The following is a 56033-nucleotide window of genomic DNA, read 5'->3' as shown; positions in this document are numbered from 1 at the left end:
AACCCGCTACAGCCTCGCCCTCGACCCGGCCACCCAGGTACTGCCCGTCAATGGTTCGCGCGAAGCCCTGTTCTCGCTGGCGCAGACCGTGGTCGACCCCACCGTTTCGCCGCAGCCGGTGGTGATGTCGCCCAACCCGTTCTATCAAATCTACGAGGGCGCGGCCCTGCTCTCGGGAGCCGAGCCGTACTACGCGGCCAGCGTGCCCGCGCGCAATTTCGCAGTCGACTGGGACAGCGTGCCCGAGGCCGTCTGGGCCCGCACGCAGCTGGTGTTCGTCTGCTCGCCGGGCAACCCGACGGGCGCGGTGATGTCGCTGGACGAGTGGAAGAAGCTCTTCGCCCTGTCTGACCGCCACGGCTTCGTGATCGCCGCCGACGAGTGCTACAGCGAGATCTACTTCCGCGACGAGCCCCCGCTCAGCGGCCTCGAAGCCTCGGTGAAGCTCGGCCGGCCCGACTTCCGCAACCTGATTGCGCTGACCTCGCTGTCCAAGCGCAGCAACGTGCCCGGCCTGCGCAGCGGTTTCGTGGCGGGCGACGCGGCCATCATCAAGAAGTTTCTGCTCTATCGCACCTACCACGGCAGCGCCATGAGCGGCACCGTGGCCGCAGCCAGCATCGCGGCCTGGGGCGACGAGTCGCATGTGGTCGACAACCGCGCCCAGTACCGCGCCAAGTTCGCGGCCGTCACGCCGCTGCTCGAACCCGTGCTCGACGTGCGGCTGCCCGACGCCAGTTTCTACCTCTGGGCCGGCGTGCCCGAAGTGTGGGCTGGCGACGACGAAGCCTTCGCCCGCGCGCTCTACGCTCAATACAATGTGACGGTTCTGCCGGGGAGCTATCTCGCGCGCGAGACCGCGCACAGCGCCAACCCGGGCCGCGGCCGCATCCGCATGGCACTGGTGGCCGAAACAGCCGAATGCGTGGAGGCCGCCGAGCGCATCGTCCGCTTCTGCAAGGACGCCCGCCGCTGACCCGCTTTCCTGCCCCGATTTTTCACCCGAGACCTTCTCAATGACCCAGCAACTGCAACAAATCATCGACGCCGCGTGGGACGACCGCGCCAACATCTCGCCCACCGCCTCGTCGGCCGAAGTGCGCGACGCCGTCGAGCACGTCATCACCGAGCTCAACAACGGCAAGCTGCGCGTGGCAACCCGCGAAGCCGTCGGCCAGTGGACCGTGCACCAGTGGATCAAGAAGGCCGTGCTGCTGTCGTTCCGCCTGAAGGACAACGAGCAGATGCAGGCCGGCTCGCTCGGCTTCTACGACAAGGTGCCCACCAAGTTCTCGCACCTGTCGGCCGGTGAGCTGAAGGAATCGGGCGTGCGCATCGTGCCGCCGGCCGTGGCCCGCCGCGGCAGCTTCATCGCCAAGGGCGCGATCCTGATGCCCTCGTACGTGAACATCGGCGCCTACGTGGGCGAAGGCACCATGGTCGACACCTGGGCCACCGTGGGTTCGTGCGCACAAATTGGCGCCAACGTGCACCTGTCGGGCGGCGTCGGCATCGGCGGCGTGCTCGAGCCGCTGCAGGCCGGCCCCACCATCATCGAAGACAACTGCTTCATCGGCGCCCGCTCGGAAGTGGTCGAAGGCGTGGTGGTCGAAGAAAACTCGGTGCTGTCGATGGGCGTGTTCATCGGCCAGAGCACCCCCATTTACGACCGCGCCACCGGCGAAACCCATTTCGGCCGCGTGCCCGCCGGCTCGGTCGTCGTGGCAGGCAGCCTGCCCAAGGACAACGGCCGCTACAGCATGTACGCAGCCATCATCGTGAAGAAGGTCGACGCCAAGACGCGTTCCACCACTTCGCTGAACGACCTGCTGCGCGACTGATCGGCTCCTTCAAGGCCGAACCCTTTTCCCCTTAGAGAAAACAACAGCACCCGAGGAGAGAGACCGATGAACATGATGGAGCGAATTCTTCGTTTGATGGCCGAGCGCAAGGCCTCCGACATCTACCTCTCGGCCCACTCCCCGGTGCTGATCCGAATCAACGGCATCTGCGTGCCCATCAACGCGCAGGTGCTGCCTGCGACCGCACCGCTCGCGCTGCTGTCCGAAGTGGTGCCCGCCGCCCGCATCCAGGAGCTGGAAAGCACGGGCGAACTCAACATGGCCGTCGCCCTCGAAGGCGCCGGCAACTACCGCGTGAGCGCCATGCGCCAGCGCGGCACCTACGCGGTGGTGGTGCGGCACATTGCCGCCGACATCCCGAGCTTTGCCGATCTGAACCTGCCCGACATCCTGAAGACGCTGATCATGGAAAAGCGCGGGCTGATCCTGATGGTCGGCGCCACCGGCGCGGGCAAGACCACCACGCTGGCCTCGATGCTCGACTACCGCAACGAGCACGCCAGCGGCCACATCCTCACGGTCGAGGAGCCGATCGAGTTCACCTACACCAACAAGAAGTCGGTGGTGAACCAGCGCGATGTGGGCAGCGACACCACCTCGCTGCAGACGGCGCTGAAGAACGCGCTGCGCCAGGCGCCCGACGTGATCCAGATCGGCGAAATCCGCGACCGCGACACCATGACCGCCGCCATCGCGTACGCGCAGTCGGGCCACCTGTGCGTGGCCACGCTGCACGCCAACAACAGCTACCGCGCGCTGAACCGTATCCTGAGCTTCTTCCCGGTCGAGGTGCGGCCCACGCTGCTGGGCGACCTGGGCGGCGCGCTGCGCGCCATCGTCTCGCAGCGCCTGCTGCGCACGCCGGCCGGCGGCCGCGTGCCGGCGCTCGAAGTCATGCTCAACACCGCGCTGGTGGCCGAGCTGATCGAAAAGGGCGACTTCTCCGCGGTGAAAGAAGCGATGGAAAAGTCGATGGCCGAAGGCTCGCAGACCTTCGAGGAAGACATCGCCCGCCTCATCACCGAAGAGCGCGTCACACGCGAAGAAGGCCTGTCGCAAGCCGACTCGCCCACCAACCTGATGTGGCGCCTGCAGAACCGCGCCGCGCCCAAGCCACAGGTCGACGACCGCAATCTGACCGACCAGGTCGACGAACCCACCTTCACCGACATCACGCTCGACGTGAAGTTCTGAACCAAGCCTTTTCCCGATGTCCCGTACGCTCCAGCTCGCCGAACAACTCATCTCGCGCCCCTCCGTCACCCCCGACGATGCGGGCTGCCAACAGATCCTCGGCGAGCGGCTGGCGCAACTGGGCTTCACGCTGGAAACCATCGAAAGCGGCCCGGCCGACTTCCGCGTGACCAACCTGTGGGCGGTGCGCCGCCCCGCGAACGCGGTCGCGACCAAGACGCTCGTGTTCGCCGGCCACACCGACGTGGTGCCCACCGGCCCCGTCGAGCAATGGACCAGCCACCCCTTCACGCCCACGCACCGCGACGGCAAGCTCTACGGCCGCGGCGCCTGCGACATGAAGACCTCGGTGGCGGCCTTCGTGACCTCGATCGAGGAATTCCTGCAGGCCGTGCCCGAGTCGAAGCTCACGCTGGCGCTGCTGCTCACCAGCGATGAAGAAGGCCCGGGCGTCGACGGCACCGTCATCGTCTGCAATGCGCTGGCCGCTCGAGGCGAGGTCATCGACTACTGCATCGTCGGCGAACCCACTGCCGTGGAGCGCTGCGGCGACATGATCAAGAACGGCCGTCGCGGCACCATGAGCGGCAAGCTCACGGTCAAGGGCGTACAAGGGCACATCGCCTATCCGCACCTGGCGAAGAACCCAGTCCATTCGGTGGCGCCCGCACTGGCCGAACTGGTGGCCATCAACGCCGCCGGCGGCTGGGACACCGCAAGCAACCCCTATTTCCAGCCGACCAGCTGGCAGATCAGCAATTTCCATTCGGGCACGGGCGCGAGCAATGTGATTCCGGGCAGCGCGGTGATCGACTTCAACTTCCGCTTCTCGACCGAATCCACGCCCGAGTCGCTGCAGCAGCGCGTGCACGCCGTGCTCGACGCGCACAAGGTCGACTACACGCTGGCCTGGACCATCGGCGGCCTGCCCTTCCTGACCACGCCGGGCGAACTGGTCACGGCCGTGCAGGGCGCCATCCGCGACGAGACCGGCATCGAGACCGAGCTGTCGACCAGCGGCGGCACCAGCGACGCTCGCTTCATCGCCAAGATCTGCAAGCAGGTGGTCGAGCTGGGCCCGGTGAACGCCAGCATCCACAAGATCGACGAGCACATCGACGTGGCCGAGATCGAGACGCTGAAGAACATCTACGTGCGTACGCTGAAGCGGCTCGACGCTGCGCTTGCTGCATGAGCACCGTCATCGAACTGATCGAGTCGGGCGCAAAGCGACTTGAAGAGGCCGGCGTGGCCTTCGGCCATGGCACCGCCAACGCCTTCGACGAAGCCGCATGGCTCGTGCTGTGGCGCCTGAAGCTGCCGCTGGACGACATCGACAGCGTGGCCGACAGGCCCGTGTCGCCCGCGGACGCCGGCAAGGTCACCACACTCATCGACGAGCGCATCACCACGCGCAAGCCTGCCGCCTACCTCACCAAGGAAGCGTGGCTGCAGGGCGTGCCCTTCTATGTGGACGAGCGCGCCATCGTGCCGCGCAGCTTCATCGCCGAGCTGATCGCCGACGGCAGCATCGACTACTGGCTGGGCGAACACACGCAGCGCGTGCTCGACCTGTGCACCGGCAACGGCAGCCTCGCGGTGCTCGCGGCGCTGACTTACCCGGACGTGACGGTGGACGCAGCCGACCTGTCGGTCGAGGCACTTGAAGTGGCCGCAATCAACGTCACCCGCCACCAGCTGGACGCCCGCGTCACGCTGATCGAATCGGACGGGCTGAAGAACCTGCCCGGCCCGTACGACCTCGTGCTGTGCAACCCGCCCTACGTGAACAGCGCCAGCATGGCCGCCCTGCCCGCCGAATACCGCGCCGAGCCTGAGCTTGCGCTGGCCGGCGGCGCCGACGGAATGGATTTCGTGCGCCAGCTGTTCGCCGACGCGCCCTCGCGCATGAGCGAACAGGCCGTGCTGGTGCTGGAAATCGGCAACGAGCGCGACTATTTCGAAGCCGCCTTCCCGCAGCTCGAAGTCGTCTGGCTCGAAACCTCGGCGGGCGAGGACCAGGTCTTGCTTGTCACGCGTGACGCCCTGGTGGCCGGCGCTGGCGTGCGTTAGCGGCGCCCGCCCCAAGCCCCCTTCAGCCGTTTTCTCGCAGCCATTGGCCGCGAAACCCCATTCACCGGGCCATTCCCCGCGCCTGCCGCGCCTTTCCCCTGCGCTTTTGCCCCCTTTCGCCGGGCCGCAAAGGACGGGCGGGATAATCGCCCCTACGGTTCCTCTTTCATGATCACTCTCAAAAACGTCATTCTTCGCCGCAGCGCCAAGGTTCTGCTCGACGGCGCCACCGTCACCCTCAACCCCGGCGAAAAGGTCGGCCTGGTGGGGCGCAACGGCGCCGGCAAGTCGACCCTGTTCGCCCTGCTCAACGGCACGCTGCACGAAGACGGCGGCGATTTCTCGGTGCCCAAGCACTGGCGCATGGCCCAGGTGGCGCAGAACATGCCCGAAACCGAAGAGTCGGCAACCGACTTCGTGGTGGGCGGCGACACCCGCCTGACAGAGCTGCGCGAGTCGCTGGCCGCCATCGAGGCCGCCTACACCGAGAACCCCGACGACGCCGACATCGGCATGGAGCTGGCCCACGCCTACACCGACCTGGCCGACGCCGGCGAGCACGACGCCGTGCCGCGCGCACAGGCGCTCATCCTGGGGCTGGGCTTCAAGTCGCACGAGCTCGACGAGCCCGTCAACAGCTTCTCCGGCGGCTGGCGCATGCGCCTGCAGCTGGCCCGCGCGCTGATGTGCCCGAGCGACCTGCTGCTGCTCGACGAACCCACCAACCACCTGGACCTGGACGCGCTCGTCTGGCTCGAAGCCTGGCTGCAGAAGTACCCGGGCACCATGATCGTCATCAGCCACGACCGCGAGTTTCTCGATGCCGTGACCGACGTCACCCTGCACATCGCCAACGCCCAGCTCACGCGCTACGGCGGCAACTACAGCAAGTTCGAGGACATGCGCGCGCTGCAGATGGAGCAGCAGCAGGTTGCCTTCAGCAAGCAGCAGGACAAGATCGCCCACCTGCAGAAATTCATCGACCGCTTCAAGGCCAAGGCCAGCAAGGCCAAGCAGGCGCAAAGCCGGGTCAAGGCGCTGGAACGCATGGAGCGCGTGGCGCCGCTGCTGGCCGAGGCAGACTTCACCTTCGAGTTCAAGGAGCCGGGCAACATTCCCAACCCGATGCTGTCGATCAGCAACGCGAGCTTCGGCTACGAGATCGAGAACGAAGAGCCGAAAACCATCCTGCGCGGCGTCAGCCGTTCGGTGCTGGCGGGGCAGCGCATCGGCATCCTGGGCGCCAACGGCCAGGGCAAGTCGACGCTGGTGAAGACCATCGCGCGCGAAATGGGCGCGCTGGCCGGCCAGGTGACCGAGGGCAAGGGCCTGAACATCGGCTACTTCGCGCAACAGGAACTCGACGTGCTGCGCCCGCAAGACACCCCGCTCGAACACATGGTGCGCATGGCGCGCGAACTCGGCAGCAGCGTGAAGGAAGCCACTGGCGAGCAGGCGCTGCGCGGCTTCCTCGGCAGCTTCAACTTCAGCGGCGACATGGTCAAGCAAGCCGTGGGCACCATGAGCGGCGGCGAAAAAGCCCGCCTCGTGCTGGCAATGATGGTGTGGCAGCGCCCCAACCTGCTGCTGCTCGACGAGCCCACCAACCACCTGGACCTCGCCACCCGCGAAGCCCTGGCCGTGGCGCTCAACGAGTTCGAGGGCACGCTGATGCTGGTGAGCCACGACCGTGCGCTGCTGCGCTCGGTGTGCGACGAGTTCTGGTTGGTCGGCCGCGGCGTGGTCGGCGACTTCGACGGCGACCTGGACGACTACCAGCGCTACCTGCTCGACGAAGCCAAGCGCCTGCGCGAAGAGGCCAAGGTGGCCGTGCGCGAGGCCGTCAGCGCGGCGGCTGCGGCCGCTGCTGCACCGCCGGTGGCCGCGCCCGCCGCCCCGCAGCAGCGTAAGCAGGACGCCCAGGAGCGTCAGCAGCGCAGCGACCAGGCCAAGCCGATCAAGCGCGAGATCGCCCAGATCGACGAACGCCTGGCTGCAGCCGGCACCGAGCGCACCGCGCTCGAGGCGCGCCTGGCGCAACCGCTGCCTTCCGCCGAGATCGCCGAAGCCGGCAAGCGGCTGAAGGCGCTCAACGATGAAATCGGCCGCCTCGAAGAGCGCTGGCTGGCCCTGTCGGACCAGCTGGAAGCGCTCGCGGCCTGAGCCTGGAAGCCGACAACAAGGGAGCCGCTGGATGCCGTCTGCAATCGAACTGGCCCGGGGTGACGAAAAACTCATCGCCGCCGTGCACCGCAGCCGCCGCCTCATCACCCGCAAGGCGCTGATGGCGGCCGCGGCCAGCGCCGTTCCCCTGCCCGGCATCGACTGGATGGCCGACGCCGCGCTGCTCTCGCGGCTGGTGCCGCAGATCAGCGCGGAATTCGGCCTCTCGGTCACCCAGGTCGAAAAGCTCGCGCCGCACCAACGCGAGCGCATCCAGAAGGCCGCGACCACGGTCGGCGCCCTGCTGGTCGGGCGGCTCGTCACGCGCGACCTGCTGATCCGGCTTGCAAAGCACGCGGGCGTGCGCCTCACCGCCAAGCAGGCGACCAAGTACGTGCCCATTGCCGGGCAGATCGTGTCGGCCGCGCTCGGCTATGCGGCGCTGCGGGCGCTCGGCGAGCAGCACATCAAGGACTGCGTGCGCGTCAGCTCCACCCTCGCTCTCGCGCCGCCCGAACCGCACGCGAGCGCCTGAGCGCCTCGCGGTCGAACAGCACCTGCGCCGCCCACGCCGCGCAGACCAGCCCGAAGCAGCCGCCGCCAGCGATGGCCGGGTGCGCCGCGATCAGCCCGACGACCAGCCCCGCCAGGGACAGCAGCGCCAGCAGCACGCACAGCGCGCGGTCGAGCCACAGGCCCGACGGCAATCGTCTGCGGCGCACAGCCTATTCATTCATTGATCGATGGCTGGCGAAAGCCCTGCGGCGCGGGCTTGAGCGCTTCTTCTTTCATCCGCTGCTCGTAGGCCGCCAGCAGCGCGAGGTAGTGGCGCGACATGACGTCGCCCACCCTCCCCAGGCCGATCTTGCTGACCGTTGGCTGCGGAATTCCGGTTCTCTGTTCGATCTGCTTCTGCGTGAGCCCCATGGCCCTCAGCGCCAGCACCAACTCGCGTGGCTTCATGGCATTACTCCCTTTTTTTAATATTCTAGAGTTTGGGAAGAATATTCGTTTGGGCTTAAATCCCCAACCGATGGAGAGCATTGCCACACGCGCATTGGCTGCGCGCAAATTCGCCAAGATGACGCAGAAGCAGGCCGAAGCGGCTTCCGGCGTCAAACAGTCCAGCATTTCCAAGATCGAGCGGGGGGACGTCAGCCGGTCGATGAGCGTGCTCGCGCTGGCGCGCGCCTACCGCGCCGACCCGCACTGGCTCGACACCGGCGACGGCCCCGCCCCCTGGGACGAAGACCAGATCCGCCAGGCCCGCGACAAGGCCAACGAGCCGCCGGGCCCCTACCGGGTGACGCACATAGCGCCGTTGATTCCGTCGTTCTCGCCCCGCACGCCCGGCACCGTGCCCCTTATTTCCTGGGCGGATGCCGCCAACTGGGACAGCCACGAAGTCTCGCAACAGCCGCGTGCCGAGCGCTGGATTCCCTGCATCGCCCACCACAGCCTCCAGAGCTACGCCCTGCGCGTGCGCGGCGACAGCATGACGGCGTCCAGCGGCCACCTGAAGAGCTATCCCGCAGAGTCGATCGTGTTCGTCGATACGTCGCTGAGGAAGCCCGAGGACGGCGAACGCATCATCGCGAAGCTCGAGGACAGCGGCGAAGTCACGTTCAAGGTCTACAAGGAAGACGACGGCCGACGCTGGCTACTGCCGCTGAATCCGAAGCACGAGCCAGTGCGCGAGGCCTTCACCGTGCTGGGCACCATCGTCGGCAAATGGGAAGACGAAGACTGAGCGCAGACGGTCCAAAAATTAGCGAGGAATGAGCCTGGAACAAGATTCCAGCGAGGTCAGGTTGCGTGCAGGTTCACAGGCGATATTCATGTCTCTCCCTGTGGCCTGCATCCTCTGATCCTCCCTCCTCCAGCAGGTCACCTTCAAGCCCGCCTCGTGCGGGCTTTTTTTTGGGCTTGCTGCTCGCCCCTAGGCTGCGCGCTTCGCGTCGCGTTTGTGCATTTCGCGCCTTGTAATACCAACTTCGTCGCATCGTCCTCGCGGCGTGGGGTGGCGGCCACGACACTGCACGAAAGTCAGGTATCCCGGGCGTTCCGGGTGTACAACCGCTGCCCCATGCCAAATCAAGAAAACAATGCGTTGGAGGGTCCCCCCAGTTCTCCGCGCGCGGCTTCCGCGCGCCGGCGAATGGGGCGGCCTGCCCAGGGTGCCGTGCTCGGTGCCGTCCTGCTGCTGTTGAGCGCCTGTGCGGTCGGCCCCGACTTCAAGACGCCCGACCTGCCGGCCGCCGCCAGCGGCGCCGACTACACGCCCGCGCCTATGCCCGCGCGCACCGCACAGGCCAACGTGCCGGCCGGCCAGGCCCAGGAACTGCTGCCGGGCCGTGACATTCCCGCGCAGTGGTGGGACGTGTTTCACTCGGAGCCGCTCGACCAGCTGATCCGCGCCTCGCTCGCGCAAAGCCCCACGCTGGCTTCTGCGCAGGCCGCATTGCGCCAGGCCGAAGCCACGTACGACGCCAAGTCGGGCAACCTGCTGTGGCCGCAGGTCACTGGACAGCTCGGCGTGCAGCGCGAGCGCGCATCCGAAGTCAGCACGCAGGTGCCGGGCGGCCAGTTGCTCACGCTGTACAACGCCTCGGTCAACGTCAGCTACAACCTCGATGTGTTCGGCGGCTCGCGCCGGCAGATCGAAGGCGAACGGGCCGCGGTGGAAGCGCAGCGCTACCAGGTCGAGGCGGTCTACCTCACGCTGACCTCGAACCTTGTCACCACCGCCATCCGCGAAGCCTCGCTGCGCGCGCAGCTGCAGGCTGTGCGCGAGGTGCTGCAGGCGCAGCGCGAGCAGCTGAACGTGATCGAAAAGCAGTTCGACACCGGCGCGATCGCGAAGTCGATCGTGCTGCAGCAGCGCACGCAGGTCGCGCAGACCGAAGCCACAGTGCCGCCCATCGAGAAATCGCTCGCGCAGACGCGCCACCAGCTCGCGGTATTCGCGGGCCGGCTGCCGTCCGAAGCGGGCCTGCCCGAGTTCGACCTGGCAAGCCTCTCGCTGCCGCAGGCGTTGCCACTTTCACTGCCCTCCGAACTAGCGCGCCAGCGCCCCGACGTGCGTGCCAGCGAGGCTCAACTGCACCAGGCCAGCGCGGCAGTCGGAGTGGCCACCGCCAACCTCTATCCGCAGATCCAGCTGAGCGCCAGCTACGGCAACAGCGCCTTGCGGGCGCGCGACCTGTTTACCGGCCCGACCACCCTGTGGAGCATTGGCGCCGGGCTCACGCAGCCGATCTTCAACGGAGGGGCCCTGCGCGCGCAGCAGCGCGCGGCAGTCGCGGCCTACGACTCGGCGGCGGCGCAGTACCGCAACACCGTGCTCGGCGCCTTCCAGAACGTGGCCGATGCCTTGCGCGCACTGGAACTCGACGCCAACGCCCTGCAGACCCAGGCCACGGCCGAATCTCTTGCAAGGCAGTCGCTCGACCTGTCGACCGCGCAGTTCCGTGCCGGCGCGGTGAGTTACGTCACGCTGCTGACCGCGCAGCAGGCCTGGCTGCAGACGCACACGGCGCTGGTGCAGGCGCAGGCCGCGCGCTATGCCGACACCGCCGCCCTCTTCCAGGCGCTCGGCGGCGGCTGGTGGAACCGTGGCGCGCTGGCCGATGCGGTGATCGCACCGGGGCAGCAACCTGCGGCGCAGCCCGCCGCACAGAACTGACCGAACACCTCCATCAAATAACACGAAGAAAAGCCTACCTATGACCCGGAGAATGATCATCATGATCGGCTGCGTGCTGCTGCTGGTCGCCGCGCTCGCGCTCGGCAAGTTCCTGCAGATCCGCGCGCTGATCGCGGCCGTGCCCAAGCCGGCGCCGCAGACGGTGTCGACGGCCCAGGTGCAGAAGCTGCAGTGGCAGACGCAGTTCACCGCGGTCGGCACGCTGAACCCGGTGCGCGGCGCCGACCTCAGCACCGAAGTGGCGGGCCTGGTGCGCACGGTGCACTTCAAGTCGGGCCAGGACGTGAAGGCCGGCGCGCTGCTGGTCGAGCTCAACGCCGACTCCGACATCGCCCTGCTGCATTCGGCCGAAGCCGCCGCCGCGCAGGCCGCCACCGTGCTCAAGCGCGACCAGGCGCAGCTGGCTGTGCAGGCCGTGAGCCAGGCGCAGATCGACGCCGACACCAACGACCTGAAAGCCAAGCGCGCACAGGTCGAGCAACAGGCGGCCGTGGTGGCGAAGAAGTCGATCCGCGCGCCCTTCTCGGGTCGCCTCGGCATCACCGCGCTGAACCCGGGCCAGTACGTGAACGCGGGCGACAAGCTCGTGACGCTGCAGACGCTGGACCCGATATACGCCGACTTCTCGCTGCCGCAGCAGCAGCTCGCGGGCCTCGCGGTAGGCCAGGTGGTAAACCTGACTGTCGACACCTTCCCGGGCCAGAGCTTCACCGGCAAGATCAACGCGATCAGCCCGAAGGTGGACTCCGCCACGCGCAACGTGCAGGTCGAGGCCACGGTGTCGAACCCCAAGCTGCTGCTGCTGCCCGGCATGTTCGCGAACGTGAAGATCGACATTGGCGGCGTGCAGGAACAGCTGACGCTGCCCTCCACCGCCGTCACCTACAACCCGTACGGCTCCACGGTGTACGTGGTGAAGGAAGCCGAGCCGCCAAAGGCTGGTTCTGCTGGTGCTGCCGGTGCTGCAGGTACGCCAGCCCCCGCGGCCAACCCGTCGGGCAAACCGCAGCTCGTCGCCGAGCAGGTCTTCATCGAGACCGGTCCGACGCGCGGCGACCAGATCTCCATCGTCAAGGGGCTGAAAGCCGGCCAGGTGGTGGTGAGCAGCGGGCAGAACAAGCTGAAGAACGGCTCGCCCGTGACGGTGGACAACAGCGTGCAGCCCACCAACGACGCGGCGCCGACGCCGCAGGAAAAGTGAGGCAGCCCGCATGAACTTCACCGACATCTTCATCCGCCGGCCCGTGCTGGCGATGGTGGTGAGCCTGCTGATCGTGGTGCTGGGGCTGCGCGCACTGGCCGGCCTGCCGGTCAACCAGTATCCGAAGACCGAGAACGGCGTGGTCACCATCAGCACCGCCTACTACGGCGCCGACGCGGCCACGGTCGCGGGCTTCATCACGCAGCCACTCGAAGCCGCCGTGTCGCAGGCGCAGGGCATCGACTACCTGTCGTCGTCGAGCAGCCTGGGCGTGTCGACCATCACCGCCACGCTGCGGCTGAACTACGACTCGAACCGCGCGCTGACCGAGATCAACACGCAGGTCAATTCCGTGCGCAACCAGCTGCCGCCGCAGGCGCAGCAGCCGGTGCTCACGGTGGCCACGGGCCAGACCACCGATGCCATGTACATCGGCTTCTACAGCGACACGCTGCCCAACAACAACGTGACCGACTTCCTGGTGCGCGTGGTGCAGCCCAAGCTCAACGCCATTGCGGGCGTGCAGACCGCCGAAATCCTCGGTGCGCGCACCTTCGCGCTGCGGGCCTGGCTCGACGCGCAGAAGATGGCCGCCTACGGCGTGACCGCCACCGACGTGAGCACCGCGCTCGCCGCCAACAACTACCTGGCGGCCGTGGGCACCAGCAAGGGCCAGATGGTGAGCGTGCCGCTCACGGCCGGCACTTCGCTGCACAGCGTGGACGAGTTCAAGCAGCTCTCTGTGAAGAGCAGCAACGGCGCCATCGTGCGGCTGCAGGACGTGGCCAATGTCACGCTCGGCTCTGAGAACTACGACTTCAACGTGGCCTTCAACGGCGTGCGCTCGGTGTTCATCGGCATCAAGGTCGCGCCCGAGGCCAACATCCTCGAAGTGGCCAAACAGGTTCGCACCGTGTTCCCCGACCTGCAGGCCCAGTTGCCCACGGGCCTGACCGGAAAGATCGTCTACGACTCGACCGACTTCATCAACACCTCCATCAGCGAAGTGATCAAGACGCTGGTCGAGGCGCTGATCATCGTGACGGTGGTGATCTATCTCTTCCTGGGCAGCTTCCGCGCGGTGGTGGTGCCGGTGATTGCCATGCCGCTGTCGCTGATCGGCACTTTCTTCGTGATGCTGGTGCTTGGCTACTCCATCAACCTGCTCACGCTGCTGGCGCTGGTGCTGGCGATCGGGCTGGTGGTGGACGACGCGATCATCGTGGTGGAGAACGTCGACCGGCACATGCGGGAGGGCAAGTCGCCGATGCAGGCTTCGCTGCTCGCGGCACGTGAACTGGGCGGGCCCATTCTTGCCATGACGGTGGTGCTGGTTGCGGTGTACGTGCCCATCGGTTTCCAGGGCGGGCTGACCGGATCGCTGTTCACCGAATTCGCGTTCACGCTCGCGGGCTCGGTGGTGGTGTCGGGCGTGGTCGCGCTCACGCTGTCGCCGATGATGTGCTCGCGCTTCTTCAAGCCCGAGCAGGACACCGGCAAGTTCGCGACTTTCATCGAGCACACCTTCGAACGCGTGCACCGCCGTTACCAGCTGATATTGCGCGGCGTGCTGAAGACCTGGCCGGTGATGATCGTGATGGGCGCCATCCTCGTGGCGCTGCTGTTCGTGATGTTCAAGATGTCGAAGTCGGAGCTTGCGCCCGAGGAAGACCAGGGCATCGTGCTGTCGCAGGTGGTGGGCGCCCCCACGGCCACCATCAACCAGATGCAGACCTATGCGGACCAGATCTTCAAGGTTGCGCACGACACGCCCGAATACGCGCAGCTGTTCCAGCTGACCGGCGTGCCGAGCACCAACGCGGGCATTGCCGGCGTGCTGCTCAAGCCCTGGGACCAGCGCACGCGCAGCGCGCACGAGATCCAGGCCGATCTGCAGAACCGCTGGAACGGCATTGCGGGCGCGAAGGTCGTGGCCTTCCAGTTCCCGGCGCTGCCGGGTGCCTCGGGCCTGCCGGTGCAGTTCGTCATCAAGACGACCGAGCCCTTCGAGAACCTGAACACGCTCGCGCAGCAGATCATGGACAAGGCGCGCGCGGACGGAAAGTTCTACTACATCGATGCCGACCTGAAGATCGACCTGCCGCAGGCCACCGTGGTGGTCGACCGCGACAAGATCGCCACGCTGGGCATCACGCAGCAGGACGTGGGCAACGCGATGGGCGCGGCGCTGGGCGGCGGGTATGTCAACTACTTCTCGATCTCGGGCCGCTCGTACAAGGTGATCCCGCAGGTGCAGCAGGTCGACCGGCTCAACCCCTCTGACGTGCTCAACTTCTACATCAAGACCCCGAACGGCGTGGTGCCAGCAAGCACGGTCGCTAGCCTGAAGTACACGGTGCAGCCCGAGACGGTGAACCACTTCCAGCAGCTCAACTCCGTGACCATCCAGGGCGTGCCCAGCGGCACGCAGGGCGAAACGCTGGAGTACCTGCGCGGCGTGGTGCAGCAGCTGGCGCCCAGCGGCTACACCGTCGACTACTCGGGCCAGTCGCGCCAGTTCGTGCAGGAGTCGGGCAACTTCGCCATCACCTTCCTGTTCGCGCTGATCATCGTGTTCCTGGCGCTGGCGGCGCAGTTCGAGAGCTTCCGCGACCCGGTGGTCATCCTGGTGTCGGTGCCGCTGGCCCTCTTCGGCGCCATGATCTTCATCTTCTGGGGCTTTGCCTCGATGAACATCTACACGCAGGTGGGGCTGGTCACGCTGATGGGGCTGATCAGCAAGCACGGCATCCTGATCGTCGAAGTGGCGAACCGGCTGCAGAAGCAGGGGCTGAGCAAGCTCGACGCCATCGTCGAGGCGGCCGGCACGCGGCTGCGCCCGATCCTGATGACCACCGCGGCAATGGTGTTCGGCGTGCTGCCGCTGGTCATTGCCTCGGGCGCCGGCGCGGCCGGGCGCAAGGCGATGGGCATCGTGATCTTCAGCGGGCTGTCGATCGGCACGCTGTTCACCTTGTTTGTCGTGCCTGCGATGTACCTGTTCATTGCGGCGCGGCATCAGAAGGAAGAAAGCGCGGAGAGCCCGCCGGAACAGCCGGCGTTGCCGGGGGCGGTGGCGCCGGAGGCCTGAGCCTTCGGGCCAGGTCGCACCGGTCGAGCCCGCTGCCGTGAAAGCAGCGGGCTTTTTCGTTTCAGAATTGCAGCAACGGCTCTTGAAGGACTGAAGACGTGCCCCTCTTCCATCTCCCGGCATTGCGCGGCGGCCTGCTGGCCCTCGCGGCCGCGGCACTCTTCGGCATCAGCACGCCGTTGGTCCAGCGCGCGGGTGCGGAACTCGGCGCCTTCACCACTGCTGCCCTGCTCTACGCCGGCGCCGCGTTCATGGGCGCCTGGCTGCGCCAGCCGGTGGAACGCGAAGCAGCGCTGCGCCGCGCCGACCTGAAGCGGCTGTCGTTGATGGCACTGTTCGGCGCCGTCATCGGCCCCGTGGCGCTCGCCTGGGGCCTGCAGCACACCAGCGGCACCAGCGCCTCGCTCATGCTCGCGCTCGAAGCGCTGTTCACCGCAGTGCTGGCGCGCACGCTCTACCGCGAAGTGATGGACCGCCGGGTGTGGAGCGCGATGCTGTTGCTGCTCGCGGGCGGCATGGTGCTGGTGATCGACCGGGGCCTGAGCGGCGGCGTGCAGCTGCTGGGCCTGCTCGCGGTGCTGGCTGCCACGGCTGCCTGGGGCATCGACAACACCCTGTCGCGCGCGCTGGCCGAGCGCGATCCCGGCCAGGTGGTGCTAGGCAAGTCGCTGCTGGGCGCGGGCGCGACCGCCCTGCTCGCAATTGCGACCGGCGAACCGCTGCCCGGCTGGACCGCGGCCCTGGCACTGCTCGCCATCGGTGCCAGCGGCTACGGGCTCAGCCTGCGGCTCTACCTGCTGGCGCAACGTGCCTTCGGCGCGGCGCGCACGGGCTCGGTGTTCGCCTTCGCACCGTTCATCGGCGCAGTGGTCGCCATCGCGCTGGGGGACCGTGCCTTGAGCTGGGGCATGGCAACCGGCGGCTTGCTGATGCTTGCAGGCGTTGCCTTGCACCTGGCCGAATCCCACGGCCATGCACACGACCACGAGCCGCTCGACCACGAACACGCGCACCGGCACGACGACGGGCATCACGACCATACGCACGACCCGATGCCGGTAGGCGAGCACAGCCACCCGCACCACCACACGCCGCTGCACCACACGCATGCGCACGTGCCGGACGCGCACCACGCGCATCCGCACTGAAGAAGAACCCTCGGGCTCGATGAAGCGCATAGACCAGCCGGCCGCGCGCAGCTCCTCAGCGCAGCCCGGGCACCAGGGTCGCCAGCAGCCCGACGGCCGCGCAGGCGCCGAGCAGCGGCATCACGCCGACCTTGAAGCGAAAGAGCGCCACGGCCGCAGCCACCGCGATGACCGCGGACAGCGCGTCGAAGCGCCCACCGAAACCCTGCGGCCACAGCACGTGGTACGCGAAGAACAGCGCGAGATTCAGGATCACGCCGACCACCGCTGCCGTAACGGCCGACAGCGGCGCGGTGAACCCGAGCTTGCCGTGCGTGGCCTCGATCAGCGGCCCGCCCGCGAGGATGAAAACGAACGACGGCAGGAAGGTGAAGAAGGTCACCACCGTGGCCGCCAACGCCCCGCCGACGAACAAGGCGCCCGGCCCCGCGACCTGCTGCAGCCAGCCGCCCACGAAGCCGACGAAGGCCACCACCATGATCAGCGGCCCAGGTGTGGTCTCGCCGAGCGCCAGGCCGTCGATCATCTGCGTGCCGTTGAGCCAGTGGTAATGCTCGACCGCCCCCTGGTACACATAAGGTAGAACGGCGTAGGCACCGCCAAAGGTCAGCAGCGCGGCCTTGGTGAAGAACCAGCCCATCTGCACCAGCGCGCTCTGCCAGCCCTGCGTGGCCACGAGCACGCCCATCGCCAGGGCCCACAGGCCGAGTCCCACTGCCAACACCTTGGCAAGGCGGCCGCGCGTGAAGCGGGCATGCGCGGGGGTCGGCGTGTCGTCGTCGATCAGCGCCGGTCCGTAGCCCTGATTGGCGCCGCCATGGCCACCGCCCAGCGCGAACACGCCCGGCGCCCAGCGCGCCCCGAAATGGCCGATCAGCGCGGCCCCGATCACGATCGCCGGGAACGGTGTGTCGAAGGCGAAGATGGCCACGAAGGCCGCGCCCGCAATGCCCCACATCCACCGATTCTTCAGCGCACGCGTGCCGATGCGATGGGCCGCGTGCAGCACCAGCGCAGTGACGGCCGGCTTGATGCCGTAGAAGATGCCGGCCACCGCGGGCACATTGCCGTAGGCCATGTAGATCCAGGACAGCGCGATCAGGATGAACAGCGACGGCAGCACGAACAGCGCGCCGGCGACGATGCCGCCCCAGGTGCGGTGCATCAGCCAGCCGATGTAGGTGGCCAGCTGCTGGGCCTCCGGCCCGGGCAGCAGCATGCAGTAGTTGAGCGCGTGCAGAAAGCGCTTCTCGCTGATCCAGCGCCGGCGCTCAACCAGCTCGGTGTGCATGATCGCGATCTGCCCGGCAGGACCGCCGAAGCTGATGAAGCCGAGCTTGAGCCAGAAGCGGAATGCTTCAGCAAAGGAGACGGGCTGGATTGGCGCGGAATGCGCGGGAGAGGAGTCAGGCAGTACGGTGTCCACGGATAGCTCCGTTATGAGTCGCCAGCGCTTGGACGGGACACCGTCTTACTTTGCAGACCGGGAGGCTGTTTTCCCGGGACGGAAATCGTAGCAGACCCATCGGCGTGATGGTGGGGCGCGTATTGGGCGCGGTGCTCGGCAAGCGTGCGGAGATCATCGGCAGCCTCGTGCTGATCGGGATCGGCGTGTTGATCCTCTATGAGCACCTGAACGGTCTGGCTTGATCGCGCGCAGAAAAAATCCCCGCATGCACAAGGCAGGCGGGGATTCCTGAAAGTTTGGTAGGACGTACTGGATTCGAACCAGTGACCAACGGATTAAAAGTCCGCTGCTCTACCAACTGAGCTAACGTCCCAAACCTTTTTTATTCTTGCTCTTGCCGACGTCGAATCCGGCAAAGCCAAAGATTATAGCGCGACGTTTGACGCGATTTTGTCGAGCACCCAACCTGCAGCGCATTGACCGAAGGTTGCCGTCACGCTGACCACCGATCCGTAGCCGTGGCAGTTGAGCGAACCGTCGCCTTCGATTGCGCACGACGCATCCGGCGGCGCCACGCTTTCGCGGCTGAAGACGCAGGCAACGCCGATCTTGCGGCCTTCACGCGGGGCGCCATGCTCCTTGCGCAGGCGCTGACGCAACTGCGCAAGCAGCGGGTCGTGCGTGACGAGCGATAGATCGTCGATGTCGACCTTGTGCGCCTGCCGCTTGCCGCCCGCCGCGCCCACCGTGACGAACGCCGTGCGCGACGATGCACGCGCCCATGCCGCCATGGCCACCTTGGCCTTCACCTGGTCGCAGGCATCGATGACGGCCGTTGCCGGCCCGTTCGCAGCCTGTGCCGCGTCGAGCAGCGAGAGCCAGTTGCCGGGCTCGACGAACTCGTCGATCGCCTGCACCTTGCACTCGGGGTTGATCTGCGCGATGCGGTCGCGCATGGCTTCGACCTTGGCCTGTCCCACGGTCGCGTCGAGCGCGTGGATCTGGCGGTTGATGTTCGACTCCGACACATGGTCGAGGTCGATCATGGTCAGCCGCCCCACCCCGCTGCGCGCCAGCGCCTCGACCGCCCACGAGCCCACACCGCCGATGCCGACGACCAGCACGTGCGCGTTGCGGATGCGCGCGGCACCGGCCACGCCATACAGCCGCTCGAGCCCGCCGAAGCGGCGCGCAAAGTCAGGCGCCGCGGTGTCGGTGACGACATCCGCGGCGGCAGGAGGAGTGGTGAACGCGGCAGCGATGATGGCGCTCAAGCGGAAAGCTCCGCCGGCATCAGCGCAGGCGCGAGAGGCGCTCGCGGCCGGCCTGTGCGGCTTCGGACTGCGGATAGGCCTTGGTCAGGTCTTCCAGCGTGCGGCGCGCGGCGCGCGTGTCCTTCAGCTCGATCTGGCAGTTCGCGATCGACAGCACGGCCTCAGGGGCCTTGGCATGGTCGGGCGCGAGCGAGAGCATGGAGCGGAAGTTCGCGATGGCCTCGTTGTAGTTACGCGTGGCGTACTGCGCATTGCCGAGCCAGAACAGCGCCGAGGCGTTGTAGCCGCTTTGCGGGTAGCGCTTGACGAACTCGGCAAACGCGGTCTGCGCCTGCGCGAACTGGCCCGAGCGGAACACGCCGAGGGCAGCGTCGAAGTCGGCCTTTTCCTTGGGATCGGCGGTGAACTCGCGGCCGTCCACCGACACCTTCGAAGGCTCGCTCTGCTTGAGCTTGTCGTCGATGGTGGTCTGGCGCGACTGCATCTCGCTCACCGTGCGGGTGAGCTGCTCGTTCTGGCCGGTCATGCGCGCCAGGTCGCCACGCATCTGCTCGATCTGGTTCTGCAGGTCGAGCAGGCTGCGGCGCAGCTGGCCGTTCTCGTCGGTCAGCCGCTGGTCGGTCTGCTGGCGCATGGCCTCGACGCGCTGGCGCAAGTCGAGGATGGCGCGGCGAGCCTCGTCATCCTCGAACAGTGCAGCCTGCGACCCCATCGAGACGCAGAGCAAGGCGGCAGCCAGCGCCGCGCCTCGCAGCATGGCGCGTGGCATCACCGGGTGTAGCGGATTTCGGCGCGGCGGTTCTGCGCCCACACTTCTTCACCCGAGCCCGTGACGGCAGGCTTTTCCTTGCCGAAGCTCACGGCTTCGATCTGGCTGTCGCTCACGCCCAGCAAGGTCAGCGCGCGGCGCACGGCTTCGGAACGCTTCTGGCCGAGTGCAAGGTTGTACTCGCGGCCGCCACGTTCGTCGGTGTGGCCTTCGATCGAGACGCGGCGTTGCGGGTTGGCCTTGAGGAACCTGGCGTGGCCGTCGATCAGCGACTGGAACTCGGGCTTGACCGTGTAGCTGTCGTAGTCGAAATACACGATGCGCTCGACGCCAATCGGACCTTGCGCGGTGCCCGCGGTCGGATCGATGGTGACAGGTGCCACGGTGCTGGCGCCTTGCTGGCCACCGACCGTGCCGGAACGGTCGGTCACCGGCGTTTCGTTGAGCTTGGTGCCCGACGAGCAACCGGCGATGAGAGCCACGATGGCCAGCGAATAAATCGTACGTTTCAACATATTTTCAAACTCCTCAAATAAACCTTGGTCATTGCTTTTGAAACGGACCCCAGTCCGGTTCCCTGATGTCTCCCGCCTGTCCCGCCAGTCGTGCCTTTATTTTTCCATCGAGCGTGGTCGTCATCAGGGCTTCGCGGCCCTGCAATTGCGTTGCATAGACGATCAGCTTGCTGTTCGGGGCAAAACTTGGACTTTCGTCCGCGGAGGTGTCGGTGATTGCGCTGACGTTGCCGGTTGCCAACTCCATCACATGGAGTTTGAAGGCACCGCCCACTCGGGAGATGTAGGCCAACCACCGGCCATCGCCGCTGACAGACGGAGAAATGTTGTAGGTGCCGCTGAAGGTCACCCGCGTCGGATTGCCGCCGCCGGCGCTCATCTTGTAGATCTGGGGCGCACCGCCGCGGTCGCTCACGAAATAGATGGTGCCGCCGTCGGCCGAGTACACCGGCTCGGTGTCGATGCTGGAGCTTTGCGTCAGGCGGCGCGGTTCGCCGCCGCTGGCCGGAATGGAGAACAGCTGCGAGCCGCCATCGCGGCTGAGCGTGACGGCAAGCGAATTGCCGTCTGGCGCCCAGGCCGGCGCGCTATTGGAACCCTTGAAGTTCGCAAGCAGCCGGCGCTGACCGGTGGCCACGTTGTGCACGTACACGACTGGCTTGCGCGACTCGAAGGACACATACGCCAGCTGTTGCCCGTTGGACGACCAGCAGGGCGAGATGATGGGTTCGGGGCTGGCGAGCGCGGCCTGGGCGTTCTCGCCGTCGGCATCGGCCACCCATAGCGAGTAGCGGCTGCCGCCCTTGGTGACGTAGGCGATGCGGGTCGAGAAGATGCCCTTTTCGCCGGTCAGCTTCTCGTACACGTAGTCGGCAATGCGGTGCGAGGCAAGGCGCAGGTCACCTTGAGGAACGGTGTAGCTCAGGCCACCCAGGTCCTGCCCCTTCACCACGTCCCACAGGCGGAAGCGCACGTCGAAGCGGCCGTCGGCCAGCCGGTTGACGCTGCCCACCACGAGCGAATCGGCCGTGCGCTGGCGCCACAGCGACAGGTCGGGGCGCGAGGCCTCGTCCAGCGCCTGGCCCGAAGCGTCAACGCCGCGGAACTGGCCACTGCGTTCCAGGTCGGCCTGGACGATGTCCGAGATCTTCTGGGGCGAGCCTTCCTGGCCCTTGAAAGGAACGAGCGCAATCGGCAGCTGCGTGAGCCCGACGCCCGACACCTCGACCCGGAACTGGGCCAGTGCAGGAAGCATGGGAGTGGCAGCGAGAGCCGCGATGAGCGTGCGGCGTGCAAATAACGATGAAGAAGGAGTTGGAATTAGAGTTGGCAACGGCTTGTTCATGCGGTTCGGAGAGGTTTCCGGGTAAAAAGTTCTCCCCGGCTGTAACGGGCCACATGTTACACACTGGCTTGAAGCCGCCGTCACAAAACGTTTATCCGGCGGCGCGGTCCTACAGAAGCACCTGCGGAAGGCCCTGAATGAGGGCCCCCGTAGAATCCGCCGCCATGCAAGCACCCCCCGGCGGCGAGAACGTACGCCCTCCCCTGATGCGCCGTATGGCGCGACTCATGACCTGGTTTGGCGGCTCCCGCCAATGGTGGGCCCTTGGACTGAGCGGAGCGATGCTGGCAGCAATCACCGAGCCGCTGATGGCCGCCCTGCTGAAGCCCCTGCTCGACCGGGGCTTCACGCGCGGCGAGATGCCCTTGTGGTTCGTGCCCGCCGCCGTGCTGCTGCTGTTTGCGGTGCGCGGCATCGCCCAGTTCATCTCCCAGTACGCGCTGTCGCGCATCGCCAACGAAGGCATGCAGAAGCTGCGGCGGGTGCTGTTCGAGCGGCTGCTCGGCGCCGAACTCGCGCTGTTCGCCCGGCAGTCGGCCAGCACCCTTTCGAACACGGTGGTCTACGAAGTGCAGACCGGCGCGATGCTTCTGGTGCAAGCGATCCTCGGACTCTCGCGCGACGGCTTCACACTGATCGCGCTGCTGGGCTATCTGGTCTACCTGAACTGGAAGCTCACCCTCATCGTCGCCTTCCTGGTGCCCAGCATCTCCTGGATCATGAAGGTGTTCTCCAAGCGGCTTTACCGCCTGACCCAGCAGGGCCAGCAGGCCACCGACGAGCTGGCCTACGTGGTCGAGGAAAACGTGCTCGCCCACCGAGTGGTGCGGCTGCACGGTGCGGAAGACGCGCAGGGCCGCCGCTTCGAGCAACTGAGCCAGCGCCTGAACCGGCTGGCCGTGAAGTCGACCATCGCCCAGGCTGCCACCACGCCGCTCACGCAGATGATGGCTTCGCTCGCACTGTCGATCGTGGTGATGATCGCGCTGTGGCAAAGCGGCAAGCAGGGCTTCACGGTGGGCGGTTTCGTCGCCTACATCACGGCCATGCTGATGCTGATCGCGCCGATCCGGCGCCTCGCCGAAGTTGCCGGCCCGATCACGCGCGGCCTCGCTGCGCTGGAGCGTGGGCTGATCCTGATCGACGACGTGGCCCCGGAGTCGCAGGGCGCATTCCAGGTCGAACATGCCGAAGGACGCATCGAACTGCGCAACGTGCAGGTCAGCTACCGCGGCGAAGACGAACAGCGTGCGCTCGACGGCGTGAGCCTGACCATCGAACCCGGCCAGGTGGTGGCCTTCGTCGGCCCTTCGGGTTCGGGCAAGACCACGCTGGTCAACCTGCTGCCGCGCTTCGTGCAGCCCAGCGGCGGGCAGGTGCTGCTCGACGGACACGACACCAGCGAATGGCAATTGAAAAGCCTGCGCGCCCAGTTCGCCATGGTGAGCCAGGACGTAGTGATGCTCAACGAGACGCTGGCGGCCAACGTGGCGCTGGGCGCCGAGATCGACCGCGAGCGCGTGCTGCAGTGCATCGAGGCGGCCAACCTGAGCGCGCACGTCGAAAGCCTGCCCCAGGGCCTCGACACGGTGCTGGGCCACAACGCCACGCAGCTTTCAGGCGGCCAGCGCCAGCGCCTCGCCATTGCCCGCGCGCTCTACAAGAATGCGCCCGTGCTGCTGCTCGACGAGGCTACCTCGGCGCTCGACACCGAATCCGAACGGCTGGTGCAGGACGCCCTGCAGCGGCTGATGCAGAACCGCACCACGCTGATCGTCGCCCACCGCCTGTCGACCATCCAGCATGCCGACCGGATCATCGTGATGGAGCAAGGCCGTATCGCCGAGCAAGGCAGCCACGAGCAGCTCATGGCGCTGGACGGCCTCTACGCGCGGCTGCAGACACTGGCGGTGCGCAGCGCCCCGCCGGGGCAAGACCCGACGCTTTAGGCCTTAAAGCAGCACGATGTCGTACTGTCCCTGCCCGATCGCGGGCTCGGACTGCAGCGAAATCGGCTTGCCGATGAAGTCGCTCAGCCCCGCCAGGTGCTGGCTCTCCTCGTCGAGGAACAGCTCGATCACCTGCGGCGACGACACGATGCGGAACTCGCGCGGCGTGAATTGCCGCGCCTCGCGCAATATCTCTCGCATCACGTCGTAGGCCACGCTGCGCGCGGTCTTCACGATGCCCTGGCCGCCGCAGGCCGCACAGGGCTCGCACAGCATGTGCGCCAGCGATTCGCGGGTGCGCTTGCGCGTCATCTCGACCAGCCCGAGCTGCGAGAAACCGCCGGCCGTGGTCTTCACGCGGTCGCGCGCCAGTTGCTTGCGGAACTCCGCCAGCACCTGTTCGCGGTGGTCGTCGCGACCCATGTCGATGAAGTCGACGATGATGATCCCGCCCAGGTTGCGCAGCCGCAGCTGTCGCGCAATGGCCTGTGCCGCTTCGAGGTTAGTCTTGAAGATGGTGTCGTCGAAGTTGCGTGCACCGACGAAGCCGCCGGTGTTCACGTCCACCGTGGTCAACGCTTCGGTCTGGTCGACCACCAGATACCCACCCGACTTGAGTTCGACGCGCCGGCCCAGCGCCTTCGCGATTTCCTCGTCGACCGAATACAAATCGAAGATCGGCCGCTCGCCCTTGTAGTGCTGCAGCTTGCCCGCCGCCTTGGGCATGAATTCGAGCCCGAACTTCAGCAGCACCTCGAACTGCTCTCGCGAGTCGATGCGGATGGTCTGCGTGTCTTCGCTGGTCATGTCGCGCAGCACGCGCTGCAGCAGGCTCAGGTCCTGGTGCAGCAGCGACATCGGTGGCATGCGCATCGAGGCGTCACGGATGCGCGACCAGGTCTTGCGCAGGTAGGCAATGTCTTCGGCAAGCTCGGGGTCGGTGGAGTCCTCGCCGTTGGTGCGCAGGATGAAGCCACCGGTGTTGGCCGGCACCACGCCGCCACTGTCGGCCGCAGCGGCCGCTTCGATCAGCGCCAGCATGCGGTTGCGCAGCGACTCGCGCTGGTCCGACGGGATCTTCTGCGATACGCCGATGTGGTTGTCCTGCGGCAGGAACACCAGCAGCCGCCCGGCAATGCTGATCTGCGTGGACAGCCGCGCGCCCTTGGTGCCGATGGGGTCCTTGATGACCTGTACCAGCAGCGACTGGCCCTCGAACACCTGCTTCTCGATGGGCACCATCGGCCCGCCGTTGCGGTGGTCGCGCTCGGGCGCCGGCGCACTGGGCCGCGAGCCCGGAGTGAACGGCGCCACGATGTCGGCCACGTGCAGGAAAGCCGTGCGCTCCAAGCCGATGTCGATGAAGGCCGACTGCATGCCCGGCAGCACGCGCGACACCTTGCCGAGGTAGATGTTGCCGACCAAGCCTCGCTCCAGCGTTCGCTCGACGTGCAGCTCTTGCACCGCGCCGTGCTCGACCAGCGCCACACGGGTCTCCTGCGGAGACCAGTTGATCAGGATGTCTTGCATGGAATTCTCAAGTATTGAAACCGGCGTTTCGAAGCAGCCCTGCTGTCTCGAACATGGGGAGGCCCATGATGCCCGAATAGGACCCGCTGATGTGCTCGATGAATGCAGCCGCCGCGCCCTGGATGGCATAGGCCCCGGCCTTGCCCAGCGGCTCGCCGCTTTCCGCATAGCGGGCGATCTGGGCGTCTGTGATGTTGGCGAAGCGCACGCGCGACACGCTGAGCGCGGCGTGGCGTTGTGCGCCATGCTGCAGCGCAACGGCGGTCAGCACGCGGTGCGTGGCGCCTGAGAGCAATCGCAGCATGCGTGCCGCATCGGCCGCGTCTTCGGGCTTGCCGAGGATGGTGCGGCCGAGTGCGACTGTGGTGTCGGCGCAGAGCACCGGCGCGTCGGCAAGGCCGCGGCGCCGGAGCCTAGCCACCGCGGCATCGAGCTTCAGGGCCGTGACGCGCTGCACATACGTTGCAGGAGCCTCGTTGGGCAGCACGGCTTCGAGCGATTCGGCGTCTTCGTCGGCATCGGCCAGCAGCTGTTCGTGGCGCACGCCGAGTTGGCCGAGCAGTTGGGCACGACGCGGGCTCTGCGAAGCGAGGTAGATGAAGTCCGGCAAGGTTCAGTTCTCCTGAAGGGCCGGCTGCCCGCCGGCCACAGTACGGTTCCAGACCAGTCCGTGCGGCAGGCGCGCGGGTCCGAAAAGAAAGTGAAGGACTCGGCGACGAGCCGGTGACCGGGCGCGAGAGGACGCATGCAGCAGCAAGGGGCGCATCAGCAGGGCGTCGCCACGCGCCGCCGTACAGGCCGTCTCGCCGTGTTCGACGCGCAAGTCCTGCGCTTCGGCATCGCTCAACCGTCCGGCGCGGTGGCTGCCCGATACGACGCGCAACGGCCCCGCATCCACGCCGCAATCATCCAGATGCACCCGCACGGCGAGCAGCGATCGCAACACGTCGACCGGCGGCTGCACATACGGCTCGCCCTCCTTGAGGACGGCAGGCATGCCGGCGCCCGAGGCGGGAATCGAGGTGTCCTGATGCAGCGCGACCAGCCAGTTCCTGTCGGCCGTCTTGTCGAAGAGCGTGCATTGCACGGCCACCGATGAAGCATCGAGCAGGCCCATGCCGACCAGCCGTGTTTTCAGCTGAACAGCAATCTCACTGCAGCGCGGCTGGGCCAGAAGGTTGCGGCTGCCTGCCGCCTGCCCCAGCCAATGGTCGAGCGACCGCGCGGTTGCGTCCAGCAGATCAAACGGCAACAGCGCCGGCAGCAGCGCATGGCCCTTCTCCTCGAGCAACGCGACCCGCCCGTCGGCGCTTGTCATTCGCGGTGGTAAGGATGACCCGCATTGACCGACCACGCCCGGTACAGCTGCTCGACCAGCAGCACCCGCGCCATCGCGTGCGGCAGCGTCAGGTCGGACAGGCGGATGCGTTCGTGGGCCGCGGCCTTGAAGGCCGGGTCGAGCCCGTCGGGCCCGCCGATGACCAGGGCGACGTCGTCGCCCTCGCCTTGCCAGGCCTGCAGGCGCGCGGCAAGCGCCTTGGTGGTCAGCGCCGTGCCGCGCTCGTCGAGCGCGACGACGCGCATGCCACGCGCAATTGCGCCTTCGATGCGCTCGCGCTCCGCGGCGTACAGCGTTTCAAGCGACTTGGAGCCGCGCGGCTCGGTCTTGACTGCTCGCAGCTCGAGCTTGAGCTCGGGCGGGAAGCGCTTGGCGTAGTCGTCCCAGGCAGTCTGTGCCCAATCGGGCATGCGCTGCCCGACGGCGACCACCAGCAGCTTCATGCGCGGCGGGCTGGCGCCTTCCTGGCAGCCGTCGTCGTCTTCTTTGCAGCGGGCTTCTTGGCAGCGGGCTTGCCGACGACCTTGACCGGCACACGCGCGGTGGTGGTCTTCCGGGCGGGCGCCTTCTTGGCAGCGGTTTTCTTGGCCGGGGCCTTCGCAGCCTTGGCTTCTTGTTCTGCCGCGCGGATCGCGGTCTTGGCAGCGCTGGAGCGGCGCAGCGTCGGCGTCTTGGTGGCCGGCTTCTTCTCTTCGGTGCCGACCTTCGATGCGGTGGCGACCGCGGGCTTCGCGCCGCCGAGCTTTGCACGCACCGGCTTGTCGCCCCAGATCTCTTCGAGGTGGTAGTACTGACGGATAGCGGGCTGCATGATGTGCGCCACGGCCGCGCCGCAATCCACGATGATCCACTCGCCGTTGTCCTCGCCCTCGATGCGCGGCTTGCCGAAACCGGCTTCGCGCACCGCGTCGCGCACGCTGGCGGCCAGCGCCTTCGTCTGGCGGTTGGAGGTGCCCGACGCCACGATCACGCGCTCGAACAGCGGTGAAAGATGTTCTGTGTCGAATACCTGGATGTCCTGCGCCTTGACGTCTTCGAGACCATCGATGATGGCTCGCTGGAGTTTCTGGGTGTCTTTCTTGGCGGCGGCTTCAGTGGTCATCAGGCAGAGCGGTAGAGGTGGTGTTGGTCAATATAGCGTGCAACCGTGGGCGGAACCAGCGAGGAAATGTCCACGCCAAGCTCCGCGCGCCGCCGAATCTCGGTGGCGCTGTTGTTCATAGGTGGCAGTTCGAGCGCCTCGAAACGCGCGCCAGCCGGGAGGCCGGGCAGCATTTTCGGATCAAAACGAGCAGTGTTGCTCGTCGATAGTGCGCGATACGCTACAGAAACGATAGCAATGCCGAGTATATCCTGCCAGCCGTGCCAGGTCGGCAACGCGCTTGCCTGGTCGGCGCCCATGATCAGGACCAGCTGTGCGCCGGGCTGCTCGCGCTGCAATTCGTGCAGGGTGTCGAGTGTGTAGGTGGGCCCGTCGCGCAGCACTTCGCGGCTGTCGATGACGACGGTGCCTTTCAGGTCAGCGAAGGCCAGCCGCGTCATCGCAAGGCGGTCTTCCTTCGGCGTGAGCGCCCTGCTCTTGTGCCAGGCCTGCCCCGTGGGAATGACGTGCAGTTCGGCAAGATCGAGTTGCGCCAGCGCGGCTTCGGCTAGCGCGACGTGGGCGTTGTGCGGCGGATCGAATGCGCCGCCGAAAACGCCGATGCGACGCACCGCAGTGCCGGAGCGGTTCACAACCAGTCGCGCCGCACGATGAAGTCGCTGTACAGCGCGGCTTCGGGGCTGCCCGGCTCGGGCTGCTGCTGGTAGGCCCAGCTGGCCAGCGGCGGCATCGACAGCAGGATCGATTCGGTACGCCCACCCGACTGAAGGCCGAAGTGCGTGCCGCGGTCCCACACGAGGTTGAACTCGACGTAACGGCCGCGCCGATAGAGCTGGAAGTTGCGCTCGCGCTCCGTGTAAGGCGTGGCGCGGCGGCGTTCGACGATCGGCAGATACGCCGGCAAAAAGCCATCGCCCACCGAGCGGATCAGCGCGAAGCCGTTCTCGAAACCGCCCTCGGAGAAATCATCGAAGAAGATGCCGCCGATGCCGCGCTGTTCGCCGCGATGCTTCAGGAAGAAATACTCGTCGCACCAGGTTTTGAAGCGCGGGTACTTGTCGTCGCCGAAAGGTGCGAGCGCGTCTCGGCACACAGTGTGAAAGTGCACCGCGTCTTCCTCGAAGCCGTAGCACGGCGTGAGGTCCATGCCGCCGCCGAACCAGCAGACCGGCTCGCCTCCTGCACCCTCTTTGGGCAGCGCAGCCAGCATGCGCACGTTCATGTGAACGATCGGCATGTAGGGGTTGCGCGGATGGAACACCAGCGACACGCCCATCGCCTCGAAAGGCGCGCCTGCCAACTCGGGCCGGTTCTGCGTGGCCGAGGGCGGGAGCTTCGGTCCGCGCACCTGCGAGAAGCCGCAGCCCGCGCGCTCGAACAGTTCACCGCCTTCGAGGATGCAGGTCAGCCCATGGCCCTGCAGCGGTTCGCCGGGCGCTTTCTCCCAGGCATCGCGCACGCAGGTGCCGCCGTCGGCCTTCTCGACCGCCGCGATGATCGACTGCTGCAGTCCGCGCAGGTACTCGCCGACCGCTGCCGGATTGGTTTGCTGCATCAAGCGCCGTGGGTGTTGCGCGCGTGCACCGCGCGGAATCCGATGTCCTTGCGGTATTGCGCACCGTCGAAGCTGACGCGCGCCGCAACCTCGTAGGCCCGCTGCTGCGCCTGCTTCACGCTGTCGGCCAGCACGGTCACGCAGAGCACGCGCCCGCCGCTGGTCTTGAGCTCGCCGTTTTCCAGCGTCGTGCCGGCGTGGAACACCACGGCATCGGGCGCCTCGGCCGGAATGCCGGTGATGCGGTCACCCTTGCGCGGCGACAGCGGGTAGCCGTGCGCGGCCATCACCACGCCCAGCGCCACGCGCCGGTCCCATTGCAGCTCGACCTGGTCGAGCGTGCCGTCGGTGGCGTGCCAGAACACCTCGAACAGGTCGGACTTCAGGCGCATCATGATCGGCTGCGTCTCGGGGTCGCCCATGCGGCAGTTGAACTCGAGCGTCTTTGGGTGGCCCGTGGCGTCGATCATCAGGCCGGCGTAGAGGAAGCCGGTGAAAGGAATGCCGTCTTTCTCCATGCCGCGGATGGTCGGCAGGATGATCTCGCGCATGGCGCGCGCATGCACCTCGGCCGTGACCACCGGCGCGGGCGAATACGCCCCCATGCCACCGGTGTTGGGACCTTCGTCGTTGTCGAGCAGGCGCTTGTGGTCCTGGCTGGTGGCCAGCGCGGTCACGTTCTTGCCGTCGCACAGCACGATGAAGCTGGCTTCCTCGCCCTGCAGGAATTCTTCGATGACGACGCGCGCGCCGCCTTCGTTATGCGACACGCCGAACTTGTTGTCGACCAGCATGAAGTCGACGGCCTCGTGCGCTTCCTCTGCGGTCATGGCAACCACCACGCCCTTGCCAGCCGCCAGGCCGTCGGCCTTGACGACGATGGGCGCGCCCTTGGCGTCGATGTATGCGTGTGCCGCGGCGGCGTCGGTGAAAGCCTCGTACTCGGCGGTCGGAATCTTGTGGCGCTTCATGAAGGCCTTGGAGAAGGCCTTCGAGCTTTCGAGCTGGGCGGCCGCCTGCGTGGGGCCGAAGATGCGCAGGCCGTGCGCGCGGAACTCGTCCACCACGCCGGCAGCCAGCGGCGCCTCGGGGCCGACCACGGTCAGCGCGATCTTTTCTTTCATCGCCCATTCGCGCAGCGCGGCGGGCTCGGTGATGTCGACGCAGTCGTAGCGCTCGTCGGCTGCGGTGCCGCCGTTGCCCGGCGCCACGTACACACGGCTCACCCGGGCAGCCTGTGCCAGCCGCCATGCCAGAGCGTGTTCACGGCCCCCTCCCCCAATTACCAGTACCTTCATTCGCGGGCCTTCATTTCTCGCTGTGATTCAACAAACAACATTCATTCGGACAGCGAGGCGTTGTGATAAACGTCCTGCACGTCGTCCAGGTCCTCGAGCACATCGAGCAACTTCTGCATTCTTGCGGCGTCTTCGCCGGTCACGTCTACCGTGTTTTCGGCGCGCATGGTGACTTCGGCGGCGTCGGGCTTCAGGCCCGCGGCTTCGAGCGCGTTCTTCACGGCTTCGAAGTCGGCGACGGCGGTGATCACCTCGATGGCGCCGTCGTCGTCGGTAACGACGTCTTCGGCGCCCGCCTCGAGCGCCACTTCCATCACCTTGTCTTCATTGGTGCCCGGCGCAAAGATGAACTGGCCGCAGTGCTTGAACTGGAAGGCCACCGAGCCTTCGGTGCCCATGTTGCCGCCGTGCTTGGAGAATGCGTGGCGCACTTCGGCCACGGTGCGCACGCGGTTGTCGGTCATGGTGTCGACGATGATCGCCGCGCCACCGATGCCGTACCCTTCGTAACGAATTTCTTCGTAATTGACGCCTTCGAGGTTGCCCGTGGCCTTGTCGATGTTGCGCTTGATGGTGTCGATGGGCAGGTTCACCGCCTTGGCCTTTTCAACGGCCAGCCGCAGCCGGGGGTTGGAGCCCAGGTCGGCGCCACCGGCGCGGGCGGCCACTGTGATTTCGCGGATGGCGCGGGTCCAGAGCTTGCCCCGCTTCTCGTCCTGACGGCCCTTCCGGTGCTGAATATTCGCCCACTTGCTATGTCCGGCCATGGCTTTCTATCTCGCTGTCCTGTGTTTTCTGAGCAGGCTCCGAGTTTACTGTCCGGCGCACACAACGCCCGCCCTGGGGCCCGGAATTCGGGCCGGGGCTTTTGGTGATAATCGTTCGATGACGCCATCGCCTTCCGTCGGGCCCGGGAATCCCGACATCCTGCCGCCGCACGCCCCTTTGCCGCTGTACTACAAGACCGAGGCCGAGCATCAGGCGTTCCTGCTGCGCATCTTCGACAGCACGGCCGCGGACTACGACCGCATCGAGAGCGTGCTGGCCTTCGGCACCGGCCCCTCGTATCGCCGTGCTGCGCTGCGGGAAGCCGGCCTCTCGGCGGGCATGCAGGTGCTGGATGTGGGCATCGGCACCGGGCTCGTGGCCCGTGAGGCGCTGAAACTCATCGGCTCCACCGGCCAGCTCGTGGGCGTCGATCCCAGTCCCGGCATGTTGGGCCAGGTCAAGCTGCCCGGCGTAGAACTGGTGCGCGGCGTGGCCGAAGCCCTGCCCCGGCCCGATGCCAGCAGCGACTTCGTGAGCATGGGCTACGCCATGCGCCACATCAGCGACGTGGCGGCCGCCTTCAGCGAGTTCCATCGCGTGCTGCGCCCCGGCGGACGCGTGGCGGTACTCGAAATCACCAAACCCGAGGGCCGCTTCGCAACCGCGCTGCTCAAGGGCTACATGCGTGCCGTGGTGCCGCTGATCGCCCGCGTGGTCGGTCGCCAGCGCAACACCTCGGAACTGTGGCGCTATTACTGGGACACGATTGAGGCCTGCATTCCGCCCGAACGGGTGATGCAGGCGCTGGCCGACGCGGGTTTTCGCGACGTGCGCCGGCATGCGAGCCTCGGCGTCTTCTCTGCCTACACCGCCATCAAACCCGAACACACCGTCGAGGCCAGCTGATAGTGCGAGCTCAGGACGAAACCCTTTCTTCCCATCTGCGCGTCGAGCGCCTGTCGCTGCCGGCCAGCCTTGCGCTGGCTGTTGACGGCAAGGCGCCCTTCGCGGCGCTCGGCTACGGCACGCCGCACGGCGTGGCCTGGATGCCGACCGTCAACGCGCGTGTGCTGTCGGCAAACGGCGCCATGGCCGATGTGTGGCACGTGAGCCGTCCGCAACACGTCAAGTCGGGCACCACCGGCATCGCGCGCTGGCGCACCGACGGGCACTGGCTGCTCGGCGCCATCGACCTGGACGAAGCCACCGAAAAACAGGGCCTCGCCGAACTCGCGCACCGCGCCTACCGCGACCTCTTCAAGACGCTCGACCAGGCCGGCACGCCGCACCTGCAGCGCATCTGGAACTACCTGCCGCAGATCAACGCCGACGGCGGCGGGCTGGAGCGCTACCGGCAGTTCAATCTCGGCCGGCAGGAAGCGTTTCTCGAAGCCGGCCGCGCCGCCTTCGAGGGCGCGCCTGCGGCCTGTGCACTGGGCATCCACCAGGGCGCCCTGTCGATCCGCTTCCTGGCCGGCCAGCAGGCGCCGCTGCCGGTCGAAAACCCGCGTCAGGTTTCGGCCTACCGCTATCCCGAAACCTACGGCCCGCGCTCGCCGACCTTCTCGCGCGCCGCGCTGGCGGACATCGGCGACGGCAACATCGCCCTCTTCATCTCCGGCACTGCGAGCATCGTCGGCCACGAAACCGTGCACCACGGCGACGTGCTCGAGCAGACGCGCGAAACCCTGCGCAACTTGCAGGCGGTGATTGCCGCCGCCAACGAACGCGGCACCGCGAAGTTCTCGCTGGCCGAGCTCGATTGCGTGGTCTACGTGCGTCACCCGTCGGACACCGAAGCTGTACGCAGCATCATCGAAGGCACGCTCGGCGCCGACGCGCCGATGGCGCGCCACGCGGTGTACCTCGAAGCCGACATCTGCCGCAGCGACCTGCTGGTCGAGATTGAGGCCCACACGGCGGCGGCCGGCCTGCTACGGGCATGACCGGTCGTTGTCCGACCGCGCATTGCCCGATTGACTGATTCAATGACTCGCGTGCTGCGAATTCTCACGTCGATTCCGCTCGCGTTGATGCTCTACGCGCTGCTGCTGTTCCTGGGCCTGATCTCGCTGGTCTGGAACGTCGTCGCCATGCTGATCCACCCGATCATGCCGGCGGCGCCCGCGCGCGTGCTGGGACGCACGACCATCGCCTTCGCCTACCGCATGTTCTGGTGGCTGGCGTCGGTGACCGGCATGATGCGCATCGACGCCGCCTGCCTCGACCCGATGCGCAAGGAACCCGGCGTGATCTTCGTGGCCAACCACCCGACGATGCTCGATGCGCTGCTGCTGGTGGCGCGGCTGCCCCGCAGTGCCTGCATCATGAAGGCCGACCTGATGGGCAACATCTTCCTGGGCGCGGGCGCCCGGCTGGCGCGCTACATCAGCAACAAGTCGGCCCGCACCATGGTGCGCCTTGCCGTGAACGACCTGCGCAACGGCGGCCAGCTGGTGATCTTTCCCGAGGGCACGCGCACGGTGACGCCGCCGCTCAATGCGTTCCGCCCCGGCACCACGCTGATCGCCAAGCTGGCGCAGGCGCCCATACAAACGGTGTTCATCGACACCGACTCGCCCTACCTCGCCAAGGGCTGGCCGCTATGGCGCGTGCCACCGCTTCCCATCGTCTTCACCCTGCGGATCGGCAAGCGCTTCTCGCCCACGCAGGACAGCGACGTGCTGCAGGCCGAGCTCGAACAATACTTCCGACAAAACCTGGAGCAGCGCGCCACCGACGCGTCCCCCGAATGCCAGACGCCTCGCGCACCCACCTTGTCCTGATCCCCAGCTACAACACCGGCGAGTGCCTGTTCTCGACCGTCACCGCGGCGCGCGCGCAGTGGAACCCGGTGTGGGTGGTGGTCGACGGCAGCGACGACGGCACGGGCGAGCGGCTGCAGCAGATGGCGGCCGGCGACCCGGGCCTGCGCGTGTGGGTGCTGCCGCAGAACCAGGGCAAGGGTTCGGCCGTGCTGCACGGCCTGCGCGCCGCGAAGGAGGCCGGTTTCACCCATGCGCTGACGATGGATTCCGACGGGCAGCATCCGGCGGACCTGATCCCCGAGTTCATGAAGGCCTCGCTGGCCCGCCCCGAGACGATGGTGCTCGGGCGACCGGTGTTCGACGCCAGCGCACCGCTGCTGCGCGTGCGCGGTCGGCGTGTGTCGAACGGATGGACGCAGCTCGAAACGCTGTTCGCCGGCGTGGGCGATTCGCTCTACGGCTTTCGCGTGTATCCGGTGACGGACCTGATCGCCGTCATGGAGCGGCAGCCATGGATGCGGCGCTTCGACTTCGACACCGAAGCTGTGGTGCGGCTGGCATGGCGCGGCGTCAAGCCCGTGAACATCGATGCGCCGGTGAAGTACCTGACGGCGGAGGAAGGCGGGGTTTCGCACTTCCGCTATGGGCGCGACAACGTGCTGCTCACCTGGATGCACGCGCGGCTGATGGTGGAGTTCGTGTTGCGGCTGCCTGGGCTGGTGTTTCGCAAGCTGGCGAAGAAGGCGCCGTTTCAGGACTGACGACGCTTGCTCGCTGATTTGGGTAGAGCCCACTCACCCTACAGCGCGATAGCTGCCCCGCCCAGCGCCTTGTACAAGGTCATCGTCGCATTGAGCTGGTTCAACCGGTTCTGGGCCAGCGACACCTCGGCCGTGCGGCGCCGGTCCTTGGCATCGAGCACCGGCTGCAACGCGGTCGCCCCAGCACGGTAGCGCACCTCCGACAACCGCTCCGCGCGCTGCGCCTCCTGCAGGGCCAGCACCAGTTTTTCGCTCTCGTCGCGCAGTTGCGTGCGTGACGACAAGGCATTCTCGACCTCCGACAACGCCGTGTAGAGCGACTGCCGGAAACCCACCACCGCCTCTTCGTACTGCGTCTGCGACACGGCCACGGTAAGCCGTGCGGTATTCCATTGCAAGAATGGCAACGCCAGCCCCGCGCCGAGCGTCGCCACAGGATTCTTCAGCAATTCGCCCAGCGCAGTGCTCGACGTGCCCAGCGACCCCGTCAGGCTCAGCGCCGGATAGAACCCGGTGCGCGTGGCGTCGACATTCGCCAGTACACCGCGCAGCCGTTGCTCGGCCGCGCGCAGGTCCGGGCGTCGGCCCAGCAGGCTCGCGGGTACACCGGCATCGATGACCGGCAAGGCTATGTCGGGCAACCGCGCGGGCTCGACGGTCATCGACTCCGGCGGCTGGTCGAACAGAATCGCCAGCGCGTTGCGCGCCTCGACACGCTGCTGAAGCAACTGCGTATGCGCCGCCTCCTGTGTCGCGAGGTTCTGACCCGCCTGCGCCACATCCAGCCCCGACACGGCGCCCGCCGCGTACTTCACCCGCACCAGCGCGAGGATGCGTCGGCCGTCTTCCATGCCCGCTTCGCTCAGCGCGATGCGCTGGTTCAGGTACCCGGTCTGCCAATAGAGCCCCGCCGTAGTGCCGACGAGCGCCAACGCAGTGGCCTGGCGGTCGGATTCGGTGGCCTTCAGCTCCCAGTCGGCGGCGCTGCGCTGCGCGGAGAGACGGCCCCACAGGTCGAGCTCGTAGCTCAGCGTCACCAGCGAGCTCGATGCGGAACCGGCCACGCCGCCGCGCTTCAGGTCATAGCTGCGGCTGGTGCTGGCCTGCCCCACCACGCTGGGCGTGAGGTTCGTGTTCGCCAAACCAGCCTGCAATTGCGCACGCTGCACGCGAATGCCCGCCGCCGCCAGGTCGTTGTTGGTATGCAGCGCGCTGTCGATCAGCCGGTCGAGCTGCGGATCGTTGAACGCCGTCCACCAGTTGGCGGACAGCATCGCCGCCGCACTCCCCGCTCCCGGCGACTGCTGCCAGCCCTGCGGCACCTCCAGCGGCCGCTGCGCCCGCTGCTCAGGCTGGAACAGGGTGCACCCGCCGAGCACCAGCACGGCAATAGCCGCCGCGGAAAGAACGCGTGCCCTACTCACGAGCCAGCGCCTCGATCGGGTCCAGCCGCGCCGCGTTGCGCGCCGGCAGATAGCCGAACAGCACGCCGATCAGCGACGCGCACAAGAACGCCGACACCACGGCGCCCATCGAAAAGATCATTTGCCATTGCTTGACGAAAAGCGAAAACAGAAAGCTGATGCCATACGACAGCGTCACGCCGATCAACCCGCCCACCAGGCACACCAGCACCGCCTCGGTCAGGAACTGCTGCAGGACGTCGCTCTGGCGCGCGCCCACCGCCATGCGAATACCGATCTCGCGGGTGCGCTCGGTCACGGACACCAGCATGATGTTCATCACACCGATGCCGCCCACCACCAGCGAGATCACCGCAATGAGCGACAGCAGCAGCGTGAGCGACTGGCTGGTGCGCTCGGCCGTCTTCACGATGCTGTCCATGTTGAAGGTGAAGAAATCCTTGCTGCCGTGGCGCAGCGTGAGCAGCTTGACCACGCTGTCTTCAGCGGCCTTGGTCGGCTGGTCGTCGCGGATGCGCACCGTGATGTTGTCGAAGTGCTGCTGCCCGAAGAGCCGGCTCGCGCCCGTGCTGTAGGGCAGCCAGATGTTGAGCGACTTGTTCTCGCCGAACATGCTCTTCTTTTCCTGCGATACGCCGATCACCGTGCACGGCAGGTTGCCCACCAGGATGATCTTGCCCACCGCCTCGGCGCCGTCAGGGAACAGCTTGCGCCGCGTGTTCTGGTCGATCACCACCACCTGCGACTGGTGGCGCACGTCGCTCGCCGTAAAGGCTGCGCCGCTGGCCATCTGGATGTCGCGCACACGAAAGAAACTGTCGCTCACGCCGTTCACCGTGCCGTTGATGTCGACGCTTCGGTAGCGCAGCCGCAGGCTGCGCGAGGTCGAGGGCGTCACGCTGTGCACATAGGGCTGCGCGGCGAGTGCGTCGAGGTCGGACGGTATCAGCGTGCGGATGCTCGAGGCCTTGTCGTCGCCGAAGTCGCGGCCCGGGTACACGTCGAGCGTGTTGGTGCCGATGGCACGGATATCCGACAGCACAAAGCGCTTGGCACCCTCCCCGATGGCCACGATCGACACCACCGAGGTTATGCCGATGACGATGCCCAGCATGGTGAGCGCGGTGCGCATGCGGTGCGCCATCATCGAGCGCCAGGCCATGCGGAAGGCTTCTGCAAAGCGGGCCCAGCTGGTGCTGAAGCGCGCAATGCCCAGCTTGGGCTTCGTCATCGCCTCGGGAATTGGTGCGTCGGGCTGCACGGCCTGTGCTGGCGCCGTCACCGTGGGCACGTTGGGCCGGTCACCCACGATCACGCCGTCGGCAATCTCGATGATGCGTTCGGTGCAGCTCGCCACCTGCATGTCGTGTGTCACGATGATGATGGTGTGCCCTTGCGCATGCAGCTCGCGCAGGATGCCGATCACCTCCTGGCCGCTCCTGCTGTCGAGTGCACCGGTCGGCTCGTCGGCCAGGATCACCTGCCCGCCGTTCATCAACGCGCGCGCAATGCTCACCCGCTGCTGCTGGCCACCGGAGAGCTGGCTTGGCCGGTGCTCGGTGCGGTCGCCAAGACCCAGGCGCACCAGCAACTGGCGCGCACGCGTGTCGCGCGCCTCGCCGTCGGTGCCGGCATACACGGCGGGCACTTCGACGTTGCCGGTCGCCGTCAGGTGTGGCATCAGGTGGTAGCGCTGGAAGATGAAGCCGAAATGCTCGCGCCGCAGTTGGGCCAGCGCATCGCTGTCGAGCGTGCCCACGTCCTGGCCCGAGACGATGTAGGTACCGGTGCTCGGCCGGTCGAGGCAACCGAGGATGTTCATCAGCGTCGACTTGCCCGAGCCCGAGGCGCCGACGATGGCCAGCATTTCGCCGTTGCCGATGTCGAGGTTGACGTCTTTCAGTACCTGCACTTCCTGCTCGCCCGAAGGAAAGCTGCGGCCGATGCCACGTAGGGTCAGCAGCGGCTGCTTTTCCTGCGTCATGGGCGCTTGCCCCGCCCGCCGCCGTCTCCGCTTTCGCCCCGCTCCAGAACAGCCGAGGCATCGCCCGTGATGACGTTGTCGCCCTCTTTCAAACCTTCGAGCACCTGGGCCTGGAAGTTGTTGGAGATGCCCACGCGCACCTGCCGTTTCTCAACGGTCTGGTCGGCCTTGAGCACGCGCACTTCCTGGCGGCCATCCTTGTCGCGCGGACCCAGCGCGGTCAGCGGCACGGTCAGCGCCTGCTTTGCCTCGCCCAGCAGGATGGCGACCTGCGCCGTCATGTCCACGCGCAGCGTGCGATCGGGGTTGGGCACGTCGAACAGCGCGTTGAAGAACACGGCGTTGTTGATCTTCTCGGGCGAAGGCTGCACCGCGCGCAGCGTGCCGTGGTAGCGCTTGTCGGGGTCGCCGAGGATGGTGAAGTACACCGGCTGCCCCGGCTTCACGCGCACCACGTCGGCTTCGGACACCTGCGCCTTCACGGTCATGGTCGACAGGTCGGCCAGCTTCATCAGCGTGGGCACCTGGAAGGCGGCGACCACGGTCTGGCCTTCGAGCGTGCTGATGGAAACCACGTCGCCGTCGATGGGCGCGATGATTCGCGTGTACGAGAGATTCGTCTGCGCCGAGGCCACGGCCAGCTTCTGCTGGCGAATCTGCGCTTCGAGCGACACCAGGTCGGCACGCAGCGCGCGCAGTTCGGCGTCGGCGCTTTCCATGTCCTGCTTGGCGGCCGCGTCCTGCGCGAGCATTTCCTGCTGCCGCGTCCAGGTGAGCTGGGCCTGCCTGATGCGCACTTCCTTCGCGAGCTTCTGCGCCTGCAGGTTGTCGAGCTTGGCCTGCTCCTGCGCGAAGGTGTTCTGCGAGATGACGGGGTCGATCTCGGCGAGCCAGTCGCCCTTTTTCACGGTCTGCCCCAGCACCACCTTCAGCGACTTGAGCTGGCCGCTGACCTGTGCACCCACCTCGACCTGCTTGAGCGCCTGCAGCACGCCGGTGGCGAGTACCGCGTTTTCGAGGTCGGTGCGTTGCACCGCGGCGGTGAGGTATTCGGCCTTCTTGCCCGGGCTGAGCCAGAAAGAGGCGACGACCGCCAGCACGACGAGAACGGCAATGCCGATGACTAGTTTGCGTGATCGCCTGGGTTGTGTAGTGGGCATGCGGGGGAAATCAGGAAGACGCTGCGCGGCGAGTCGACTGCGCGGAAGGGGCACGGAACCACGAGGTCCGGTGTCATCCTAGCCGCGTTTACTGAAGATTCTTTAAAGGCCCACGGGCGATCGACAAACCGATTCGCAGCGTTACGAGCGCGTGACTTTCGGCACTGGCACGACAGCATTGGGCGTCCTACATTTTTTCGGATGCGTGGCGCGTTGCCACGCATAAACCGATAGTTCTAGGAAGGGAAAGCGACCATGAAATTCCAACAGTCGAACACTCTGCGCCACGTGGCACTGGCCGGTGCGATCACCGCCGCGATGGCCTTCAGCTGCGCGGCCGGTGCCGCCAACACGAAGGCAGGCACACCCGAGGCGCAGTCGCCGCTGACGTTCACCACGCCGGTGCGCAGCCCCGAAGCCAGCGCCCCGCTGGGCCTTGCGAGCATCAGCAGCGACGTCAAGCCGACGGCGGCTCAGCCGGTGAACATGGCGATGGTCAGCAGCTGCGCCGAACGCTGGTACTGGCGCAGCCTGCTCGAAGAAATGGGATGCGGCTTTTCGGGCCAAGGCTGGTTCAACTGACGCGGACCCGCCCTCTTCGGCACGCCGCCCGCCGTGGGGCGGCGTCGCCTCTTTCGCCTCTCAGCGTGCGCGGCGCGAGCGCACGAGCAGCGTGATGAGCAGCAGCGAGAGAACCACGAACGCGATAAACGACCAGTTCGCCAGCGTCAGGCCGAACAGCGACCAGTCGATCTTCGAGCAGTCGCCGCCGCCACGGAAGATCATCGGCAGCGCACGCTTCAGCGGAAAGGTTTCGATCATCCCGTAGAGGTCGCGCCCGCAGGAAACGACTTCGGGCGGATACCACTGCAGCCAGCTCTGCGAGGCCGCCGTGTAGGCGCCGCCCACCGCAGCCACCAGCGCCAGCAATCCACCCACGACCCGGAGGCCCACGTTGCGGAACACGCCGGCCAGCCCGGTAAAGAGTGCCACCAGCACCAGCGCATACCGCTGCACGATGCACATGGGACAGGGTTCGAGCCCGACCACGTGCTGCAGGTAGAGCCCGAAGGCCAGCATGAGAACACAGGCCAGGCAGATCAGCCCGAACGCGCGGCGCGGCGCGCCGAAGTACCAATCGATCAAGGAGATACCCAATCTTCTTCTACGAACACCCTGGCCTTGCGCGGGTTGGCAACGACGGTGTCGCCTTCCTTCAAGCCCAGGTCACGGAACTGTTGCGCAGGGAGTTGCGCCTCGATGATGGTTCCGGAGCCCGGATTATCTGGATTCGATTCGGTGGGCTCAAGTTCCAGCCGCGCGATGGGTCCGACGACGATTGCCCGCGACAGCGTGGCAACGATGCCCGAAGCGCCGGCCACATAGCGTGTCACATCGATGTCATGCGGGCGCACATAAGCGCGCGCCTTGGCGTCGCGCGCGCCGCTGTGCTCGGGTGAATCGAGGCGCATGCCGTCGAGCTGCACCGCGCCGTTGTCGGCCCGGCCATGGAACAGGTTCACGTCGCCCAGGAAGCCGTAGACGAACGGGCTGGCCGGCTGGTCCCACACCTCCTGCGGCGAGCCGACCTGTTCGATCCGCCCTTTGTTGATGACCACCACGCGGTCGGCCACTTCGAGCGCTTCTTCCTGGTCGTGCGTGACGAAGATCGACGTGACGTGCAGCTCGTCGTGCAGCCGGCGCAGCCAGCGGCGCAGTTCCTTGCGCACCTTGGCGTCGAGCGCGCCGAAGGGCTCGTCGAGCAGCAGCACCTTGGGCTCCACCGCCAGTGCGCGGGCCAGCGCAATGCGCTGCCGCTGGCCGCCGGAAAGCTGCGAAGGATAGCGGTCGGCCAGCCAGTCGAGCTGCACCAGCTTGAGCAGGTCGGTCACCTTCTGCCTGATCTGCGCGTCGCTCGGGCGCTCCTTGCGCGGCTTCACGCGCAGGCCGAAGGCCACGTTCTCGAACACGGTCATGTGGCGGAACAGTGCGTAGTGCTGAAACACGAAGCCCACCTGCCGCTCGCGCACGTGCACGTCGGTGGTGTCCTCGCCCGAGAACAAAATGCTGCCGGCGTCGGCCGTTTCCAGCCCCGCGATGATGCGCAGCAGCGTGGTCTTGCCGCAGCCCGAGGGGCCGAGCAGCGCGACCAGTTCGCCCGACTCCACGTCGAGGTTCACGTCGCGCAGCGCGCGGAAGTCGCCGAACTGCTTGCTGATGTTGCGGATTTCGATGCTCATGATCTTGTTCTTTCTCTCAGGCCGCCGCGGCTTCAGGGGGACGCTCGGGGGGCAGTTCGGCAATGGCCTTCATCTCGCGCTCGTGGCGCCATTCGATCACCGACTTGATCACCAGCGTGACCAGCGCCAGGATGGCCAGCAGCGAAGCCACGGCAAACGCGGCCACCGACTGGTATTCGTTGTAGAGCACTTCCACGTGCAGCGGCATGGTGTTGGTCTGGCCGCGGATGTGGCCCGACACCACCGACACCGCGCCGAATTCACCCATGGCGCGCGCGTTGCACAGGATCACGCCGTACAGCAGGCCCCACTTGATGTTGGGCAGCGTCACGCGCCAGAAGGTCTGCCAGCCGGTCGCGCCGAGCACGATGGCGGCCTGCTCCTCGTCGGTGCCCTGCGCCTGCATCAGCGGCACGAGTTCGCGCGCGATGAACGGGAAGGTCACGAACACGGTCGCCAGCACGATGCCGGGTACGGCAAAGATGATCTTGATGTCGTGCTCAGCCAGCCACGGACCGAGCCAGCCCTGCGCGCCGAACACCAGCACGTAGATCAGGCCCGCCACCACCGGCGACACCGCGAACGGCAGATCGACCAGCGTGGTGAGAAATGCCTTGCCGCGGAACTCGAACTTGGCAATGGCCCAGGCCGCTGCCACGCCGAACACGAGGTTCATCGGCACCGCGATGGCGGCGGTGATGAGCGTGAGGCGAATCGCGCTCCAGGCGTCGGGCTCCTTCAGCGCGTCGAGATACGCGCCCACGCCCTTGCGTAGCGCCTCCGTCGCAACAGCGGCCAGCGGCAGCACGAGGAACAGGAACATGAACGCGAGCGCAATGCCGATCAGCGTCCAGCGCACCCAGGCGGATTCAGTAGTGCCGGCTTGCGCGCGGCGGATGACTTTGGAAGGTGCGCTCATGTCAGGCTCCTGCGCGGCGACGCTGCCAGGCTTGCAGGCCATTGATGACCAGCAGCAGCAGGAACGAAATGACCAGCATCACCAGTGCGACCGCCGTGGCGCCCGCGTAGTCGTACTGCTCCAGCTTGCCGATGATGATCAGCGGCGTGATCTCCGAGATCATCGGCATGTTGCCCGCGATGAAGATCACCGAGCCGTACTCGCCGATGGCGCGTGCGAAGGCCATGGCAAAGCCGGTGAGCAGCGCAGGCGCAATCGACGGAAAGATCACCTTGGTGAAGGTCTGAAGCCGCGTCGCGCCGAGCGAGGTGGCTGCTTCTTCCAGCTCTTTCTCGGCGTCTTCGAGCACTGGCTGCACCGTGCGCACCACGAAGGGCAACCCGATGAATATCAGCGCGATCACGATGCCCGCTGGCGTAAAGGCCAGCTTGATGCCATGCGGCTCGAGCAGTTGCCCGACCCAGCCGTTGCCCGCGAGCAGCGCGGTCAGCGAAATGCCCGCCACCGCCGTCGGCAGCGCAAACGGCAGGTCGACCAGCGCATCGACGATGCGCTTGCCCGGAAACTTGTAGCGCACCAGCACCCAGGCCACCAGCAGGCCGAACACCGCGTTCACCACGGCCGCGATCAGCGAGGCGCCGAAGGTCAGCCGGTACGAAGCCATCACGCGCGGCGCAGTCACGGCCACCCAGAACTGGTCCCAGGTCAGCGTGAAGGTCCTGAAGACCAGCGCCGACAGCGGGATCAGCACGATCAGGCTGAGGTAAAGAATCGAGAAGCCGAGCGTGATGTGGAAACCCGGCAGCACGCGCTTGGCGCCCCCTGCCCGGTTGGCACGCGAAAAAGGCGCTCCCGCGGACGGGAGCGCCGAAGAAACAGCGCCGCTCATTTACTTGCCGCCGGGCGTATAGAGCTTGTCGAACTGGCCGCCGTCGTTGAAGTGCACCTTCTGCGCTTCGCCGAGGCTGCCGAACAGTTCTTGCACTGTGAAGAGCTGCAGCGGCTTGAAGGTCGAGGCGTACTTCTTGAGCACGGCCGGCGAGCGCGGACGCAGCGCGTGCTTGGCCGCGATTTCCTGAGCTTCTTCAGAGTACAGCCAGTCAAGGTAGGCTTTGGCCAGTTCGCCGGTGCCCTTCTTGGCGACGGTACGTTCGACCACGGCCACCGGGTTCTCGGCCACGATGCTGATCGACGGGTACACCGAGTCGACCTTGCCGGTGCCGAATTCGCGGTCGATCGACACCACTTCCGATTCGAAGGTGATCAGCGCATCGCCGATGTTGCGTTGCAGGAAGGCGGTGGTCGCGTCGCGGCCGCCGCGCGCCAGAACAGGCACGTTCTTGAACAGCTTGCCGACGAACTCGGCAGCCTGGGCGTCGGTGCCGCCCTTCTTCTTGATGTAACCCCATGCGGCCAGGTACGCATAGCGCCCGTTGCCGCCGGTCTTGGGGTTGACGATCACGACCTGCACGCCCGGCTTGACCAGGTCGTCCCAGTCCTTGATGCCCTTGGGGTTGCCGTTGCGCACGAGAAAAAGCATGGTCGACGTGGTCGGCGATGCGTTCTCGGGGAATTTCTTGTTCCAGTCCTTGGCAACCACGCCGGCATTGGCGAGGAAGTCGATGTCGGTGGAGGTGTTCATGGTCACCACGTCGGCGTCGAGGCCGTCGGCCACCGCGCGGGCCTGCGCGCTGGAGCCGCCGTGCGACTGGTCGATCTTGACGTCCTTGCCTGTGCCCTTCTTGTAGTGCGCCACGAAGGCCGCGTTGTAGTCCTTGTAGAACTCGCGGGCCACGTCGTACGAGGCGTTCAGCAGCCCAGTGCCTTGGGCAAAGGCGCTGCTGCCGGCGAGTGCGGAGGACGCCAGCGCGAGCACGGCGACGAAGGTCTTTATTCTGGAAGTCATGTGGTTGCCAAGGTTTCTGAAAATTCACGGCCCACCGGCCAGGCGGCGGGCTCGTCGGTCAAGGACTGGAGCAAGGCAAGGCCCAGCGGCCAATCCCCATGCCCCGAGTCGACGTTGATGTGGCCCGCATTCTGCATGCGCACGAACTCGCTGCCCCAGGCGCGCGAATATGCACCAGCCAGGCGGATCGGGCAAAAGGGGTCGTTGCTGCTGGCCACCACGATGCTGCGGTACGGCAGCGCAGCGTAGGGCACAGGCGCGAAATCGGACAGCACGGCGCGGCGCTCAGGGTCGGCAGGAGCCACCAGCAGCGCGCCCTGGATGCGGGCCGCGGCATCGGGCGGCAGGTGCGCCGTGGCAATGCAGCCCAGGCTGTGCGCTGCGATCACCACCGGCCCGTCGCTCTCCAGCACCAGCTTCGCCAGCGTGGACACCCACGCCTCGCGCTTGGGCGAGGCCCAGTCGTCCTGCACCACCCGCGCCGCACCCGGAATGCGCTCTTCCCACAGGCTCTGCCAGTGGCCGGGCCCGGAGTCGCGCCACCCCGGCACGATGATCACTCGGGTCTGCATGACGACGCTTGCCCTGCCCGCTTACTTGTTGGGCTGCGGCGTGATGCGCAGGTAGGGGCGCACGGCCTTGAAGCCCTTGGGGAAGCGCTCCGCCAGTTCGGCCGGATCCTGGATGGCCGGGATGATGACCACGTCGTCGCCGTCCTTCCAGTTCACGGGCGTGGCCACCTTGTGGCTGTCGGTGAGCTGCAGCGAGTCGATCACGCGCAGGATCTCGTCGAAGTTGCGGCCGGTCGACGCTGGGTAGGTGATGGTGGTGCGGATGACCTTCTTCGGGTCGATGATGAACACGCTGCGAACGGTGGCCGTGGCCGAGGCGTTCGGGTGGATCAGGTCGTACAGGTCGGCCACCTTGCGGTCGGCATCCGCAATGATGGGGAAATTGACCGTGGTGTTCTGCGTGTCGTTGATGTCGCTGATCCATTCCTTGTGCTTGGTGGCCGGATCGACGCTCAACGCGATGGGCTTCACGCCGCGCTTGGCGAATTCGCCGGACAGCGCCGCGGTCTTGCCCAGTTCGGTGGTGCACACGGGCGTGAAATCGGCGGGATGCGAAAAGAACACGACCCACGAATCGCCGGCCCACTGATGGAAGTCGATGGGGCCTTCGCTGGAATCCTGGGTGAAATTGGGGGCTGTGTCGCCGAGTCGCAGAGTAGCCATGGACGCTCCTGGATGGATGGGAGCCTCGGATTGTGCGAACCCTTGCTTCAATGCCAAACGAATATCTGCTTGTTTGGATATGACGTTTTTCGCATAACGAGCCTAGAACATCCGCATATCTTCGCTCTGGAGATGCTCCATCAGGAAGTCGATGAGCTTCCGCACAGCCGGCACCAACGCCCGCCGTGCCGGAAACACCATGTGCGCAATCACCGGTGGCGGCCCCCAACCGGGTAACAGCCGCACCAGCCGGCCGGCATCGATGTCGGCGCGACACATGTAGTCAGGCAGCATGGTCGCGCCTATGCCGCCCAGCGTGCCGAACTGCAGCGTCGCGAGGTCGTCCGCCACGTAATGCGGGGCGTGGGAGTGCACGTAGCTCTCTCCCTTGGGGCCCTCCAGCCGCCAGTCGCTGCGCCCTTCCCCGTTGACCGACATGGCCGCCGTCGGCAGCTTGCCGAGGTCGGCCAGCGTTTCCACCGGCCCGTAGCGCGTCAACAGCGCCGGGCTCGCCACCAGCACGCCGCGGCTGTGACCGAAGGTCTTTGCCACCAGCACAGTGCTGTCCTCGATGACGAGCCGCACACGCAGCGCGATGTCGATGCCCTCCTCGATCAGGTCGACCGGCCGGTTGATCACCCGCATGTCGATGCGCACCGCCGGGTAGCGCGCCATGAACACCGGCATCAGCTGCGCCAGGCCGCTGTGCGCGATGGTGACGGGGCAGCTCAGCCGCACCAGCCCGCTGGGCTCGTTCTGCACCTGCGCCACCGCCTCGGCTGCCGCCTGCGCCGCGTCGCGCATGGCGGACGAATGCCGCAGGTAGATCTCGCCCGCCGGCGTGAGCGACAGGCGCCGGGTGCTGCGCTGCATCAGTTGCACGCCGAGACGCTCTTCCAGGTCGGCGACGCGGCGCGAGAGGCGCGACTTGGGGATGCCTAGCGCCCGGCTGGCGGCTGCGAAGCCGCCGCGCTCGGCCACTTCGGCGAAGAAAACCATGTCGTTGAGGTCTTGCATGGTGGTGATTGTCCTGCAGGTAGAACGATCTAGGCAATTTTTGGGTACTTATCGATCACTAGATCCAAAAATAGAATTCTTCCATTCGCCGGCCACTTTGAGCGCCGACAGCCAACACAGAAAGTGATTGATTGAAATGAAGCTGCTCCACATTGACTCCAGCATCCTCGGCGCCCACTCGACCTCGCGCCTGCTCTCGGCCGAAGTCGTGACCGCATGGCGCGCCGCCCACCCCGACACCACCGTCGAATACCTCGATCTGGCCGTCGACACCCCCTCGCACTTCAGCGCCGACGCGCTGGGCATCAAGACCGGCTTGCAAGAACAGCCGACCGAAGCCCAGCAGCGTGAAAACGCCGTGTCCGAAAAGCTCGTGAGCCAGTTCCTGGCCTCGGACGTGGTCGTCATCGGCACGCCTTTCTACAACTTCTCGATCCCGACGCAACTCAAGGCCTGGATCGACCGCCTGGGACAAGTCGGCCGCACCTTCAAGTACACCGAGAAGGGTCCCGTCGGCCTGGCCGGCGGCAAGACCGTCATCGTGGCCTTGTCCCGCGGCGGCATCTATTCGACCAGCGAAGGTGGGCAGGCCATGGAACACCAGGAAAGCTACCTCAAGGCAGTCTTCGGCTTCTTCGGCATCACCGACGTGCGCGTCGTGCGCGCCGAAGGTGTGGCGATGGGCGACGAAGCCCGGAACAATGCCCTGGCAACGGCCCGCGCCGACATCCTAGTGGCGACGGCGGAAGCCGCGAACCAGCGCGACGCTGCTATCGCTGCCTGAGTTCTGCTCCGGCACCAGTAAAAAAGCCGCCCATCGGGCGGCTTTTTTTCGTCCGCGGACGCAGCGGATCGATCAGGCCGCGTGGCTCTTCACCCAGGCCACGTACTTGTCCATCCAGCCCTGCAGAAACTTCTTCGAGCCTTCGTTGCCGACGTGGCCCTTGTCGTCGAACAGGTCGTCCTTGGCCTGCAGGAACACTTCGGGCGCGCCCATCGTGGGCACGTCAAGATAGGCCAGGATGTTGCGCAGGTGCTGCTGCGCCAGCGCGGTGCCGATGGCCCCCACCGAGATGCCGACCACGCCGGCCGGCTTGCCCGCCCAGGCGCTCTGGCCATAGGGGCGCGAGGCCTGGTCGATGGCGTTCTTCAGCACGCCGGGAATCGAGCGGTTGTATTCGGGCGTAACGAACAGCAGGCCGTCGGCCGCCGCGATCTCGGTCTTCAGGCGCTTCACCGGCGCGGACTGATTGCCGTCGTCGTCCTGGTTGTACAGCGGCAGGTCGTCGATGCGCAGGGTTTCGAAGGTGAAGTCCGAGGGCGCGAGATGCGCCAGCGCGAGGGCCAGCTTGTGGTTGAACGAATCCTTGCGCAGGCTGCCGACAATGACAGCGATCCGGGTCTGGGCCATGGGTGAAACTCCTTGAGTGAGAGGGGTCGGAATGACGAACGCGATTATGCGAAGCGCCCAAGACCTTTTCGGGAAAAGTTCATGCAGAGCCGGACGAGCGGCGGCAAGATAAACCGCATCCCCCAACCCCATCGAAGCGCAGGACGCTCCCGTGACCCAGTCTCAGTCTTCCTCTTCATCCTCGTCTTCCCATTACGACGTCATCGTCGTCGGCCTTGGCGCCCTCGGCGCCGCGACGCTCTACCAACTCTCGCAGCGCGGCGCACGCGTGCTGGGCATCGACCAGTTCTCGCCGCCGCACGACCAGGGCTCCTCGCACGGCGATTCGCGCATCACGCGGCTGGCCGTCGGCGAAGGCGACGAGTACGTGCCCTTCGTGCAGCGCTCGCATGCCATCTGGCGCGAACTCGAGGCCCGCACCGGCAAGCCGCTGATGACCACCACCGGCGGCCTGATCCTCGCGCCGCGCGATCGCGTGGCGGAGCACCACGGCAAATCCGATTTCGTGCGCCGCACCATCGCCTGCGCCGAGCGCTTCGGCATCGCGCACGAAGTGCTCGACGCAGCCGGCATCCGCGCTCGCTTTCCGCAGTTCCACCTGCAGGGCGACGAAATCGGCTATTACGAGCACGACGCCGGCTTCGTCCGCCCCGAAGACGCCATCGGCGCCCAGCTGGCCGTGGCCCGCGCCTCGGGCGCTCAAACACTCACCGGCGAGCGCGTGCAAGCCGTCGAGCCCATCGGCAACGGCGACACGGTGCGCGTGCGCACAGGCTCCGCAAGCTTCACGGCCGACCGCGTGGTCGTCGCGGCCGGCGCGTGGCTCCCCGCCTTCCTTGGCGCGCAGGCACGAGCCGACTGGCAAGCCGACTTCTCCGTGCACCGGCAGGTGATGCACTGGTTCGACACCGGCAGCGCCACAGCCGACTTCGCACCCGGCCGCTTCCCCATCTTCATCTGGATGTTCGGCGACGGGCCGGAAGACTACATGTACGGCTTTCCGTCTTCCGACCCGTCGCAGCCCGCGCTCAAGGTGGCGACCGAGCAATACGTGGCCGCCACCACGCCGGACACCATCGACCGCACCGTGAGCGCGGAAGAAACCGCCGCCATGTACCGCGACCGCGTGGCCGGCCGCTTTCCGCAGATCGGCGGCCGTGCCCTCAAGGCGCGCGCCTGCATGTACACCGTGACGCCCGATCGCCGCTTCGTGATCGACGCGCTCGACAGCCTGCCCCGCGTGCTCATCGCATCGGCCTGCTCGGGCCACGGCTTCAAGCACTCGGCCGGGCTTGGCGAAGCCATCGCCGACCACGTGCTGGACCGCCCGAGCGAGCTCGACCTGCGGCCCTTTGCCCGCCAACGCCTGCTGGAGAAAGCGCCAGCCTGAAGCAGGCCCGGGCGATCCCGGGCATCATCGCCTTCGATCTTTTTTGTCTGTCTGACTCAGGAGCGAAGCGCGATGAGATTTCTGGTGGTGGGTGCCGGCGCACTCGGTGGTTACTTTGGCGGCCGTCTGCTGGAGGCGGGACGCGACGTCACCTTCCTGCTGCGCCCGCGCCGCGCGGCGCAACTCGCGAAGACCGGGCTGGTGGTGCAGAGCCCCTTCGGCAACCTGCAACTGCCAGCCCCGAAGCACGTGCTGGCCGACGGCATCGATGGCCCGTATGACGTGGTCGTGGTCGGCAGCAAGGCCTACGACCTCGACTCGACGATGGACTCGTTCGCGCCGGCAGTCGGCCCCGACACCGTGATCCTCCCGCTGCTCAACGGCATGAAGCACATCGACCGGCTGGCTGAACGCTTCGGCAGCGAGCGCGTGCTGGGTGGCCTTTGCATGATCTCCGCCACGCTCGACGACGAGGGCCGCGTGCTGCATCTGAACGACATGCACGGCCTGAGCTATGGCGAACGCGCCGGCGGCCGCTCGGCCCGCGTCGATGCCATCGCAGCACAATTCGCGGGCGCGAAGTTCGACGCCACGGCCAGCGAAAACATCATGCAGGACATGTGGGAAAAGTGGGTCTTCATCGCCTCGGCGGCGGGCCTCACCAGCCTGATGCGCGCGTCCATCGGCGACATCGTGGCCGCCGGCGGGCAAGACGTGGCGCTGTCGATCTTCGACGAATGCTGCGCCATCGCCACGCACAACGGCTTCGCGCCGCGGGCCGCAGCCGTGCAGCGCGGTCGCGCCATCATGACGACTGCCGGCTCGCCAATGACCGCGTCGATGTACAAGGACATGGTGCGCGGCGCGGCGGTCGAGGCCGACCACATCGTCGGCGATCTGCTGGGCCGCGCGGCGCCGAGCAACCTGCCAGTGCCGTCGGCGCTGCGCACAGCGTACGTCCATCTCAAGGCCTACGAGGCACAACGCGCCCGTACGGCAGCCTGAGCGTCATGCGCGACGCGCTGGCGTTCCTGCACACGGCGCAAGTGCATGTGCCGACCTTCGAGCAGCTTGTGGCCGAGATGGCGCCCGGCCTGCGTGTGCGGCATCTCGTGCAAGCAGACCTGCTGGCCGACGCGCGTGTCGTGGGCACCGACGACACAGGCCTGATCGCCCGCGTTCACCGTGCCATGCACGAAGCCGCCTCCAGCGGCGCGAAAGTCGTGGTGTGCACCTGCTCGACCATCGGTGCCGTCGCCGAACAAATGCCCACAGGCGATACCTTCAAGGCCCTGCGCATCGATCGCGCCATGGCCGACCGCGCGGTACGCACCGGGCCGCGCGTGCTGGTTGTGGCAGCGGTCGAAAGCACGCTCGGGCCAACGATGGAACTGGTGCGTTCCGCCGCGGCAAACGCAGGCATCGCGGTGCAGCCGAGCACGTTGCTGGTCGAAGAAGCGTGGCCCCATTTCGAAGCAGGCGACAACGCGCGCTACATCGAAACCCTGGCCCGCTCGATCCGCGCTGCGGCAGGCGAAGCCGACGTCATCGTGCTGGCCCAGGCCTCGATGGCCCCCGCGGCCGCCCTGCTCGCGGACCTCGGCATCGACGTGCTCAGCAGCCCCGCGCTGGGTGCCCGGCACGCCGTGGCGCTGGCTGCTAGTCTGACTTGAGGATCGTCTCCCCCTTCAGCATCCCCATGTCCCGGATGTTGAAGCGGTGCCGCTTCCACCCCTCCCAGGTCCGTCGCATGTGCGTGACCGAGATGAAGTAGTACAGAAACTTGAACATGCCGAGTGGCCCCCGCGTCGGCGTGCCGCGGTAGATGTCGCCGGCCAGCAGCGACATCAGCCCTTCCTTGACGCGGAACGGATTGCCCGGGTGCATGAACATGTCGCGGATGGTCGGGTTGGTCACGCGGTAGATGAACCACGAGTACTCGCGCGGGCCCTTGCGCATCATGGCCTCGAAGTCCTTGCGTGCGGCCGCCAGTTCGGCCGGCCGGTCGAGCGCCTTTGCCACCAGTTCGGCGCCGTCGAAGGCGCTGTGCATCGCGAGGTACACGCCCGAGGAAAACATCGGGTCGATGAAGGTGAAGGCGTCGCCCAGCAACAGGTAGCGGTCGCCCGTGGCGTGCGTGCTCGAGTACGAGAAGTTGCCGGTGGCGTGCACCGCGTCGTCGACCAGCGTGGCGTTCTGCAGGCGTTCCACCAGCACCGGGCAGGTGGCGATGGTGTCGTAGAAGAACTCCTTCAGCGGCTTGTCGCGCGTCTTCAGGTAGTACGGCCAGCAGACCGCGCCCACGCTGGTGGTGCCGTCGGCCAGCGGAATGAACCAGAACCAGCCATGCGGAAACCAGCAGATGCTGATGTTTCCTTCCTTCTTGCCTTCGAGCCGTTCGGCATTCGTGAAGTGGCCGAACAGCGCGGTGCTGTTGTGGTCGGGGTTCTTTTCCTTGCAGCGGAATTTATTGGCCAGCAGCGTGTCGCGGCCGGTGGCGTCGACCACGAAGCGGGCGCGCCAGCTGCGGCGCGCGCCGTCGTCCATTTCGGCCTGGACCGTGGCGCCGTCGGCATCGAAGGCCACGTCGCGCACCTTGCAGCCTTCGATGGTCTGCGCGCCGCGCGTGGCCGCGTTGCGGAACAGCAGCTCGTCAAGTTCGGAGCGGCGCACCTGCCAGGCGGAGTCGAGCGACTTGTCCATGCCCTCGGCAAATTCCACATAGCTGCGGTGCTCGTGTTCGGGCGAGACGAACTCGATGCCGAACTTCGGCATGCCGATCTTGTCGACCTGGTCGCGCACGCCGAGCTTCTCGAACAATTCGACGTTCCCGGGCAACAGCGATTCACCGATGTGAAAGCGCGGGTGATGCGCCTTTTCGAGCAGCACCACCTTGCGGCCCTGCTGGGCCAGCAGCGCGGCGATGGTCGAGCCGGCGGGGCCACCGCCCACAACCATCACGTCGCAGGATTCATCGGCCATCTGGGGGGCGGAGGAAGAAGCTTGGGGCAAGGACATGCGTGGACAAGCGACATTGTTAACAAAGGTCAAGCATAGCGCGCCGGCCGCTCGAAGAAAGATAGCAAAGTCGGCTAAGCGGCGCCCGCCGGGCAACAGCACACTGCAGGCCGACTCCCATCCTCATGCAGGACCGACTCGCCATGCCCATTCTTCGCCTCCTCCTCCTCGCCGTCTTCTGCCTTTCGGCAACGCTTGCCCAGGCCGCGGGCTTCAGCACCATCGACATACCTGCCGACCAGAAAGGCCCGGCGCTGCACGGCGCCGTGTGGACGCCCTGCGCCGCGCCAGCTGGCGAAATCAGGCTCGGCCGCTCCACCATCTCCGGCGTACGTGATTGCCCGATCGACGACAGCCGGCTGCCGTTGATCGTGCTGTCGCATGGGTATGGAGGCTCGTTCCTCGGCCACTACGACACGGCACAGGCGCTGGCCGACGCGGGCTTCGTGGTCGCCGCCATCAGCCACTCGGACGACAACTCCCAGATCCGGGGCGGCCCGGGCGACAAGATTTCGGCACTCGCAACGCGCACGACCGACATCGCACGACTGATCGACCACATGCTCCAGCAGTGGCCCGCGCATGACAGGCTCGCCGCCGGGCAGATCGGCTTCTATGGGTTTTCAAGGGGCGGCTATACGGGCCTTGTGCTCAGCGGTGCACGTCCGAACTTCGAGCGGCTCCCGCCCCTGCCTTCGTCCCCCTGCGCATCGGCGCCGGAAGGCCCGGCGTGCGCGCTGATGCGGCAGAGATTCCAGGAACTGCTCGCCTCGCCGCTGACCCGCGACACCCGCATCAAGGCCGCCGTGATCGCCGACCCGCTCAGCATGGTCTTCGACGCCGACAGCCTGAAGAATGTGACGATACCGATCCAACTCTGGGCTTCCGAGTACGGCGGCGATGGCGTCACGCCCGAGAACGTGGCCGCGGTTCGCCGCAATCTGCCTGCGCCGCCCGAATGGCATGCGGCAACCGGCGCCGCGCACTTCGCTTTCCTCGCGCCGTGCTCACCTGCCATGGCCAGCGCACTGCCGGAGATCTGCCGCGATGGCCCCGGCTTCGACCGCGTGGCGTTCCATGCCGGGTTCAACGCCGAGGTGGTTGCCTTCTTCAGGCAGCACCTCGCGTCAAAGCCCTAGCCCGCGCGCCGCTGCGACGACAGCCGCCGCACCACAGCCACCAGCCGATCAACCTCGTCGAAGGTGTTGTAGAACGCCAGCGAGGGCCGCACCGTCGTCTCGACACCGAAGCGCCGCAGGATCGGCTGCGCACAATGGTGCCCTGTGCGCACCGCAATGCCCTCGTCGTTCAGCGCATGCCCCACCTCCTCGGTGGTGTAGCCGTCGAGCACGAAGGACATCACGCTGGCTTTGTCGGCCGCCGTGCCGATCAGCCGCACACCCGGAATCGCGCCGAGCTGCCGCATGCCGTACACCAGCAAGTCATGCTCGTAGCGCGCGATGTTCTCGATGCCGACCTTGTTGACGTAGTCGATGGCGGCGCCCAAGCCCACGGCGTCGGCGATGTTGCCGGTGCCGGCCTCGAACTTGTTCGGGATCGGCTGGAACACCGTCTTCTCGAAGGTCACGTCGGCAATCATGTTGCCGCCGCCCTGCCACGGGGGCATGTCTTCGAGCACTTCGCGCTTGCCCCACACCACGCCGATGCCGGTGGGGCCGAACACTTTGTGGCCGGAGAACACGAAGAAGTCTGCACCGATGTCCTGCACGTCCACCCGCATGTGCGAGACCGACTGCGCGCCGTCGACCAGCGCCTTCGCGCCCGCACGGTGCGCCAGCTCGACAATCTCCTTCACCGGCACCACGGTGCCCAGCGCGTTCGAGACCTGCGTGACGGCGACGATCTTCGTGCGGTCGTTGAGCAGCTTGCGGTAGTCGTCCAGCAGCACCTGGCCCGAATCGTCCACCGGAATCACGCGCAGCTTCGCGCCCTTGGCGGCAGCGAGCTGCTGCCACGGCACGATGTTGGCGTGGTGCTCGAGGTTCGACACGATGATCTCGTCGCCCTCGCCCACGTGCTGCCCGCCCCAGCTCTTGGCCACGAGGTTGATGGCCTCGGTGGTGCCGCGCACGAAGATCACCTCTTCGACTTCCGGCGCATTGATGAACTTGCGAACGCGTTCGCGCGCGCCTTCGTAGGCGTCGGTCGCGCGCGCTGCCAGCTCATGTGCGGCGCGGTGGATGTTCGAGTTCTCGTGCTCGTAGAAGTACGCGATGCGGTCGATGACCGACTGCGGCTTGTGCGTGGTGGCCGCGTTGTCGAACCACACCAGCTGCCTGCCGTTCACCCGCTCCTGCAGGATCGGGAAGTCGCGCCGCACGGCGTTGACGTCGAACGGCGGGTGCTGGCCGCTGCCGGCCAGCGGCACGGCATCGGGGCCGCGCGGATCGGGCTTGGCCGGCGTGACGAAGCCGTTGGGCAGGCGCACCGCATCGACGAAGTAGAACTGCGCATCGCGGCCGGCCGGCGCCGATGGCGGGCTCTGTGGCGAGACGGGCGCGGCCGTTGCCGGCAACGCAAGACCCGCGAACGGATCGTGGATCGCAATGCCATCGGTCGCACCCGCTGACGGATGGCCGTAGCTGTTGCCCACGAAGTAGAACGGCGAGGCCGCGGCCTGCGGCGTCGCGGGCGCATTCACCTGTGGCACGCCTTGCACCGTGCCACCCGAGCGCGGCTCGAAAGCCGGCGCCACAGACAGCACCGTGTCCGGCACGCCATTGCCCGCCACCGCATGCGGCAGCAAGGCCGGTGCGCGGTTCGCGAGCGAAGGCAGTTGCGTGGGCGATGCCGGCAGCACGTTGGCGCCGGGAATCTGCCCTTGCGGAATCGGCGTGCCCGGCACGCTCGGCCCGAAGCCTGCAGGGCTCGCCAGCGGCGAACCCGGCGGCGCGACGTTGGCGGGAAACTGCGCGCCCGGCACCAGCCCGCTCGCCACACCGGGCAGCGAGCTTGGCGGCGTGCCCGGCAGTGCGGCGAACATGGCGCTCGCCATGCGCGCGAGGATGGCCGGATCGAACGGCGCCTCGCCCGGAATCGATGGAGTGCTGCTCACCGCGGCTTACTTGTAGGTGTCGGTGTAGTCGTGGTACTTGCCGATCTCGACGTCGTCGAGCACCGCCAGCGCGTCGGTGGTCAACACCGCGAGCGAGCAGTACAGCGAGATCAGGTACGACGCAATCGCGTGGTTGTTGATGCCCATGAAGCGCACCGACAGCCCCGGACCCTGCTCGCCCGACAGACCGGGCTGGAACAGCCCCACCACGCCCTGGCGCTTGTCGCCCACGCGCAGCAGCAGGATCTTGCTCTTGCCGTCGGCCACCGGCACCTTGTTCGACGGAATCAGCGGAATGCCGCGCCAGGTGATGAACTGCGAGCCGAACAGGCTCACGGTCGGCGGCGGCGTGCCGCGACGCGTGGCTTCACGGCCGAAGGCGGCAATCGCCAGCGGGTGCGTGAGGAAGAACGCGGGCTCCTTCCACACCTTGG

The 56033-nt window shown here is 66.8% G+C and carries 54 protein-coding genes, 1 tRNA gene and 1 pseudogene (2 of these 56 cut by a window edge); 24 read left to right on the top strand and 32 right to left on the bottom strand.

Annotated features, from left to right (window positions below):
• The 7 genes from dapC to ACTG4X_RS16930 form a co-directional block, all read left to right on the top strand.
• On the top strand, positions 1-976 hold the 3' portion of the coding sequence (dapC, locus tag ACTG4X_RS16960) for a succinyldiaminopimelate transaminase (RefSeq protein WP_307614095.1). Its footprint begins 236 nt before the window's first position; 976 of the gene's 1212 nt are visible here — the last part of the coding sequence; its start codon lies beyond the left edge, outside the window; its stop codon occupies positions 974-976.
• Positions 977-1016: 40 nt separating this feature from the next.
• Positions 1017-1841: a 2,3,4,5-tetrahydropyridine-2,6-dicarboxylate N-succinyltransferase gene (gene dapD, locus ACTG4X_RS16955; RefSeq protein WP_093054703.1), complete on the top strand. Its 825-nt coding sequence runs from the start codon at positions 1017-1019 to the stop codon at positions 1839-1841.
• A gap of 66 nt (positions 1842-1907) precedes the next feature.
• Entirely contained in the window at positions 1908-3056 is a 1149-nt protein-coding gene (locus ACTG4X_RS16950; protein WP_093054701.1) for a PilT/PilU family type 4a pilus ATPase, read from the top strand.
• 16 nt (positions 3057-3072) lie between these two features.
• The gene (gene dapE / locus ACTG4X_RS16945; protein WP_440534350.1) at positions 3073-4251 is read left to right on the top strand and encodes a succinyl-diaminopimelate desuccinylase; all 1179 of its coding nucleotides are present in this window, start codon (positions 3073-3075) and stop codon (positions 4249-4251) included.
• Positions 4248-5129, top strand: coding sequence for a 50S ribosomal protein L3 N(5)-glutamine methyltransferase (gene prmB, locus ACTG4X_RS16940; protein WP_440534349.1), 882 nt, complete (start codon positions 4248-4250; stop codon positions 5127-5129). The genes dapE and prmB overlap by 4 nt, the downstream gene beginning before the upstream one ends.
• Positions 5130-5297: 168 nt before the next feature.
• Entirely contained in the window at positions 5298-7292 is a 1995-nt protein-coding gene (locus ACTG4X_RS16935; RefSeq protein WP_093054695.1) for an ABC-F family ATP-binding cassette domain-containing protein, read from the top strand.
• 31 nt (positions 7293-7323) lie between these two features.
• Positions 7324-7827: a hypothetical protein gene (locus ACTG4X_RS16930; protein ID WP_093054693.1), complete on the top strand. Its 504-nt coding sequence runs from the start codon at positions 7324-7326 to the stop codon at positions 7825-7827.
• Here ACTG4X_RS16930 and ACTG4X_RS16925 read toward each other — a convergent pair.
• Both ACTG4X_RS16925 and ACTG4X_RS16920 read right to left on the bottom strand, forming a co-directional pair.
• Complete coding sequence (locus ACTG4X_RS16925; RefSeq protein ID WP_143042582.1) at positions 7778-8014, bottom strand: hypothetical protein; 237 nt, start codon at positions 8012-8014, stop codon at positions 7778-7780. The two genes, ACTG4X_RS16930 and ACTG4X_RS16925, sit on opposite strands and share 50 nt — an antisense overlap.
• A gap of 7 nt (positions 8015-8021) precedes the next feature.
• Complete coding sequence (locus tag ACTG4X_RS16920) at positions 8022-8255, bottom strand: transcriptional regulator (RefSeq protein WP_093054689.1); 234 nt, start codon at positions 8253-8255, stop codon at positions 8022-8024.
• Positions 8256-8325: 70 nt separating this feature from the next.
• On the opposite strand from ACTG4X_RS16920, the gene ACTG4X_RS16915 reads away from it, so the two are divergent.
• The 5 genes from ACTG4X_RS16915 to ACTG4X_RS16895 all read left to right on the top strand — a co-directional run bounded on the left by ACTG4X_RS16915 (position 8326) and on the right by ACTG4X_RS16895 (position 16438).
• Entirely contained in the window at positions 8326-9042 is a 717-nt protein-coding gene (locus ACTG4X_RS16915; RefSeq protein WP_440534348.1) for a helix-turn-helix domain-containing protein, read from the top strand.
• Positions 9043-9474: 432 nt separating this feature from the next.
• On the top strand, positions 9475-10977 hold the full coding sequence (locus ACTG4X_RS16910; protein WP_093074628.1) for an efflux transporter outer membrane subunit: 1503 nt from the start codon (positions 9475-9477) through the stop codon (positions 10975-10977).
• Positions 10978-11029: 52 nt separating this feature from the next.
• Entirely contained in the window at positions 11030-12199 is a 1170-nt protein-coding gene (locus ACTG4X_RS16905; RefSeq protein ID WP_440534347.1) for an efflux RND transporter periplasmic adaptor subunit, read from the top strand.
• A gap of 10 nt (positions 12200-12209) precedes the next feature.
• Positions 12210-15290, top strand: a complete 3081-nt coding sequence (locus ACTG4X_RS16900; RefSeq protein WP_093173904.1) for an efflux RND transporter permease subunit — start codon at positions 12210-12212, stop codon at positions 15288-15290.
• 98 nt (positions 15291-15388) lie between these two features.
• Entirely contained in the window at positions 15389-16438 is a 1050-nt protein-coding gene (locus ACTG4X_RS16895) for a DMT family transporter (RefSeq protein ID WP_440534346.1), read from the top strand.
• A gap of 55 nt (positions 16439-16493) precedes the next feature.
• Here ACTG4X_RS16895 and chrA read toward each other — a convergent pair whose 3' ends face one another.
• Positions 16494-17864, bottom strand: coding sequence for a chromate efflux transporter (chrA, locus tag ACTG4X_RS16890; protein ID WP_093173908.1), 1371 nt, complete (start codon positions 17862-17864; stop codon positions 16494-16496).
• Between the two features lie 98 nt (positions 17865-17962).
• On the opposite strand from chrA, the pseudogene ACTG4X_RS16885 reads away from it, so the two are divergent.
• Positions 17963-18088, top strand: a pseudogene (locus ACTG4X_RS16885) (manganese efflux pump); the annotation flags it as partial.
• Positions 18089-18143: 55 nt separating this feature from the next.
• On the opposite strand, the gene ACTG4X_RS16880 reads toward ACTG4X_RS16885, so the two are convergent.
• From ACTG4X_RS16880 to tolB, 5 genes are all read right to left on the bottom strand, one after another.
• A tRNA-Lys gene (locus ACTG4X_RS16880) sits at positions 18144-18219 on the bottom strand.
• Positions 18220-18271: 52 nt separating this feature from the next.
• Entirely contained in the window at positions 18272-19120 is an 849-nt protein-coding gene (locus ACTG4X_RS16875) for a tRNA threonylcarbamoyladenosine dehydratase (RefSeq protein ID WP_093074640.1), read from the bottom strand.
• 19 nt (positions 19121-19139) lie between these two features.
• On the bottom strand, positions 19140-19889 hold the full coding sequence (gene ybgF, locus ACTG4X_RS16870; protein WP_093054675.1) for a tol-pal system protein YbgF: 750 nt from the start codon (positions 19887-19889) through the stop codon (positions 19140-19142).
• Entirely contained in the window at positions 19889-20404 is a 516-nt protein-coding gene (gene pal, locus ACTG4X_RS16865; protein WP_440534345.1) for a peptidoglycan-associated lipoprotein Pal, read from the bottom strand. Before pal ends, ybgF begins: the two co-directional genes overlap by 1 nt.
• Before the next feature lie 28 nt (positions 20405-20432).
• Positions 20433-21659, bottom strand: a complete 1227-nt coding sequence (gene tolB, locus ACTG4X_RS16860; protein ID WP_218132221.1) for a Tol-Pal system beta propeller repeat protein TolB — start codon at positions 21657-21659, stop codon at positions 20433-20435.
• 254 nt (positions 21660-21913) lie between these two features.
• Here tolB and msbA point away from each other — a divergent pair, with 254 nt between their 5' ends.
• Entirely contained in the window at positions 21914-23698 is a 1785-nt protein-coding gene (gene msbA, locus ACTG4X_RS16855; RefSeq protein WP_440534344.1) for a lipid A export permease/ATP-binding protein MsbA, read from the top strand.
• 3 nt (positions 23699-23701) lie between these two features.
• Here msbA and rng read toward each other — a convergent pair whose 3' ends face one another.
• Genes rng through ACTG4X_RS16810 form a run of 9 tightly spaced genes read right to left on the bottom strand, consistent with a single transcriptional unit; the run spans position 23702 to position 31289 of the window.
• The gene (gene rng / locus ACTG4X_RS16850; protein WP_093054667.1) at positions 23702-25228 is read right to left on the bottom strand and encodes a ribonuclease G; all 1527 of its coding nucleotides are present in this window, start codon (positions 25226-25228) and stop codon (positions 23702-23704) included.
• Between the two features lie 7 nt (positions 25229-25235).
• Positions 25236-25838: a Maf family protein gene (locus tag ACTG4X_RS16845; protein WP_440534343.1), complete on the bottom strand. Its 603-nt coding sequence runs from the start codon at positions 25836-25838 to the stop codon at positions 25236-25238.
• A gap of 3 nt (positions 25839-25841) precedes the next feature.
• Entirely contained in the window at positions 25842-26546 is a 705-nt protein-coding gene (locus tag ACTG4X_RS16840; protein ID WP_440534342.1) for a phytanoyl-CoA dioxygenase family protein, read from the bottom strand.
• A complete protein-coding gene (gene rlmH / locus ACTG4X_RS16835; RefSeq protein ID WP_426392957.1) occupies positions 26543-27010 on the bottom strand; it encodes a 23S rRNA (pseudouridine(1915)-N(3))-methyltransferase RlmH in 468 nt (155 codons plus the stop codon). Before rlmH ends, ACTG4X_RS16840 begins: the two co-directional genes overlap by 4 nt.
• Positions 27007-27669: a ribosome silencing factor gene (gene rsfS, locus ACTG4X_RS16830; protein ID WP_093173916.1), complete on the bottom strand. Its 663-nt coding sequence runs from the start codon at positions 27667-27669 to the stop codon at positions 27007-27009. Before rsfS ends, rlmH begins: the two co-directional genes overlap by 4 nt.
• Entirely contained in the window at positions 27669-28301 is a 633-nt protein-coding gene (nadD, locus tag ACTG4X_RS16825; RefSeq protein ID WP_093074656.1) for a nicotinate (nicotinamide) nucleotide adenylyltransferase, read from the bottom strand. The genes rsfS and nadD overlap by 1 nt, the downstream gene beginning before the upstream one ends.
• Positions 28298-29224 (bottom strand): oxygen-dependent coproporphyrinogen oxidase, encoded by a 927-nt coding sequence (gene hemF / locus ACTG4X_RS16820; protein ID WP_440534341.1) that lies wholly within the window; start codon positions 29222-29224, stop codon positions 28298-28300. The genes nadD and hemF overlap by 4 nt, the downstream gene beginning before the upstream one ends.
• Positions 29224-30522 (bottom strand): phosphoribosylamine--glycine ligase, encoded by a 1299-nt coding sequence (purD, locus tag ACTG4X_RS16815; protein ID WP_093173920.1) that lies wholly within the window; start codon positions 30520-30522, stop codon positions 29224-29226. Before purD ends, hemF begins: the two co-directional genes overlap by 1 nt.
• Before the next feature lie 41 nt (positions 30523-30563).
• Entirely contained in the window at positions 30564-31289 is a 726-nt protein-coding gene (locus tag ACTG4X_RS16810) for a YebC/PmpR family DNA-binding transcriptional regulator (RefSeq protein WP_056518292.1), read from the bottom strand.
• 118 nt (positions 31290-31407) lie between these two features.
• Between ACTG4X_RS16810 and ACTG4X_RS16805 the strand changes: the two genes are divergently transcribed.
• Genes ACTG4X_RS16805 through ACTG4X_RS16790 form a run of 4 tightly spaced genes read left to right on the top strand, consistent with a single transcriptional unit; the run spans position 31408 to position 34819 of the window.
• Positions 31408-32196, top strand: coding sequence for a class I SAM-dependent methyltransferase (locus ACTG4X_RS16805; RefSeq protein ID WP_440534340.1), 789 nt, complete (start codon positions 31408-31410; stop codon positions 32194-32196).
• A gap of 2 nt (positions 32197-32198) precedes the next feature.
• The gene (locus tag ACTG4X_RS16800; protein ID WP_440534339.1) at positions 32199-33236 is read left to right on the top strand and encodes a hypothetical protein; all 1038 of its coding nucleotides are present in this window, start codon (positions 32199-32201) and stop codon (positions 33234-33236) included.
• A gap of 42 nt (positions 33237-33278) precedes the next feature.
• Positions 33279-34076, top strand: coding sequence for a lysophospholipid acyltransferase family protein (locus ACTG4X_RS16795; RefSeq protein ID WP_093054649.1), 798 nt, complete (start codon positions 33279-33281; stop codon positions 34074-34076).
• On the top strand, positions 34043-34819 hold the full coding sequence (locus ACTG4X_RS16790; RefSeq protein ID WP_307614081.1) for a glycosyltransferase family 2 protein: 777 nt from the start codon (positions 34043-34045) through the stop codon (positions 34817-34819). Before ACTG4X_RS16795 ends, ACTG4X_RS16790 begins: the two co-directional genes overlap by 34 nt.
• A 38-nt stretch (positions 34820-34857) precedes the next feature.
• Here ACTG4X_RS16790 and ACTG4X_RS16785 read toward each other — a convergent pair whose 3' ends face one another.
• From ACTG4X_RS16785 to macA, 3 genes are read right to left on the bottom strand one after another with little or no spacing between them, the layout of a single operon-like run.
• Positions 34858-36243, bottom strand: coding sequence for an efflux transporter outer membrane subunit (locus ACTG4X_RS16785; RefSeq protein WP_440534338.1), 1386 nt, complete (start codon positions 36241-36243; stop codon positions 34858-34860).
• Positions 36236-38227, bottom strand: coding sequence for a macrolide ABC transporter ATP-binding protein/permease MacB (gene macB, locus ACTG4X_RS16780; RefSeq protein ID WP_440534337.1), 1992 nt, complete (start codon positions 38225-38227; stop codon positions 36236-36238). The genes ACTG4X_RS16785 and macB overlap by 8 nt, the downstream gene beginning before the upstream one ends.
• Positions 38224-39387 (bottom strand): macrolide transporter subunit MacA, encoded by a 1164-nt coding sequence (macA, locus tag ACTG4X_RS16775; protein ID WP_307614079.1) that lies wholly within the window; start codon positions 39385-39387, stop codon positions 38224-38226. Before macA ends, macB begins: the two co-directional genes overlap by 4 nt.
• Before the next feature lie 255 nt (positions 39388-39642).
• Between macA and ACTG4X_RS16770 the strand changes: the two genes are divergently transcribed.
• On the top strand, positions 39643-39969 hold the full coding sequence (locus ACTG4X_RS16770) for a hypothetical protein (RefSeq protein WP_093173930.1): 327 nt from the start codon (positions 39643-39645) through the stop codon (positions 39967-39969).
• Between the two features lie 60 nt (positions 39970-40029).
• Here the strand turns inward: ACTG4X_RS16770 and ACTG4X_RS16765 are convergent, their stop codons facing one another.
• The 8 genes from ACTG4X_RS16765 to ACTG4X_RS16730 form a co-directional block, all read right to left on the bottom strand.
• Positions 40030-40533 carry a disulfide bond formation protein B gene (locus ACTG4X_RS16765; RefSeq protein WP_093054637.1) on the bottom strand — a complete coding sequence of 168 codons (504 nt, stop codon included), beginning with the start codon at positions 40531-40533 and terminating at the stop codon, positions 40030-40032.
• Positions 40530-41627 (bottom strand): sulfate/molybdate ABC transporter ATP-binding protein, encoded by a 1098-nt coding sequence (locus ACTG4X_RS16760; protein ID WP_097199366.1) that lies wholly within the window; start codon positions 41625-41627, stop codon positions 40530-40532. Before ACTG4X_RS16760 ends, ACTG4X_RS16765 begins: the two co-directional genes overlap by 4 nt.
• A 16-nt stretch (positions 41628-41643) precedes the next feature.
• The gene (gene cysW, locus ACTG4X_RS16755; protein ID WP_093054633.1) at positions 41644-42546 is read right to left on the bottom strand and encodes a sulfate ABC transporter permease subunit CysW; all 903 of its coding nucleotides are present in this window, start codon (positions 42544-42546) and stop codon (positions 41644-41646) included.
• 1 nt (position 42547) lies between these two features.
• Positions 42548-43435 carry a sulfate ABC transporter permease subunit CysT gene (cysT, locus tag ACTG4X_RS16750; RefSeq protein ID WP_258355121.1) on the bottom strand — a complete coding sequence of 296 codons (888 nt, stop codon included), beginning with the start codon at positions 43433-43435 and terminating at the stop codon, positions 42548-42550.
• Complete coding sequence (locus tag ACTG4X_RS16745) at positions 43436-44452, bottom strand: sulfate ABC transporter substrate-binding protein (protein ID WP_440534336.1); 1017 nt, start codon at positions 44450-44452, stop codon at positions 43436-43438.
• The gene (locus ACTG4X_RS16740; protein ID WP_440534335.1) at positions 44449-45024 is read right to left on the bottom strand and encodes an RBBP9/YdeN family alpha/beta hydrolase; all 576 of its coding nucleotides are present in this window, start codon (positions 45022-45024) and stop codon (positions 44449-44451) included. Before ACTG4X_RS16740 ends, ACTG4X_RS16745 begins: the two co-directional genes overlap by 4 nt.
• Positions 45025-45045: 21 nt before the next feature.
• Complete coding sequence (locus tag ACTG4X_RS16735) at positions 45046-45687, bottom strand: peroxiredoxin (protein WP_093173934.1); 642 nt, start codon at positions 45685-45687, stop codon at positions 45046-45048.
• A 102-nt stretch (positions 45688-45789) separates the two neighbouring features.
• On the bottom strand, positions 45790-46704 hold the full coding sequence (locus tag ACTG4X_RS16730) for a LysR family transcriptional regulator (RefSeq protein ID WP_440534334.1): 915 nt from the start codon (positions 46702-46704) through the stop codon (positions 45790-45792).
• A 136-nt stretch (positions 46705-46840) separates the two neighbouring features.
• Between ACTG4X_RS16730 and ACTG4X_RS16725 the strand changes: the two genes are divergently transcribed.
• Positions 46841-47488, top strand: a complete 648-nt coding sequence (locus ACTG4X_RS16725; protein WP_093054621.1) for an FMN-dependent NADH-azoreductase — start codon at positions 46841-46843, stop codon at positions 47486-47488.
• Between the two features lie 72 nt (positions 47489-47560).
• Here ACTG4X_RS16725 and ACTG4X_RS16720 read toward each other — a convergent pair whose 3' ends face one another.
• Positions 47561-48115, bottom strand: coding sequence for an NADPH-dependent FMN reductase (locus ACTG4X_RS16720; RefSeq protein WP_440534333.1), 555 nt, complete (start codon positions 48113-48115; stop codon positions 47561-47563).
• Positions 48116-48266: 151 nt separating this feature from the next.
• Between ACTG4X_RS16720 and solA the strand changes: the two genes are divergently transcribed.
• The 3 genes from solA to ACTG4X_RS16705 all read left to right on the top strand — a co-directional run bounded on the left by solA (position 48267) and on the right by ACTG4X_RS16705 (position 51178).
• On the top strand, positions 48267-49505 hold the full coding sequence (gene solA / locus ACTG4X_RS16715) for an N-methyl-L-tryptophan oxidase (protein ID WP_440534332.1): 1239 nt from the start codon (positions 48267-48269) through the stop codon (positions 49503-49505).
• A 72-nt stretch (positions 49506-49577) separates the two neighbouring features.
• The gene (gene panE / locus ACTG4X_RS16710; RefSeq protein WP_440534331.1) at positions 49578-50510 is read left to right on the top strand and encodes a 2-dehydropantoate 2-reductase; all 933 of its coding nucleotides are present in this window, start codon (positions 49578-49580) and stop codon (positions 50508-50510) included.
• 5 nt (positions 50511-50515) lie between these two features.
• Entirely contained in the window at positions 50516-51178 is a 663-nt protein-coding gene (locus tag ACTG4X_RS16705; protein WP_440534330.1) for an aspartate/glutamate racemase family protein, read from the top strand.
• Here the strand turns inward: ACTG4X_RS16705 and ACTG4X_RS16700 are convergent.
• Positions 51165-52523, bottom strand: a complete 1359-nt coding sequence (locus ACTG4X_RS16700; RefSeq protein ID WP_440534329.1) for an NAD(P)/FAD-dependent oxidoreductase — start codon at positions 52521-52523, stop codon at positions 51165-51167. The genes ACTG4X_RS16705 and ACTG4X_RS16700 overlap by 14 nt on opposite strands.
• 143 nt (positions 52524-52666) lie before the next feature.
• Between ACTG4X_RS16700 and ACTG4X_RS16695 the strand changes: the two genes are divergently transcribed.
• Positions 52667-53662 (top strand): alpha/beta hydrolase family protein, encoded by a 996-nt coding sequence (locus tag ACTG4X_RS16695; RefSeq protein WP_440534328.1) that lies wholly within the window; start codon positions 52667-52669, stop codon positions 53660-53662.
• Here the strand turns inward: ACTG4X_RS16695 and ACTG4X_RS16690 are convergent.
• Positions 53659-55539, bottom strand: coding sequence for a family 2A encapsulin nanocompartment cargo protein cysteine desulfurase (locus tag ACTG4X_RS16690; protein WP_440534397.1), 1881 nt, complete (start codon positions 55537-55539; stop codon positions 53659-53661). The two genes, ACTG4X_RS16695 and ACTG4X_RS16690, sit on opposite strands and share 4 nt — an antisense overlap.
• A 66-nt stretch (positions 55540-55605) precedes the next feature.
• A protein-coding gene (locus tag ACTG4X_RS16685) for a family 2A encapsulin nanocompartment shell protein (RefSeq protein ID WP_093054609.1) crosses the window boundary here: on the bottom strand, positions 55606-56033 show its 3' end. 505 nt of this gene lie beyond the right edge of the window; 428 of the gene's 933 nt are visible here — the last part of the coding sequence; its start codon lies beyond the right edge, outside the window; it ends in the stop codon at positions 55606-55608.

It is taken from the genome of Variovorax sp. YR566 (genome assembly GCF_051992195.1).
Lineage (GTDB): Bacteria > Pseudomonadota > Gammaproteobacteria > Burkholderiales > Burkholderiaceae_C > Variovorax.
Note: the sequence above shows the minus strand (reverse complement) of the source record. Positions and strands in the feature narration are given on the sequence as shown.

Coding starts and splice junctions, on each gene's coding strand:
- dapD (WP_093054703.1), top strand. CDS start 1,017: ATGACCCAGCAACTGCAACAAATCATCGACGCCGCGTGGGACGACCGC.
- ACTG4X_RS16950 (WP_093054701.1), top strand. CDS start 1,908: ATGAACATGATGGAGCGAATTCTTCGTTTGATGGCCGAGCGCAAGGCC.
- dapE (WP_440534350.1), top strand. CDS start 3,073: ATGTCCCGTACGCTCCAGCTCGCCGAACAACTCATCTCGCGCCCCTCC.
- prmB (WP_440534349.1), top strand. CDS start 4,248: ATGAGCACCGTCATCGAACTGATCGAGTCGGGCGCAAAGCGACTTGAA.
- ACTG4X_RS16935 (WP_093054695.1), top strand. CDS start 5,298: ATGATCACTCTCAAAAACGTCATTCTTCGCCGCAGCGCCAAGGTTCTG.
- ACTG4X_RS16930 (WP_093054693.1), top strand. CDS start 7,324: ATGCCGTCTGCAATCGAACTGGCCCGGGGTGACGAAAAACTCATCGCC.
- ACTG4X_RS16920 (WP_093054689.1), bottom strand. CDS start 8,255: ATGAAGCCACGCGAGTTGGTGCTGGCGCTGAGGGCCATGGGGCTCACG.
- ACTG4X_RS16915 (WP_440534348.1), top strand. CDS start 8,326: ATGGAGAGCATTGCCACACGCGCATTGGCTGCGCGCAAATTCGCCAAG.
- ACTG4X_RS16905 (WP_440534347.1), top strand. CDS start 11,030: ATGATCATCATGATCGGCTGCGTGCTGCTGCTGGTCGCCGCGCTCGCG.
- ACTG4X_RS16900 (WP_093173904.1), top strand. CDS start 12,210: ATGAACTTCACCGACATCTTCATCCGCCGGCCCGTGCTGGCGATGGTG.
- ybgF (WP_093054675.1), bottom strand. CDS start 19,889: ATGCCACGCGCCATGCTGCGAGGCGCGGCGCTGGCTGCCGCCTTGCTC.
- pal (WP_440534345.1), bottom strand. CDS start 20,404: ATGTTGAAACGTACGATTTATTCGCTGGCCATCGTGGCTCTCATCGCC.
- tolB (WP_218132221.1), bottom strand. CDS start 21,659: ATGCTTCCTGCACTGGCCCAGTTCCGGGTCGAGGTGTCGGGCGTCGGG.
- msbA (WP_440534344.1), top strand. CDS start 21,914: ATGCAAGCACCCCCCGGCGGCGAGAACGTACGCCCTCCCCTGATGCGC.
- rng (WP_093054667.1), bottom strand. CDS start 25,228: ATGCAAGACATCCTGATCAACTGGTCTCCGCAGGAGACCCGTGTGGCG.
- ACTG4X_RS16840 (WP_440534342.1), bottom strand. CDS start 26,546: ATGACAAGCGCCGACGGGCGGGTCGCGTTGCTCGAGGAGAAGGGCCAT.
- rlmH (WP_426392957.1), bottom strand. CDS start 27,010: ATGAAGCTGCTGGTGGTCGCCGTCGGGCAGCGCATGCCCGATTGGGCA.
- rsfS (WP_093173916.1), bottom strand. CDS start 27,669: ATGACCACTGAAGCCGCCGCCAAGAAAGACACCCAGAAACTCCAGCGA.
- hemF (WP_440534341.1), bottom strand. CDS start 29,224: ATGCAGCAAACCAATCCGGCAGCGGTCGGCGAGTACCTGCGCGGACTG.
- purD (WP_093173920.1), bottom strand. CDS start 30,522: ATGAAGGTACTGGTAATTGGGGGAGGGGGCCGTGAACACGCTCTGGCA.
- ACTG4X_RS16810 (WP_056518292.1), bottom strand. CDS start 31,289: ATGGCCGGACATAGCAAGTGGGCGAATATTCAGCACCGGAAGGGCCGT.
- ACTG4X_RS16805 (WP_440534340.1), top strand. CDS start 31,408: ATGACGCCATCGCCTTCCGTCGGGCCCGGGAATCCCGACATCCTGCCG.
- ACTG4X_RS16795 (WP_093054649.1), top strand. CDS start 33,279: ATGACTCGCGTGCTGCGAATTCTCACGTCGATTCCGCTCGCGTTGATG.
- ACTG4X_RS16790 (WP_307614081.1), top strand. CDS start 34,043: ATGCCAGACGCCTCGCGCACCCACCTTGTCCTGATCCCCAGCTACAAC.
- macB (WP_440534337.1), bottom strand. CDS start 38,227: ATGACGCAGGAAAAGCAGCCGCTGCTGACCCTACGTGGCATCGGCCGC.
- macA (WP_307614079.1), bottom strand. CDS start 39,387: ATGCCCACTACACAACCCAGGCGATCACGCAAACTAGTCATCGGCATT.
- ACTG4X_RS16770 (WP_093173930.1), top strand. CDS start 39,643: ATGAAATTCCAACAGTCGAACACTCTGCGCCACGTGGCACTGGCCGGT.
- ACTG4X_RS16760 (WP_097199366.1), bottom strand. CDS start 41,627: ATGAGCATCGAAATCCGCAACATCAGCAAGCAGTTCGGCGACTTCCGC.
- cysW (WP_093054633.1), bottom strand. CDS start 42,546: ATGAGCGCACCTTCCAAAGTCATCCGCCGCGCGCAAGCCGGCACTACT.
- cysT (WP_258355121.1), bottom strand. CDS start 43,435: ATGAGCGGCGCTGTTTCTTCGGCGCTCCCGTCCGCGGGAGCGCCTTTT.
- ACTG4X_RS16745 (WP_440534336.1), bottom strand. CDS start 44,452: ATGACTTCCAGAATAAAGACCTTCGTCGCCGTGCTCGCGCTGGCGTCC.
- ACTG4X_RS16740 (WP_440534335.1), bottom strand. CDS start 45,024: ATGCAGACCCGAGTGATCATCGTGCCGGGGTGGCGCGACTCCGGGCCC.
- ACTG4X_RS16735 (WP_093173934.1), bottom strand. CDS start 45,687: ATGGCTACTCTGCGACTCGGCGACACAGCCCCCAATTTCACCCAGGAT.
- ACTG4X_RS16730 (WP_440534334.1), bottom strand. CDS start 46,704: ATGCAAGACCTCAACGACATGGTTTTCTTCGCCGAAGTGGCCGAGCGC.
- ACTG4X_RS16725 (WP_093054621.1), top strand. CDS start 46,841: ATGAAGCTGCTCCACATTGACTCCAGCATCCTCGGCGCCCACTCGACC.
- ACTG4X_RS16720 (WP_440534333.1), bottom strand. CDS start 48,115: ATGGCCCAGACCCGGATCGCTGTCATTGTCGGCAGCCTGCGCAAGGAT.
- panE (WP_440534331.1), top strand. CDS start 49,578: ATGAGATTTCTGGTGGTGGGTGCCGGCGCACTCGGTGGTTACTTTGGC.
- ACTG4X_RS16705 (WP_440534330.1), top strand. CDS start 50,516: ATGCGCGACGCGCTGGCGTTCCTGCACACGGCGCAAGTGCATGTGCCG.
- ACTG4X_RS16700 (WP_440534329.1), bottom strand. CDS start 52,523: ATGTCCTTGCCCCAAGCTTCTTCCTCCGCCCCCCAGATGGCCGATGAA.
- ACTG4X_RS16695 (WP_440534328.1), top strand. CDS start 52,667: ATGCCCATTCTTCGCCTCCTCCTCCTCGCCGTCTTCTGCCTTTCGGCA.
- ACTG4X_RS16690 (WP_440534397.1), bottom strand. CDS start 55,539: ATGGCGAGCGCCATGTTCGCCGCACTGCCGGGCACGCCGCCAAGCTCG.